Source organism: Pseudorhodoferax sp. Leaf267, from assembly GCF_001422405.1.
In the GTDB taxonomy this organism is placed as follows: Bacteria; Pseudomonadota; Gammaproteobacteria; order Burkholderiales; family Burkholderiaceae_C; genus Pseudorhodoferax.
On record NZ_LMMV01000023.1, the window covers coordinates 113,335 to 168,515 of the forward strand.

The window sequence follows — 55,181 nt, forward strand, 5'->3', positions numbered from 1 at the left end:
CGTGCAGCGCGGGCAGGGCCAGGGCCGTGAGCGCGAGGCCGGCGGCGAGGGTGCGTAGAAAAGTGCGAGGGGTCATGGCAGTGGGCCGTTCGATGCGAAACAGCTGCGCAATCTAGGCGGCACGCCGCGCGCGAGGAACGACGCATTTCAGATATCCAAGCGCGAATTGCTTCGTTGGCGCGGGCCGTCGCGCGCGCTACGTTCGGCGCACCGTTCACACCGCTTGGCCTCTTCCATGACCCAGACCCACGTTTCCCTCGACTTCAGCGGCAGCGACACCGCCAGCCAGCGCGCCCGCGCCGTCGCGGCCTTCATCGCCACCGCGCGCCGCCTGATCCCCGAGCCGACACGCGCCACGCCCGAGCAGCTGCGCGCCACGGCCTCGGCGCTGGAGGCGCTGGGCCTGCAGCGCGCGCTGTTTCCGCTCGATCACTTTCCCGTGTCCGAGGCCAACCCGGCCCAGGTCTGGCGCCTGGCCGAAGACCTGGATGGCCGCTACGCGCTCTACGCGTCGGCCGGCCTGCCCGGCAAGGCCCAGCCGCCGCACGACCACACGACTTGGGCCATCATCGCCGGCGTGCACGGCAACGAGCGCAACGTGTTCTACCGCCGCGACGCCACGGCCGATGCGCAGCGCCACACCCTGACCGCCCTGCGCACGGTGGACGTGGTGGCCGGTGCCTCCGTCACGCTGCTGCCCAGCGACGTGCACACCATCGAACTGGTGGGCGACGCACAGGGCCTGCAGCTGCACTTCTACGGCCTGGCGCTGGACCGCCTGCCCGGCCGTGTGGTGTTCGAGAGCAAGGAGGGCGGCACGTACCGCACCTTCGGCCCGCCCAAGTCCATCCGCCATGCGCTCGTCACGCCGCAGGCGCTCAAGGCCGCGCTGGCCGATGGCGAGGAGATCGCCGTGCTCGACGTGCGCGAGGCCGGCGTGTTCGCCCACCGCCACATCCTGTTCGCCGCGCCCGCGCCGCTGTGGCGCCTCGAATTGCTGATCGACCGCCTGGTGCCGCGCCGCAACACGCGCACCGTGCTGGTCGACGGCAACGAGACGCTGGCCCACGAGGCCGCCGCCAAGCTGGCGCGCCTGGGCTGGACCAACCTCTCGGTGCTGGCCGGCGGCACCGACGGCTGGGAGGCGGCGGGCTACGAGATCTTCAGTGGCAGCAACGTGCCCAGCAAGGCCTTCGGCGAAGTCATCGAGCACGAGAAGCACACGCCCTGGATCACGTCCGAACAGCTGGCAGAACGCGTGGCGCGCGGCGACGACATCGTGGTGGTGGACAGCCGCACGCCCGAGGAGTTCGCCGACTTCAGCCTGCCGTTCGCGCACAGCCTGCCGGGTGCCGAGCTGGTCTACCGCATCGGCGAACTCGCGCCGCGGCCCGAGACCTTCGTGGTGGTGAACTGCGCCGGCCGCACGCGCAGCATCGTGGGTGCGCAGACGCTGATCGATGCCGGCATTCCGAACCAGGTCGCCTCGCTGCGCAACGGCACCATGGACTGGCTGCTGACCGGCCGCACGCTGGCGCATGGCCGCCAGGCCGCGCTGCCGGAGCCCTCGGCCGAGACCTTGGCGACCGCCCGCGCGCGCGCCGAGGCCGTGGCGAAGCGGGCCGGCGTGCAGCGCATCGACGCGCTGGATCTGGCGCGCTTCGAGGCCGAAGCCGAGGCGCAGGCCCGCACGCTGTACCGCTTCGACGTGCGCACGCGCGAGGAACACGAGGCCGGCCACCTGCCGGGCTGGCGCTGGGCGCCCGGCGGGCAGCTGGTGCAGGCCACCGACGAATACGCCGCCGCGCGCGGTGCGCGTATCGTGCTGGCCGACTGGGACGGCGTGCGTGCGCTGACCACGGGCGCCTGGCTGGCCCAGCTGGGCGGCTACGAGGTCTTCGTGTTCGTGCCGCAGCGCTTGCCCACGCTGGCGGCCGGCCCCGAGCCGGTGCAGGTGCTGGCCTCGCGCCCGGCGGCCGCGGCCATCGCGCCGGTCCAGGCGCAGGCGCTGCTGGCGGCGGGCCAGGCCGTGGTGTTCGACGTGGAGCGCCGCGCGGCGTTCGAGAAGCGCCACATCGCCGGCGCGCGGTTCTCGGTGCCGGACCGCCTGCCCGCGTTTGTGGCCGAGCTGCCGGTGGCGCAGGCCGTGCTGGTCACCTCGCCCGACGGCGTGCTGGCCCGCACCGTGGCCGCCGAGCTGGCGGCGCGCACCGGGCGCGACGTGCGCGCGCTCACGGGCGGAACGGCTGCCTGGGCTGCTGCCGGCCTGCCGGTGGAACAGGGTGGCGAGGGCGTGCTGACGGGCGACGACGACCACTGGTACAGCCCCTACCACCATGCCGATCTGGCCCAGCGTGATGCGGGCTTTCAACAGTACCTGGATTGGGAACTGGGCCTGGTGGGGCAGCTGGAGCGGGAAGGGGCGACGGGCATTCGCCTGTTGCCGCAGGCCTGAGAGATGCGCATCACGCCTCTGTACCGCCGCGCACTGCTCGCGCGTGCGGCTGCCTGTGTGGCAGCGCCCTGGCTGGCCGGCGCGGCGCAGGCCATCGACTTGCGCGGCCGCCCCGTGCGGCTCGTGCTGCCGCTGGCGCCGGGCGGCGCCATGGACGTGTTGGGCCGCGGCCTGGCCAGCGAACTCGGCCAGCGGCTGGGCACCAACGTCGTGGTGGAAAACCGCGCCGGTGCCGGCGGCAACCTGGCGCATGAACTCGTGGCCGGCGAGAAGCCCGACGGCCATGCGCTGCTGCTGACCAGCAACGCGCTCGTGGCCAACGTCACGCTGTTCGAAGGCCGCGTGCGCTACGACCCGATCCGCAGCTTCGCCCCCGTGAGCATCATCGCCAGCACGCCCGCGGCGCTCGTCGTGCGCAGTGATGCGCCGGCCGCCGACGTGGCGGCGCTGGTGCGCCAGGCGCGCGGCGCGGGGGTCAGCGTGGGTACGCCGGGCTTTGGCAACGGGAACCATCTGGCCCTGGTCAAGCTGCAGCGCGCGCAGGGCGGCGACTGGGTGCATGTGCCGTACAAGGGCGCCGGCCCTGCGGTGGTCGGCCTGCTGGGCGGCGAGACCGACGCGGCCATCGTGGCCCTGCCGGCGGCCCTGGCGCAGGTGCAGTCGGGCAAGCTGCGTGCGCTGGCCGTGCTGCAGGGGCGGCGCAGCCCCATCACGCCCGAGGTGCCCACGCTGGCCGAGGCCGGCGTGGCGCTGACGCTGGATACCGGCTGGTTCGGCCTGCTGGCGCCTGGCGGCACACCGAGCGATGTGGTCGAGCGCGTGCACCAGGCCGCGGCCGATGCACTGGCCGACCCGGCCTTTCGCGCGCAACTGGGGCGCCAGGGCTTCGAGACCGTCGGCAGCACGCCGCAGGCGTTCGCGCAGCAGCTCCGCGCCGACGTGGCCTACTTTCCGCCCCTGCTCAAGAGCATCGGCGCACGCGTTGAGTGACGCATCAGCAGGAAGCCTTCATGCCGACCATCGCCCTGGGTGCCAGCATCCATTACGAGACCTACGCCCCCGGGCCCGACGCGCCACAGGGCCTGCCCGTGCTGCTGCTCGCGCCGGGCGGCCTGCGCTCGCGCATCGGCCTGTGGCGCCACACGCACGACGGCCGCCCGCGGCCCTGGCCCGATCCGACGGTCGAGCTGGCCCGCGCGCACCGCGTGGTGGCGCTGGACCAGCGCAACGCCGGACTGTCGCGTGCGCCCGTGCGGCCCGACGACGGCTGGCACAGCTTTGCGGCCGACCACCTGGGTGTGCTCGATGCGCTGGGCATAGCCCGCTTCCACGTGGTGGGCGCGTGCATCGGCGCGTCGTTCGCATTGAGGCTGGCGGAATGCGCGCCGCAGCGCGTGGCGTCGGCCGTGCTGCAGCAGCCGATCGGCTGGACAGCCGAAAACGCGCTGCTGCGGCCCGAGAGCTTCGAGGCCTGGGCGCGCGACGCGCGGCCGTGGCTGCCGGGCGTGCCCGAGGCGCATCTGCGGGCGCTGGAGCGCAACCTCTTTGGCGGTGACGACTTCGTGTTCAGCGTGTCGCGCCAGTTCGTGCGCGAGACGCAGACGCCGCTGTTGGTCCTGGCCGGCAACGATGTGCACCACCCGGCGGAGACGTCGCGGGAACTGGCAGCGTTGGCGCGGCGGGGGCGCCTGGTGCCGCAGTGGACCGGCGAGGCCCACCGCGCCACCTATGTGCAAGGGATTCTGGAATTCTTCCGGCAGGCGGAAGCGGCGGGCTGACACGCACGCCACGCCGGCCAGGGCAGGCCAGTTAGAGTGGGGGCCGCTCCGCTCTCGACTGCCCCCCATGAAACCGCCCGCCCGCCTGCAATCGCTCATCGAAGAGGGCCTGATCGACACCGTGGTGCGCCAGCTCATGAGCGGCAAGGAGGCCATGGTGTTCGTGGTGCGCAGTGGCGACCACACGCACTGCGCCAAGGTCTACAAGGAGGCCACGCAGCGCAGCTTCCGCCAGGCCGTGGACTACACCGAGAACCGCAAGGTGAAGAACTCGCGCCAGGCCCGCGCCATGGCCAAGGGTACGAAGTTCGGCCGGCAGGCGCAGGAGGCCGCCTGGCAGAGCGCCGAGGTCGACGCCCTGTACCGGTTGGCCGATGCGGGCGTGCGCGTGCCCAGGCCCTACAACTTCTTCGAGGGCGTGCTGCTGATGGAGCTGGTGACCGACGCGGCCGGCGATGCCGCGCCGCGCCTGAACGACGTGGACTTCACGCCGCAAGACGCACGCCGCCACCACGCCACGCTGGTGACCGAGGTCGTGCGCATGCTGTGCGCGGGTGTCGTGCATGGCGACCTGTCGGAGTTCAACATCCTGCTGGCCGCCGACGGCCCGGTCATCATCGATCTGCCGCAGGCCGTGGACGCGGCCGGCAACAACCACGCGCAACGCATGCTGCTGCGGGATGTGGGCAACCTCGCGGACTTCTTCGGGCGGTTCGCGCCGGAGCTGCGGGGCACGGCGTATGGGCCGGAGATCTGGGGGCTGTACCAGGCGGGGTTGTTGCAGGTGGACAGTGTGCTGACGGGGCGGTTCGAGAAGACCGCGGCAGCGGTGGACATGGGCGGCGTGCTGCGCGAGATCGATGCGGCGCGGGATGAGGAGGCGGCGCGGCTGGTGCGGATGGGGCGGTGAGTCGGGCGCGGGCCATCGCTGCGCTCGGCCCTGGGGAGCCCTCACCCCGGCCCTCTCCCGCATCCGGGAGAGGGAGACGGGCCAATGAAAGCGCTCGGTCTTCTTGCCCCTCTCCCGTGCGCGGGAGAGGGTTGGGGTGAGGGTCTGCGTTACGCAGCCACCGCCAACTGACTCTGGCTCTCCGCCCGCACCAACGCCTGCCCCAGGTCCGCGATCAGGTCCTGCGGGTCCTCCAGCCCCACATGCAGCCGCACGACCGGATCGGTGCCGTTCCATGCACTGTGCTCGCGCAGCCGCTCCGGCGCCGCGATCAGCGCCAGGCTCTCATAGCCACCCCACGACGCCCCGATGCCGAAGAACTGCAGCGCATCGATGAAGGTCTCGGCCTGCTGCTGGTCCGCGCCCTCCAGCACGAACGATACGAGCCCGCTCGCACCGGTGAAGTCCCGCTTCCACAGCGCATGGCCCGGGTCGTCCGCCAACGCGGGGTAGAACACGCGGCCCACCTGCGGCTGCCGGTGCAGCCACTGCGCAACCTCGGTCGCATGGCGCTGGTGCTGCGCCAGGCGCACCGGCAGCGTGCGCACGCCGCGCAGGGCCAGGTAGGCGTCGTCGGCGCCGATGGTCAGGCCCAGGGCTTCATACGCGGTGGACAGCTTGGCGGCCAGCGCCGGCGAGTCGGCCACCACGATGCCCTGCATCACGTCCGAATGCCCGGCGATGTACTTGGTCGCTGCCTGGATGGAGAGGTTGGCGCCGAGCTGCAGCGGCTTGTAGAACCAGCCGCCGCTCCAGGTGTTGTCGGTCGCCACCGGGATGCCGTGCGCGCGCGCCACGGCCGTCAGCGCCGGCAGGTCCAGCACCTCGTACAGCAGCGAGCTGGGCGACTCCAGGTAGACGAGTTTGGTGTTGGGGCGGATCTTCGCGACCAGGTCGTCCTGCGAGGGCGAGAAGTATTCGAGCGTGATGCCCAGCCGCTGCAGTAGCGTGGCGTCGACGCGGCGCACGGGCGAGTAGACGCTGTCGGCCACCAGCGCATGGTCGCCGGGCGAGAGCAGGGCCAGCAGCACCAGCGTGATGGCGGACAGGCCCGAGGGCGTGAGGAAGGCGCGGTGGCCGCCCTCCAGCGCGGTGACGGCGTCTTCGAGCGCGCGGTGCGTGTCCAGCCCGTGCCGGCCGTACGAGGCCACGCGCTCGCCGGCCACGCGCCGGTGGTGGTGGTCGGCGTAGGCGGCGGTGTCGGCGAAACGCACGGTGCTGGTGCGCACCACCGGCACGTTCACGGGGCCGGAGCCGCCGCGCAGGGGCGGCGTGCCGGCGTGCAGCAGGCGCGTGGCGGGGCCGATGGGCGGGGCCTGCGTCATACGGCGGCTTCCTCGCTGGGCTTGAGCTGCGAGGCGTTGTAGCGCACCACCTTGCCGGTCTCGGGCTCGATGCCGATGCGGTCCGTCAGGCGTTCCAGCGGCAGGCCGTACAGGTGGAAGTGCAGCGTGGGCTCGCTGCCCTTCACGTGGATGCTGTGGATGTCGTCGGGCAAAAAGGCGATGGGCGTGCCGGGCCGCACCGTCACCTCGCGCGCCACTTCCAGCTGCGCATGGTCGGGGTTGCGGCCGTCGTCGGTGCGCGCGTAGACGCGGTTCTCTTCCTCGCCCTGCACGGCCACGATGACGGCCCAGGTCGTGTGGTTGTGCGGCCAGGTGGTCTTGCCGGGGTTGATCGAGTTCAGGTAGAGGGCCAGGCCGTCGTCGCCATCGGCAGCATTGAGCCGGTAGCGCGTGGATGCGCCCACGCCTTCCGTTGCGGCTGGCGGCGGGAAGTCGGCGCGCGTGAACCAATCGGCGTGCGCGGCCAGGCGCTCCAGCCGCGCCGTGATGGCGGCGAGAACGCTGCGGTCGGGCGGGCCGCCGGCCACGAGCTGGCGCACGTCGGCCAGGGTCTCGTCAATCGCCTGGCGGCGTTCGGATTGCAGGGCGGTAGGGGCTTGGGTCATGGGGTTCTCCTTGGATGTTCTAGAGGGCAAATCGCAGGCGGTCGAACACCAGCGTATCGCGTGGCGGCAGCACCGGCAAGGCCGCCGGCCGGGTGCGCGCGCCATCGCCCAGCGTGCGCTGCAGGAACGCACGCGTGCGCTCGCTCTGCGGGTCGCCGAAGATCTGCTGCGCCGGCCCGTGCTCGACGATGCGGCCGGCCTCGGTGAAGTACACGGCGTCGCTCACCTCTTTGGCAAAACGCATTTCGTGCGTGACCAGCACGCAGGTCATGCCGCCTTCCACCAGGTCGCGGATCACGGTCAGCACCTCGCCCACGGTCTCCGGGTCCAGCGCGGAGGTGACCTCGTCGAACAGGATCAGCTCGGGCTGCATGGCCAGCGCGCGGGCGATGGCCACGCGCTGCTGCTGGCCGCCGGACAGCTCGCCCGGGTAGGCCTTCTCCTTGTGGCCCAGGCGCACCTTGTCCAGCAGCGCGCGCGCCTCGCGCTCGGCCGTGGCGCGGTCACGGCCCACCACGCGCGTGGGCGCGATCACCAGGTTCTCCAGCACCGTCAGATGCGGGAACAGGTTGTACTGCTGGAACACGAAGCCCACGCGCTTGCGCAGCGCGATCAGCTCGGCCTCGGTCTTGAGCTGGTCCACGCGCGTGCTGCCCACGGTGATGGAGCCGGTCTGCGGCCGCAGCAAGCCCGTGATGCAGCGCAGGATGGTCGACTTGCCGGAGCCCGAGGGACCGATGATGGACACGGCCTGGCCGCGACGCACCTCGACATCGATGCCCTGGAGCACCTGGTTGGCGCCGAAGGCCAGGTGCACGTTGGCCAGCTGCACCAGCGGCGGCTGCACGGCAGTGGCCGCGATGGAGGAGAGAAAGGTTCAGTGGCGTTCATGGCGGCGCTCCAGCGCGCGGGTGGCGCGGGCAATCGGGTAGCAGTAGGCGAAGAACAGCACCAGCAGCGTGAAGTACACGAGGATGGTGAAGTCGGTGCGGGCCACGGTGTTGCTGGCGATCTGCGCCGTGTCCACCACGTCGTGCACGCCGACCAGCGAGGCGAGTGAAGTGCTCATGGTGATGCTGGCGTACAGGTTCATCCACGGCGGCAGCATGCGGCGCACGCACTGCGGCAGCACCACCAGCCGGAAGATCTGGCTGCGCTTGAAGGCCAGCGACTGCGCCGCCTCCCATTGCGCGCTGGGGATGGACTGGATCGCCCCGCGGAAGATCTCGGCCACGTTGGCGCTGGTGGGCAGCGCCAGGCCCAGCACCACCTTCACCCAGTCGGGGAACGGGAAGGTCCAGGCCACGATGTTCAGCTCGAACGGGAACACGTAGGTCGTGAAGTAGATCAGCACCAGGATGGGCGCATTGCGGAACACCTGCACGTAGCAGCGCATGAGCACGCGCACGGCCGGCAGGGGCGACAGCGACAGCGCGCCCACGACCAGGCCGACCACGGTGCCGATAGCCACGGCCAGCACGCTGATCTCGATGTTCACGAGCAGGCCGCGCAGCAGCGCCGGCATCCAGCGCCACAGGTGCGTGAAGGCCGCGGGCGCGCTGCCCGTGGCGTTCCAGTACCCCAGCACGGCCAGCGCCGCGGCGGCGGCGATCAGCCAGGGGTTGCGCGCGGCGTTCAGCAGCGCGGCGGGCAAGCCCAAGGCGCGAGAGGGCGCGGCGGCGCGGGGCAGGGTGGCTTCATTGGCCATAGCCGGGCATCCTCCATCGGTGTTCTAGCCAGCGGCCGGCGCGGCTCACGAGCCAGGTCAAGAGGCCGAACCAGATCAGGATCAGCAGCAGCAGTTCCAGCACGTTGTCGCGTTGCGACCAGATCATGATGGACTCGTAGGTCACGTCGCCGACCGCGATGGCCGAGGCCACGGCCGTCATCTTCACGAGGTCCACGAGGTTGTTGACCAGCGAGGGCAGCGCGAAGCGCACGGCCAGCGGCAGCTGCACGCGCGCCAGCAGCTGGCGCTGCGAGAAGCCCAGCGAGCGCGCGGCCTCCAGCGTGGTACCGGGCACGGCCTCGATGCCGGCGCGCAGCGCCTCGGCATGGAACACGCCCTTGTGCAGCGACACCACGATCACCACCCACACGAAGGGCGTGAGCGGGTTGTTGCCGGCGCCGAAATCGCGCAGCTGCTGCGTGATCAGCATGTTGAGCACGAGGAAGGCGCAGTACAGCTGCACCAGCGTGGGCGTGTTGCGCGTGACCTCGACGAAGGCGCGCGCGGGGCCGGCGATCCAGGCGCGGCTGGACGTCATGAGCGCGGCCAGCAGCACGCCGGCCGCCAGGCTGCCCGGGATGGTCAGCAGCGCGAGCTGCACGGTCACGCCCAGGCCGCGCACGAAGGCCTGGCGCTCGCTGGCGTCGAGCACGAAGGCGTAGTTCAGGCCCAGGTTCTTGAATGCCGCCACGCCCTGCACGAGCAGGGTGTCGGTGGTCATCCTGCGGCCTCGGCTTCCAACGTGCGCACGTCAGTGACGTGCGCAGGCCGCAACGCCGCTACGGCGCGCGCGATGCGTGTCGTCGCGTCCGACAGCACCGCATCGCTGGCCGCCGTGGAAATGCGGAAGTAGGGCGACAGGCCATAGCTCGCGCCATCCACCGCCGCCACGCCTTCGGCTTCGAGCAGCCAGTCCGTCAGCTCGGCATCGGTGCGGATCACCTGTCCATCAGGCCGCTGCAAACCCAGCAGCGCGCCGCAATGCACGAACGCGAAGAACGAGCCGCCGGGCGTCAGCAGCTTCAGGCCGGGCACGGTGTTGAGGGCGTTGACCACCAGCGTCGCGCGCCGCGCATAGGCCGCGCGCGCCTCGCCCACGAAGCGCTGGTCCGCTGATTCCAGCGCCGACGCCACGGCCGCCTGTGCGATGGAGTTGGGGCCGGAAGAGGCCTGCGACTGGATCACGACCATGGCCTGCACCAACGCGGCAGGGCCTGCGCCCCAGCCGATGCGCCAGCCGGTCATGGCGTAGGTCTTGGACGCGCCGTTGACCAGCAGCGTGCGCTCCTTCAAGTCCGGCGCGACATGCAGCCAGTGCGCAGGCGCCTCGGGCGTGAACCAGATGTGCTCGTACAGCTCGTCCAGCAGTACCAGCACCTGCGGGTGGCGGCGCAGCACTGCTGCCAGCGCCGCGAGCTCGGCCGCGTCGTACAGCGCGCCGCTGGGGTTGCCCGGCGTGTTCAGCACCAGCCAGCGCGTGCGCGGCGTGATGGCCGCCTCCAGCGCAGCCGGCGTGAGCTTGAAGCCCACGGCGATGTCGCAGGGCACGATCACGGGCTGGCCGTCGTTGACCAGCACCATGTCGGGGAACGATGGCCAATAGGGCGCGGGGATGATGACCTCGTCGCCCGCGTCCAGCGTGGCGGCCAGCGCGTTGTAGATCACCTGCTTGCCGCCGTTGCTGACGACGATCTGCGCGGCGGGGTAGTCCAGCGCGTTCTCGCGTGTGTATTTGGCGCTGATCGCGCGGCGCAGGGCCGCTGTGCCGGCCGTCGGTGTGTACCTGGTTTCGCCGCGCGCCATGGCCGCGATGGCGGCCTGCTGGATGGGCTCGGGCGTGTCGAAGTCGGGCTCGCCCGTGGTCAGTGCGATCACGTCGCGGCCCTGCGCGGCCAGGGCGGCGGCGCGCTGGCTGGCGGCGGCGTTGGGCGAGAGCTTGACGCGCTGCGCGCGTTGCGAGAGCAGGATGGGGGTGGTCGTCATGGTGTGCTTTCTTCTGCGGTGTGCGGCGCGAGCACCTTGCCGGGGTTGAGCAGCCCGAGCGGGTCGAACGCGGCCTTCAGCCTTCTCATGAGGTCCAGCTCCACCGCGCTCTTGTAGCGGGGCAGCAGGTCGCGCTTGGTCTGGCCCACGCCGTGCTCGGCGCTGATGGAGCCGCCATGCGCATGCACGCTGTCGTGCACCAGTTCGTGGATGGCGTCCTCTGCGGCGAACAGCTCGGCCGGCGTGGCGCTCGGCGCGTGCGAGACGTTGTAGTGCAGGTTGCCATCGCCCAGGTGGCCGAACGCGACCGGCCGCACGCCGGGAAAGCGCGCCTGCAGCGCGGCGGCGGTGGCGGCCAGGAAGTCCGGGATGCGCGAGATCGGCACCGACACGTCGTGCTTGATGTTGCGGCCATCGCGCTGCTGCGCCAGGCCCAGCGCCTCGTCGCGCAGGCGCCAGAGGGCGTCGCTCTGCGGCAGGCTTTCGGCGATGGCCGCGTCCGTGACCAAGCCGTCCTCGAAGGCCTGGCTGACCACGGCTTCGAAGCGTTCGCGCGCGTGGGCTTCGCCCTCGCTGTCCGACAGCTCGACCAGCGCGTACCACGGAGCGTCCAGCGGCAGCGGCAAGGGTTGCGCCGGCACATGCTGCGCGATCAGGCCCAGGGCCGTGTCCGACATCAGCTCGAAGGCCGTGAGGCTGGCGCCGAAGCCGGCCCGCGCGCTGCTCAGGAAGGCCACCGCGTCGCGGATGCAGCCGAAGGCCAGCAGCGCGGTGTGCTGCGCCTGCGGCAGCGGGTACAGCTTGAGCGTGGCCGCGGTGATGATGCCCAGCGTGCCCTCGCTGCCCACGTACAGGTCGCGCAGCGCGTAGCCGGTGTTGTCCTTGCGCAGGCCGCGCAGGCCGTCCCAGACCGCGCCCTCCGCCGTGACCACCTCCAGCCCCAGCACCAGCTCGCGCGTGTTGCCGTAGCGCAGCACCTGGGTGCCGCCCGCGTTGGTGGAGAGGTTGCCGCCGATGGTGCAGCTGCCCTCCGAGCCCAGGCTCAGCGGGAACAGGCGCCCGGCTTCGCGCGCGGCCTGCTGCACGTTTGCCAGCACGGCGCCGGCCTCCACGGTCAGCGTGTCGTTGTCGCGGTCGATGGCGCGGATGCGCTGCAAGCGGCCCAGCGACAGCAGCACGGCCCGGCCGCTGCCGTCCGGCGTGGCCGCGCCCATCAGGCCGGTGTTGCCGCCCTGCGGCACGATGGGCGTGCGGTGCTGGCGGCACAGGCGCACCACCTGCGCGACCTGGGCCGTGTCGGCCGGGCGCACCACGGCCAGCGCGCGGCCGGTCAGCCGGCGGTGCTGGTCGGTCAGGTAGCCGGTGGCGTCGTCACCGGTCAGCACATGGGTGCTGCCCAGTGCCTCGCGCAATGCGGCCAGCAATGTGCTCACTGTTTCTTGCCCTCTGCGGCTGCCGCAGCCTGCGCCTCGCCATACACCGCGAAATCGAACGGCGCGCGGTCGAACTGGCCCTTCAGCGCGCGCTGGTGGCGCTCGGCGATCCAGGTGTCGGGCACGCCCCACTGGCGCGCCTGCTTGAGCAGGAAGCCCGTGCGGTGCCAGTCCTGGATGGCCTTGTCGACGAAGGCCTGCGTGTCGGCCTCGCCGCGGCGCGTCCACACCACGGTGGGCGAAGGAATCAACTGGTCTTGCGTGCCGAGTTCGAAGTCCTTCCACTCGGCCGCGTTGGGGCCGGTAAGCTTCTCGTACAGCGCGGGCTGGATGTGGACTGACGCGGCGCAGGTGCCGCCCTTGAGCGCGAGCAGCGACTCGGGAATGCCGCGCAGGCCCTTGACCACGGCGCCGTAGGTTTCTGCCAGCGGCCTGGCGAAGTTGCTGCCCTGCGAGACGCAAGCCACCTTGCCGCGCAGGTCTTCCCAGCGCTTGATGTTGCTGGCCTTGGCCACCAGCGCGCCGCCGCCGATCAGGTCGTAGGGCGTGGGCGCGAACGACAGGATCTCGCTGCGCTCCTGCGTCCACTGGATGTTGGCGATCAAGAGGTCGACCTTGCCGCTCTGCAGGAACTGCACGCGCGTGGAGGCGGTCACGGGCACCGTCTCCAGCGCCACGCCCAGGCGCCTGGCGATGTCGGCGGCCAGCGCAGTCTGGTAGCCGCCGGTCTTGCCCGTGGCCGGGTCGAGCACGCCGAAGGGCGGGCTGGCGCCGTCGATGCCGACGGACAGCTTGCCGCGCTGCTGGATCTTGTCGAGCGTGGCGTCAGCGTGGGCGGTGCCGCCCGAGAAGGCCAGGGCCAGGGCGGCGGAAAGGGGAGCGAGGAAGCGGTGCATGTGGACATCCGATCGGCAAAGGCGCGGCCAGCCCCGCGTGCACGGGGCCATGCCAGGGAAGAAAAAAACGGGAAGGGTGGCTTAGTTCGCCGCGGCCTTGAATTTGGCCTGCAGCTCGGGCAGCAGCGGGTTCGGCGGCTCGATGCCGACACGCTTTTCGGTGGCGATCAGCCAGCCGCTGCGGTGCCATTCCTGCACTACCTTGTCGACGGCGGCGATGGTGTCGGCCTCGCCCTTGCGCGTCCACACCACCGAGGGGGCGGGCAGCACTTCTGTGGCGATGGGCGCGCTGTACTGCGTCCACTCGGGGTTGCTCCGCAGCAGCGGCTGGATCAGCGTGCTGTCGTGCACGGCAGCCACGCAGTTGCCGCCCTTGAGCGCCAGCAGCGAATCGGACGAGCTCTTGAAGCCCTGCACCTGGGCGCCGTAGTCGTTGGCCAGCGGCTTGGCGAAGCTGCTGCCCTGCGACACGCAGACCGGCTTGCCGCGCAGGTCTTCCCACTTCGTGATGCCGCTGTCCTTGCGCACGGCGGCCGTGCCGCCCACGCGGAAGAACGGCGTGGGCGCGTGGCCCAGGATCTCGCCGCGGTCGGCGTTGTATTCCATGGACGCGATCAACAGGTCGACCTTGCCGGCCTGCAGGAACTGCACGCGCGTGGCGGTCTGCACCTGCACCAGGTCGGCCTCCACGCCCAGGCCCTTGGCCAGCGCGCGCGCCAGCTCGGGGTTCCAGCCCACGAGCTGCTGCGTGGCCGGGTCGATGGAGCCGAACGGCCCGCCGTTGACCAGCACGCCGATGCTGACCTTGCCGCGCTGCCGGATCTTGTCGAGCGTGGCGTCGGCATGGGCGGTGCCGGCCAGCAGGGTGGCGGCCAGGCCGAGGGCGAAGGTGGGGCGGGCGAATGGGGTGGTGCGCATGGCGAGGGGGCCGAGTGGGAACAGGGTGCGCATGTTCCAACGCACGCCGCTGCCGGGCAACGAAGCTTTGCGAGGATGCTTATGCGCGCCGTGATCCATGCGCAGCCGGCGCGGGCTGCGGCAGCCGGAACACGGCCAGCTCGTCGGGCGCGCATTGCGCGATGAGCCCGGTCTCCCAGGCCAGGTAGCGGCGCGCGGCCTCCAGGTTGCCGTCGTGCCGGTCGTGCACGAACAGCAGGTAGTCGATGGCGTCCGCATCGGCAGGCGTGTCGGGCGAGGCGGCGACGGGCAGGCCGGCCGCGACCCAGTCGGCGGCCAGTGCCCAGTGCACGTCATGCCAGCCGGCTTCGGCCAGCTCCGCCACGGCGAGGCGGGCGATGCCGGCATCGGATGCCAGTAGCAGTACCGTGTTGTCTGTCGAGCCTGCGGCGTGTGCGTCGGCCGGCAGCCGCGAGCGGATGGTCCAGCGCGCGCCCTGCGCGTGCTGGCGGCGGTGGGCGCGCGAGTCCTGCAGGTCCAGCAACAGGGGCTGGCGTGCGGCGACCCAGGCGGGCAGGGCTTGCGTATCGATCCGCGCGGGCGTGGCGTCATGGAGCAGGTTGGCGGCCGGCACGCGCAGCGACGCGCGGATGCCGCCTTCGACCACCGCCGTCTCATAGCCCAGCCGCGCCAGCCAGGCCGCGACCACGGGCGCACGCACGGCCTCGCCGTCCAGCAGCAGCACACGGCCGTTGCGCACGCCGATGGTCTGGTCCGTGGCCTGCAGCAGCTGGCCGCCCGGCGCATGGCGCGCGCCGGCCAGCGTGCCGGCCGCGAACTCTTCGTCGCTGCGCACGTCCAGCACATGCACGGTGCGCGCCGCATCGTCGAGCCAGGCCTGGGCCTGGGCCGCATCGAGCCGCTGCACGTCGGCCTCGTCCGCCAGCCGTGCGGCCGCCGCTTGGTCCTGCGCGCAGGCCTGGGGCGCGCTGTGGGCGCGGCGCGTGCTGCCGTGCTCCAACGGCAGCCCGGCCAGCGCCCAGCCCTGCGTGCCGTTCTCCAGCGCGACCACGGGGTTGGGCACGCCCAGGCTGCGCAGGATCTGCGCGCCGATGATGCTGCGCGTGCGGCCCGCGCAGTGGATGACGATGGGCGTGGCCGGGTCGGGCGCCAGCGCATGCCAGCGCAGCGCGAGTTCGCCGTTGGGCACCGAGGTGGCGCCGGGAATGGTCACCTTGCGGTGCTCGGCGAAGGTGCGGCCGTCCAGCAGCACCAGCGGCTGGCCAGAGGCCTGGCGCGCCTGCAGCTCGGCCGCCGAGATGTGCGGCGTGGCGTAGGCGTGCTCGACGAGTTCGCCGAAGGTCTTGGAGGGCAGGTTCACGCCCTGGAACAGCGTATAGCCTGCCGCGGCCCAGCCCGGCGCGCCGCCGTCCAGCACGTGCAGGTCCGTGTAGCCCAGCGCAGCCAGCCGTTGCGCGGCGCGTGCAGCCACGCCGTCACCGGCGTCCAGCAGCACGGTGCGCGTGGCCCGGCGCGGCACGAGGTGTGGCACGTCCAACTCCAGCCGGCTGTAGGGCGCAGGGACCGCAAAGAACGGGTGGCCTTCGCCGAACTGGCCGGCTTCGCGCACGTCGAGCAGCGCGATCTCGTGGCCGTCGTTGAGCCATTGGCGCAGGGTGGTGGCGGGGACGGGTGTGCAGGAGATGGGAGAGGTCTGGGGCATGCGGCGACCTTAGCCCGGCGCGCCGCATGGGGCCAACGTTTTTCTTCTATCGATATGCGGTTTGTGGGGCCGACGTGTGTGGCCAGCGTCGCCGAACGGCAGTCTCAGCCGATCATTTCAATACCTGTCCGGCACATACATGTCGGCCGGCACCGGATTGCGCGTGTACTCCGGATTGCGCGCCCGCTCCGGCAACACGATGGCCGGGTGCTCCACTTCCTGGTAGGGCAGCTGCGTGAGCAGATGGCTGATGCAGTTCAGGCGGGCCTTCTTCTTGTCCACGGCCTGCACCAGCCACCAGGGCGCCTCGGGAATGTGGGTGCGCTCCAGCATGATTTCCTTGGCCTTGGTGTAGGCCTCCCAGCGGCGGCGGCTCTCGAAGTCCATGGGGCTGAGCTTCCACTGCTTGAGCGGGTCGTGGATGCGGCCGAGGAAGCGCAGGTGCTGCTCGTCGTCGGTGATGGAGAACCAGTACTTCACCAGCGTGATGCCCGAGCGGATCAGCATCTTTTCGAACTCGGGCACGGAGCGGAAGAACTCCTCGTACTGCGCATCGTCGCAAAACCCCATCACGCGCTCGACACCGGCGCGGTTGTACCAGCTGCGGTCGAACAGCACGATCTCGCCAGCCGCCGGCAGGTGCGATACATAGCGCTGGAAGTACCACTGCGTGCGCTCGCGGTCGTTCGGCGCCGGTAGCGCGGCCACGCGGCACACGCGCGGGTTCAGGCGTTGGGTGATGCGCTTGATCACGCCGCCCTTGCCGGCCGCGTCGCGGCCTTCGAACAGCACGACGACCTTCTGGCCCGTGCTTTGCACCCAGTCCTGCAGCTTGACCAGCTCGCCCTGCAGGCGCAGCAGTTCACGGAAGTAGGCCTGGCGGCCCAGGCCGTCTTGGGTGCCCGCCTCTTCGCCGGCCAGGCGTGCGTCGTCGATCTCCATTTCCAGCTCTTCGTCGTAGCTGTCGAGCAGGTCGCGCTCGATGCGCTGCATCACACTGTCGTGGTGGTCGGGGAGAAGCTTGTCGTTCATGGTGCGTTCCTTGTGCGTGGGATGCTAGGCAGCGCATATGACATCCCCATGTCCATCCTGTCACTCCGCTGTCACCGTTCTGTCGGAACAATGCGCGCCTGCGTGTCTGTAAGCGGCTCGCAAATCGAGGTGCGGCCACGCTGACCAATTGCCGGGATGCAGCACGCGTTCGGCCCGCACCCGCTGGCGCTGGGCGCAGGAATGCCGCCGCGCGGGCGTGCCGCTGGGCAGCGCGCCCTGGCCGCGTGCTCCCGCGAATGCGGGATGTGCGCGCGCGCTGCCTCTCACCATACTGACGCCAGGCGAGCTGCCGCATGCGCAGGCTGCCAGCACCCCACGCGCCACATGCCGTGGCCGCAGGGGTTCAACCAACGGCCGGTGGGAGGGTTGCGATGATCAGAGCGTGTCGACGTGCCGCTGCAACGGCCTGGGCCTTGTGCTGCGGTCTGCTGCTGGGAGCCCCGTGGCCGCAGGCCCAGGCCGCGCCTGTGGTGCTGCAACAGGCCACGCACAACGGCACGGGCGACGCGCCGGGCCGCTTCAGCGCGCTGCTGCAGGGCGGCGCAGACGACCAGGCCACGCTGCAGCTGTTCACCGCGCCCGGCGCGGGCGGGCGCATCTCGGGCCTGTACGTGCAGGACGCCACGGGCGCGATCGCCCGCGACACCTTGTCGGGCGATCCGCTGGTGCGCCTGTCCCAGACCCAGGTCCACGAGGTGCTGCTGAACGACGCCGGTGCCAACAAGCTGGCGGTGATCAAGGCCTTGTCCTCCGCGCTGGGCATCGGCCTGACGCAGGCCAAGCGCCTGGCGGACGCTGCCCCCGTCGTGATCCGCTCGGCCGGCACGCCGGACGGCAATGCGCAACTGCAACGGCAGCTGCAGGACGTGGGCGCGCGCGTGACGCTGAGCAGCCGGCAGGATCCGTCCGCCCCGGCCGGCGCGAATGTGGGCGTCACCACGCCCGGCGGCACGCCGACCGGCTACGACGTGGTGCTGGCCCGCGCGGGCACCAACAAGGTCGCCCTCATCAAGCTGGTGCGCGACGCCACGGGGCTGAGCCTGGCCGAAGCCAAGAAGCTGGTGGACGAGGTGCCGTCCGTGGTCCAGGCCAACGCCAGCCGGGCCGAGGCACTGGCCCTGCGGCAGGCGCTGCAGGACAGCGGCGCCACGGTGGAACTCAAGCCGGTGGGCACCGGGGCCGTGGGGCAAGGCCCCATCGTCCTGCCGCCTGGCAGCGCGGGCATCGCACCCGACCTGCAGGTGCGCTTCGCCTACGCGGACCCGCTCGCCATACCGGCGCTGCAACTGACGTTCGAACTCGGTGTCGACCTGGCCGATCTGCTGGGTGCATGGCAGTCCGGGCAGTTCCGCTTCGGTGTCGAAGTGACGGACGCGGCCGGCGTGTCCGATCTCTACCTCGCGCCGCGCGCCGCAGCACCAACCGAGGTGCCCGAGCCGCCGACGGGTGCGCTGATCCTGGGCGCGCTGCTGTGCCTATGGTGGGGCACGGCGGCGCGGCGCAACCGCTAGCGGCGCGGGGGCTCGTCGGGCCGCGCGATGCGCGGGGGTTTTTCGGGCCGCTCGAACATCCGCGTGAACAGCGGCAGCGAGGCCATGATGGCCAGCGTCAGCAGGGTGGCCAGCATGGCCGTGCTTTCCTTGCCCATGCCGGCGGCCACGCCGATGGCAGCCGTCATCCAGATGCCGGCGGCCGTGGTCAGGCCCTTGACCGTGCTCTCCCCGTCGCCCTTGAGGATGGTGCCCGCGCCCAGGAAGCCCACGCCCGCGATCACGCCCTGCAGCACGCGGCTCATGTCGGCCGGGTTGATGCCGAACTGCTGCGAGGCCAGCACGAACATGGCCGCGCCCATGCACACCATCATGTGGGTGCGAACGCCGGCCGCCTTGCCCTTGGCTTCGCGCTCGATGCCGAGCAGCCCGCCCAGCAGCGCGGCCAACGTCAGACGCACCACGATGCGCGTGGCGGCCTCCACGTCGGGCAGGTCGGAGAACTCCTGCGCGATGGTCTGGCCGATGCGGCTCAAGGTCTCCATGCGGGGCCCGCGCGCGGCGTCAGGGCAGTTCCTTGCTGGCGTCCGGCGCGCCGGGGGCCAGTGGGCCGACGGTGCCCAGCCGGGCCTTGAGCGACTGCGGCTGGCCCGTGAGGATGGCCGCGTAGTTGGTGGCGTTGGACAGCACCTTCTTCACGTAGTCGCGCGTTTCGGTGAACGGGATGTTCTCGGCCCAGATGGCGGCGTCCAGCGTGGGCGCGCCGGCCTGGCCGCGCCAGGCGCGCGGGCGGCCCGGGCCGGCGTTGTAGGCCGCGGCGGCCAGCGGCATGGAGCCCGCGAAATCGTCCAGCACCAGCTTCAGGTAGCCCGTGCCGATGGCGATGTTGGTGTCGCGGTCGTTGATCTGGTTCGGCGTGAAGTCGGCCAGGCCGATCTTGCGCGCCGTCCAGCGCGCTGTGGCCGGCATGACCTGCATGAGGCCGGAGGCACCGACGCCCGAGCGCGCGTCCATGATGAAGCGCGACTCCTGGCGGATCAGGCCGTAGACGTAGGCCGGGTCGAGCTCGATGGCGCGCGTGCGCTGTACCACCGCGTCGCGGAACGGCATCGGAAAGCGCTGCGCATGGTCGAAGGCCTCGCGTGTGCGCTCGCTGGTGTTGATGCAGCGGTCCCACACCTCGCGCTGACAGGCCAGCTCGGCCGCGGCCAGCAGCTCGCGCTCGCCCATGCCGCCCTTGTCGTGCAGGTTGGTCGCGTAGTTCCACTCGCGCACGCCTTCGCTGCGCAGGCCCAGGGCGATGGCCTGCAGCGCGCGTTGCAGCGACGGGTTGGTGCGCGCGGCGGCGCGTTCCGCATCGGTGGGCTCGGGCGGGCGTTGCGGCATGGTGATCTTCTGGCCCAGCTCTTCGAGCGCCAGCTGCTCGTAGAAGCCGCGCACGCCGGCGATGCGCTCGAACAGCAGCGTGGCCTCGGCGCGGTCGGCTTCGCGGCCGATCTGCAGCAGCGCACGCGCGCGCCAGTAGACCCAGGTGGGGTCGGCGCGCTGCGCGTCGTCCATGGCCTGGATGGTGGTGGTCAGCTCCTTCCACCGCCCCATGCGCAGCGCGGTGCGTGCCTTCCAGGTCAGCAGGTCCTCGTGCAGGTCGGTGTCGCGCTCGACCCTGGAGAAGTACGCCCAGGTGTTGGGCGAGAGCTTGAGCGCCGCCTGCCGGCCGATCACGCCCCAGAGCCAGTTGCGCTCCTCGGCCGTGAGCTGCGCGGCCCACTTGGTGTCCAGCGCCGTGGCGGCCTGCTCGAAGTCGCTGCTGGCCATCTTGACCAGCGCCAGCGTCACGAGCTCGCGCCGCAGCTTGGACGCAGCGACCGTGCGGCCGGCCAGGTAGCGCGCCGGGCTGTCCAGCAGCTGGCCCATCTGGTCCATCACATCGGGCGCGACCAGCTGCACGGCGTTGCGCGCCGCGCGTGGGCGGCTGGCCTCGATCGCCAGCCTGGCCTTGCGCCAGGCGTCCGACTCGGGCAGGCGGCGCGCCGCGATCAACTGGCCGGCGGCCTGGGTGCAGCCGTCGTCGGCCTCGCGCTGGCCCATCCAGTTGCGGCGCACCTCCTCGACCGCCGCGGCGGGCACGGGCGATTGCATCTGGTCGATCAGCACCGCGTAGCAGCGCACCTCGCGGTCGTCCTGCATGCGGTAACGCGCGTGCTCGCTGGCGAACTGGCCCCAGTCGCGGCGCTGGCCCAGCAGCAGCAGCCAGTCGTTGCGCAAGCGGTCTTCCTGGTAGGTGCCGGGGTAGCGCGCGCTGAAGGCGGCCATGTCGGCAGCGGTCAGTTCCTCCAGCCGCGCGCGGCTTTCCCAGTAGGCGGCCCAGGGCTCCAGGCCATGGCCGCGCACCTGGGGCAGCAAGGTGGCGAGCCGCAGCTTGTCGCTGCGCCGAAAGGCCTGCTGCATCTCGACGATGAGCGCATCGGCCTGTGGGTCGGGCCGGTTCTGCGCGCTGCTGGTGACGGGCTGGGCGAGGCCCAGGGCGAAAGTGATCGATGTCAGAATGGCCCGTACTTGCATGGGGAGGATTATGGAGAAGTCGAACGAGGACAAGGCGCTGCAACGCAAGGCCTTGCGCGCCGCCTTGGTCGAGGAGCGGCTCAATTTGCCCGACCGGTTGCAGCGTGCAGACCTGCTGCAGCGTGTCATGCGCATCTGGTTGGTGGGAAGACCCGACACGATCATCGGCGCCTACTGGCCGATCAAAGGCGAGTTCGATCCGCTGCCGGCACTGCACCGCTGGAAGGAAGACGGCGAGCTGCAGGGCGGGCCGCAGTTGAAACGCATCGGCCTGCCGGTCGTTGACAAGGTGCACAAGACGCTGACCTTCCACGCCTGGTACCCCGGCTGCCCGATGGAGGAAGACGCCTTCGGCATCCCCAAGCCCAAGGGCACCGAGACCATCGTGCCCACGCTGCTGTTCGTGCCCTGCGTGGGCTATGCGGCCGGCGGTTACCGGCTGGGCTATGGCGGCGGCTTCTACGACCGCACGCTGGCCACCTTGCAGCCCAAACCGCTCACCGTGGGCCTGGGCTTCACCAACGGCTTCCTCGACGACTTCGAGCCCGAGCCGCACGACGTGCCGCTCGACGCCATCCTCAACGACAACGGCGTCGTCTGGCCGTTGCGGTAGACCACCCCGTTTGAATGGCGCACTGCGTGTAGCCATTCAATACCCCTCAAGGGGCGCACCCAGCGGTCTGGCAGAGCCAGCCCCGCGGGTGCACTGGCATGGCCTGCTCCGCGGCCTCTTGACCCTTTGCTTGCGAGGCCGTTCGTATCCTGCGGTTCGCGTGCCAGCGCTATTGGCCGTGCGGCAACGGCGCCGGCGCTACCAGCGTGCCGGCAGCTTGGTGAGCAGCACGATGCGCTTGTCCTGCAGCTCGATGTAGCCCGCGCCTTCCAGGTCTTTCAGGATGCGGCTGAGCATGTCGCGCGTGCAGCCGACCTGGTTGGCGATCTCCTGGTGGCTCAGGTTGTCGGGCAGCGTGGCGCGGCCATCGCCTTGCGGCTGGGCGGCCTTGCCGAGCAGCTGTGCCAGTCGCCCATACACGTCGATGAAGGCCAGGTTGCGCGCGCTGTTGGTCGCCATGCGCGCGCGGCGCGTGACCTTGCCCAGCAGATCGAGCGCGAAGGTGGGCTGCTTGGCGATGTAGGCCAGCAGCGAGTCGCGCGACACGAGTGCGCACGCCGTGGGCTCCATGGTGATCACGCTGGCCGAGCGCGGGCCGCCGTCCAGCGCCATCTCGCCGAAGTAGTCGCCCGGCCCGACCAGGCCGAAGGTGATCTCGCGCTCGTTCGGGTCGATGCCGTAGGCGCGCACCTGACCTTGCATGACGACGAACAGCGTGTCGCCGCGGTCGGCCTCGTACAGCAGCTGCGCGCCCGTGCGGTAGCGCCGCGGCGTGCCGAGTGCGGCCAGTTCGCGCACGGCCTGCGGGTGGGCCGGGTCGCTGCAGAAAGCTTGGGTCAGGGTGTCCAGGTCTGCGCTCATGGGCGAAATCTCCGGGGGGGTGGGAATGCTCAATCGATGTCGTCGATGGTGTCGGGGTCGGGCACGTCGCCCACGGCCGCGCGCGTCCGGGCCGACTGCGCCATCAGCCAGTTGCAGAAGTCGCGGATCTCCGGCCGCATCTCGCTGCGCGGCGGGGCGATGAGCCAGTAGGCCATCGGCGAGTCCATGCGCCGATGCGGCAGCACTTCGACCAGGTCGCCGTTGGCCAGGCTCTCGGCCACCAGCGGCAGCCGCGCCAGCACCAGGCCCTGGCCGGTCAGCGCGGCCTGCACCATCTGGTAGGCGTAATTGAAGTACAGCCAGCGCTGCGGCTGGAACTTGCGCGCCGTGGCCACCGGCATCTGCTTGTCGATCCAGCGCTGCCAGGTCAGCCATTCCAGATGCGTGCGGTGCGCGTCGCCGGCCTCGATCAGCGCGAACTGGGCCAGGTCCTCGGGCGTGCGCAGCTGCACGCCGCTCTTGAGCAGCCAGGGGCTGGCGACGGGCGTGAGCTGCTCGCCGAACATGCGACGGGCGCGCGTGGGCATGTTGACCGCCGGGCCGTAGCGCAGCGCAAGGTCGACGTCGGCCAGCTCCAGGTCCACGGCTTGGTCCGATGCGTCGATGCGGATGTCGATGTCCGGGTGGTCGCGCTGGAAGGCTTCGAGCCGCGGGATCAGCCACATCGAGGCGAACGAGGCGAACGTGGTGATGGACACCGTCTTGCGCCCCGCGCTCTGGCGGATCTGCCGCACCGCGCCGTCCAGCCGCTCCAGCGCGGGCGCCACGGCCGACAGCAGCTGCACGCCGGCGCTCGTCAGCTCCACCGCGCGCGTGTGGCGCAGGAACAGCGACACGCCGACCTCCTCTTCCAGGTTCTGGATCTGCCGGCTCACGGCCGACTGCGTCAGCGCCAACTCCTCGGCGGCCACGCGGAAATTGAGGTGGCTGGACACCGCGATGAAGGCGCGCAGATGGCCCGCCGAGATCGGCCGGGTGCGCAGATGGGTCTGGGAGTGCTGCATGGATTGATGCGTGACGCGAATCAAAAGCCTAGCGCGAATTCATTGGACTGGCTAGGGGGCCGCGACGATCATTCCTTTCCGAACCACCCATCCATTGGAGTCTGCCATGACCACCCAGGCCACCCTCGAAGCGCATCAATCCCTGTCCGGCGAATCGCTGCCCGGCTGCTGGAAGCTCGAGGCCGGCCGCGCGCTGACCATGCGGCCACGCGCGAGCGGCGTCTTGCGCATTGCGTATGGCCGGGTCTGGGTCACGATGGACACATTGCATGACGACGCCCAGGCGGCCGGCGACCTGTTCCTGGTGCCGGGCCGGGGCCTGGTGGTACAGGCCGGGCAGCGCGTGGTGATCGAGTCCGCCGGCACGGACCGCCAGGCGCCTGCCTACTTCAGCTGGGACCCGCTAGGCCAGACGCAGGCCCAGGCCGTGCGTGGCGCGTTGCGCGGCGCCGGCTGGCAGATCGCCGTGGCGCAGCCGGTGCGCGATATCGGGCTGGCGCTGGGGCAGGCCACGGCGGCAGTCGGGCGGCTGGTGCTGGGCGTGGCGGGCCTGGCAGCCGGGCCCGTCACGGCGCGGCTGCCATGGCAGCGCAGCCGGCGCGCCACGTGCTGATGCGCTGACGCTGTTGACGCAGGCGCCTACCCCGGCGCTCGTTGCAACTGCCGCGCCAGGCCCTGCAACTGCCCGAAGGCGGCGAACCGCGCCTGGTGCACGCCCGCCAGCGCGCCGCCCTGCGGGTGGAACGTCTGCCCCACGCGCGACATCGCTGCCATTGCCGCGCCCACATCGCCGAACGCACCGGCCGCCACGCCGCCCAGCATCGCCGCACCCAGCAGCACCGGCTCGTCGGCTTGCGCCGCCAGCACCGGTATGCCGCTCGCATCGGCCAGCAACTGCCGCACCAGGTCGAGCCGGCCCGCGCCGCCGCTGATCATGATGCGCGCCACCGGCGCACCGGCCGCAGCCTGCGCCTCGATGATCTGCCGCAGCCCGTAGGCGACGCCGCAGATGCCCGCGATGTACAGCGCGACCAGGCTGTCCATGTCCTGTTCCATGCCCAGGCCGGCGATGACCGCACGCGCATGCGGGTCGGCCAGCGGCGCGCGGTTGCCCAGGAACTCGGGCACGACATGCAGGCCCTGCGCCAGGTGCACCGCGTTCGACAGATCGCCGGCCTTGTGGGCCGCCAGCGTCGCCAGCAGCACCGGCAGCGACTGGCCTGCGGCCTGCGCCTGCTGCCGGGCCTCGGGCGCCAAGGGGTGCATGGCCAGCAGGTGGTCGATGGCCGCGCCGGCCACCGACTGCCCGCCCTCGTTCAGCCAGGTGCCCGGCACCATGGCCGAGAAATACGGCCCCCACACGCCCGGCACGAACACCGGCTCACGCGTGCTCGTCATCGTGCACGACGAGGTGCCGAACACGTAGGCCAGCGCCGAGAACGGGTCGCCGTCCACCCCCACGGTGCCGATGCCGCCCGCATGCGCATCGATCACGCCGGTGGCCACGGCCGTGCCGGCGTGCAGGCCCAGCTCGGCCGCCGCCTGCGGCGTGAGGCCCTGGCCCAGCGCCGTGCCCGGCGCCACCACGCGCTGGCCGATGCGCGCGAAGCCTTCGTCGGCCAGCACGCCCAGGCCGACGGTGCGGAAGTAGCCCGCATCCCAGCGCTGCTCGTGCGCCAGGTAGGTCCACTTGCAGGTGACCGTGCAGGTGGAGCGCGCCAGGTCGCCGCTGGCGCGCCAGGTCAGGAAGTCCGTCAGGTCCATGAACTGCCAGGCCTGCGCGAACACGGCGGGCCGGTGCTCCAGCAGCCACAGCAGCTTGGGCGTTTCCATCTCCGGCGAAATGCGCCCGCCCACGTAGCGCAGCACGTCGTGGCCGGTGGCGTTGATGCGGTCGGCCTGGGCCACGGCGCGGTGGTCCATCCAAACGATGATGTTGCGCGCCGGGTCTTCGCTGGGGCCCACGGGCAGCGGCTGGCCGCCCGGCCCCAGCACCACGAGCGAGCAGGTCGCGTCGAAGCCGATGCCGGCCACCTGGTCGGGCGACACCCCGCCCTCGGCCAGCGCCTGGCGCACCGATGCACACACGGCAGCCCAGATCTCGGTGCTCGATTGCTCGACCATGGCGCCGGGCGCATGGAACAGCGTGATGTCGCGCTTCGCCGTGGCCAGCATGCGGCCAGCCAGGTCGAACACGCCGGCGCGGGCGCTGCCGGTGCCCACGTCCACGCCGACCACGCAGCGCGCTGGCGTCGATGCGGTGGCGGCGGTCATCACAGGTCCACGCTGTTGGGCAGGATCACGATGTCGCGCACCGTCACGTTGCGCGGCCGGGTCAGCATGAACAGCACGCAGTCGGCCACTTCCTGCGGCTGCATCAGGCTGCCGTTGGCCAGCGCGTCGTCCAGCTTGGCCTGGGGCCAGTCGTCCAGCAGCGCCGTGACCACCGGGCCGGGCGCCACCGCGCCCACGCGCACGCCATGCGGCGACAGCTGGCGCCGCGTGGTGTGCACGAAGGCCTGCACCGCGAACTTGGAGGCGGTGTAGATCGGCTCCCAGGCCACCGGTACGATGCCGGCGATCGAGCTGGTGAACAGGATGTCGCCCGACTTCTGCGCCACCAGGTGTGGCAGCACGGCGTGCACCGAGCGGAACGCGGCGTTGATGTTCAGGTTCAGCATGCGGTCCCACGCGTCCGGGTCGCCCTCGGCCACGTTGCCGCCGACGTAGGCACCGGCGTTGGCGTGGAAGATGTCCAGCCCGCCGGCCAGCGCCAGGATGCGCTCCAGCATGGCCGAGTTCTGCTTCGGATCGAGCAGGTCCAGCTGCAGCGCCAGCGCGCCTTCGCCCAGGTCGTCGCAGGCCTGCGCCAGCCTGGCCGCGTCGTGGTCGATCAGCACCACCTTGGCGCCGGCGCCCAGCAGGGTGCGCGCGCAGGCCAGGCCGATGCCCGAGGCCGCGCCGGTGATGGCCGCGACGCGGCCGCTGAGGGGTTGGGTCATGGTGTGGATTCCTCGGTGCGCCGCGTCATGCGCGGCCATGCGACACGCGGGATTGCCGCGCCAGTGAATCGACGATCACCGCGATCGCCAGCACCGCGCCGGTGATCATGAAGCGCAGCGACGAGGACAGGTTCAGCAGCGTGAGCCCGCTGGCAATCGACTGGATCACGATGATGCCGAGCACCGCCGAGTACGCGCTGCCGCGCCCGCCGAACAGGCTGGTGCCGCCGATCACCGCCGCGGCAATCGCGTTCAGGTTCACGTCGCCGGTGCCGGCCTGCTGGCTGGCGGACGCCAGGCGTGCCGCGCTCAGCACGCCGCCCAGGGCGGCCAGGCTGGCGCAGGCCACGAAGGCGCTGGTGAAGATCATGTTGACGTTGATGCCGGCGCGCCGCGCAGCCTCGCGGTTGCCGCCCACCGCATGCAGCGAGCGGCCCCAGCGCGTGCGCCGCAGCGCGTAGTCCATGCCCACCGCCAGGGCCAGGAACAGCCCGAACATCCACGGCACGCCGCGCCCGGTGTTCAGGTAGGCCACCACGGCCTGCAGCAGCACGGTGATGGCCGTGGCACGCACCGCCAGGCTGGCCACCGAGGGCGCCGACAGGTTCACCGCCTGCCGCCGTGCGCGCGTGCGCAGGCCCACCACCAAGATGACGATGCCCGGCAGCAGCGCGAGCCCGTGCGAGACCACGGCCGGGATCACCATCAGCTGGCCGAAGTTCACCATGGGCGAGTCGTACGGCAGGTTGATCGAGCCGCTGGCGCCCAGCACGTAGAGCTGCATGCCGAGGATGGCCAGCAGGCCCGACAGCGTGGCCACGAAGCTGGGCATGCCCAGGCGGTTGAACAGCAGCGCGTACAGCGCGCCCACGGCCACGCCCACCGCCAGCGCCGCCACCACCGCCAGCGGCAGCGGCCAGCCCTGGTTGACCCACAGCATGCCGACCATGGCAGACGCAAAGCCGCTCATGGAGCCGACCGACAGGTCGATCTGCCCCACCATCAGCACACAGACGATGCCCAGCGCGATGACGCCGGTGGTCGAGCAGTCGAACAGCAGGTTGACCAGGTTGTCGGCGGACAGGAACACCGGGTTCAGGCTGGCGAACACCGTCCAGATCAGCGCCAGCCCGACGACCACGGGCAGCGCGCCCAGGTCGCCCGAACGCACGCGCGCAAAGAAGGCCGAGACGGTGCCGCCCAGCCCTTCGGCGTGCTGCACGCGCACATCGCTGCGGTCCAGCAGCTTGGGCGCAGCGCTGGCTGGGCTTGCGTTCGTGTTCATGCGACCTCCGTGGGTTGGGCCTGCTCCTGGCGCCGCGTGGCACGGCGCGAGACGGCGTTCTCGGTGGCGCCGGTGATGGCGGCCACGAGTTCCTGGTTCGACGAGTCGGGGTAGAACACGCCGTTGTTGCGGCCCAGCCGCAGCACCACGATGCGGTCGGCCACGGCGCGCACGTCCTCCATGTTGTGGCTGATCATGATCACGGCGTGGCCGCGGTCGCGCACGCGCTCGATCAGGTTCAGCACTTCGGCCGTCTGCGCCACGCCGAGCGCGGCGGTGGGCTCATCCAGCATGATGAGCTTGGGGTCCAGCAGCAGCGAGCGCGCGATGGCCACCGTCTGGCGCTGCCCGCCCGACAGCGAGGCCACCACGTCGCGCACATCTGGGATGCGGGCCGACAGCTCGTTCAGCAGCGTCCAGGCCTTGACCTCCATGGCCACCTCGTCGAGCTGCAACGGCTGCAGTTCGCGGCCCAGGTAGATGTTGGCGACCACGTCCAGGTTCTCGCACAGCGCCAGATCCTGGAACACGGTGGCGATGCCCAGGTCCAGCGCCTTGGCCGGCGTGTCCAGCGTCACCGGTTGGCCGCCGAAGGTGATGGCGCCCGCGGTGGGCTGGTGCACGCCCGCCAGCACCTTGACCAGCGTGGACTTGCCGGCCCCGTTGTCGCCCACCAGGGCCACGACCTCGCCGGCATGCACATCGAGATCGATGTCGGTCAGGGCGGACACCGCCCCGAAGCGTTTGGAGACATTGCGCAGGCTCAGGACGAGTTCGCCCGGAGCGCGCCGCGTGGCGGCCGTCATGCTCACAGTCCGATGCCGAGCTTCTTGCAGCCTTCGGCGTAACGGCCGGTGCACAGGTCCTTGGCCGACGCGATCTGCTTGTCGATGATCTCGGCCTTCAGGTTCTTGGCGGTCACCACGGCGGGCGTGAACAGCTGCGAAGGCGTGTTGTAGAGCGTCATCTCGGCCTTGGGCGTCTGGCCGTTCAGAAAGCCCACGGCCACGCGCGCAGCGGCCGCGGCCACGATCTCGCTGGGCTTGGAGATGGTGTTGTACTGGTCGCCCGAAATGATCAGCTGCAGCGCCGCCAGCGTGGCGTCGTTGCCCGAGATCGGTGGCACCGGGTTGACGCCCGCCGCCTTGAACGCGGCGATGGCGCCGCCGGCCGTGCCGTCGTTGGCCGCCACCACGCCGACGATGTCGGTGCGAAAGCGCGTCACCTGCCCGCTGACCCACTGCTGCGCCTTGGGCGGCGCCCACTCGGGCGTGTCGAACTCGGCCAGCGTCTTGTAGCCGCTGTCCTTCAGGCCGGCGTAAATGCCCTTCTTGATCAGGCCGGCCGCCGCGTCGGTGGGCGAGCCGTTGACCTGCAGCACGCCGCCCTTGTCGGTGGACACCTTGCTGTCCTTCAGGTGCTGCACCAGCGAGGCGGCGATCGCCTTGCCGATGCCCTCGTTGTCGAACGAGACGTAGTAGTCGGCCGGCGTCGTGGGAATGGGCCGGTCGTACGCGATCACCTTGACGCCCTTGCTCTGCGCCAGCTTGACCAGTGAGGCGGCCGAGGTCGAGTCCACCGGGTCCAGCACGATCACCTTGGCGCCTTGCGAGAGCACCGAGTTGAACTGCTGCTGTTGCTGCGCCACGTCGCCGTTGGCGTTCTGGTAGAGCACCTTGCAGGCGGCGCACAGCTTGCTCATCTCGGCCTTGAAGCCGGGGAAGTCGTGCTGCTCGTAGCGGGTGGAGGCCTGGTCGGGCATCAGGAACGCGACCGTGCCGGCCGGCTGCGCGACGGCGGCGGTGGCGGCCATGAGGCCGAGGGCGAGTGCGCTGGCGCGCAGCAGGGGGTTGGAAAGCGAGGTCATGGGCTGTCTCCTGATCGTTGGGTCAACGTGGCGGTATCGGTGAGGGGGCCTGGGCTGCAGGCGCGTGCGGTGGTGGTGCCGTTCTCCTTTCTCAGGCGGCCTGCGCCAGGTCTGCGTTCTCGGCCAGCAGCGTGCGAAAGCGCGAGGGCGCAAAGCCCTTGTGGCGCAGGAACTGCCGGTTGAAGTTGGAGATGTTCTTGAAGCCCGAGGCGAAGCAGATGTCCGTGATCGACAGGTGCTCGTCGCTCATCAGCAGCTGCGAGGCCAGGTTCACGCGCAGCCGGTTGACGTAGACGCTGAACGCCATGCCGGTGTGGCGCCGGAAGCTGCGCGAGAAGGCGCCGGGGCTCAGCCGCGCGATGGCGGCCAGTTCCTTCTCGCCGAAGGACTCGGTCAGATGGTTGCGGATGTAGTTCAGCGACTCGTTGATGCCGGTGGCCATGAAGCCCGACGGGTCGGGGTGGTAGGCGTCGCTGCTCAGCGCGCGGCTGCCCTTGGCGCGGCTCAGCGTGCCGACGATGGCCATGAACAGCTCGATGCGGCGGATGTCGGTGGCGCCGATCAGCTCCTGCACCATCGGCCCCACGGCGGCGGCGGTCTCGGGCGTGAACAGCACGCCGCGCCGGCTCATGTCCAGAAGCGGCAGGAAGGCCGCCAGCTCGGGCAGGACCTGCGCCGCGTCGCGGATGAACTGCTCGTTGAACTGCAGCACGCGCCCGCGCAGCGGCACGGTGGTGCCGGCTGGCACATGGCTGACCCAGTTGTGCGGCAGGTTCGGGCCGGTCAGCACCAGGTGGCCGGGTGCGAAGTCGCCGATGTGGTCGCCCACGAAGCAGCGCCCGGTGGTCGCCACCACGTGGTGCAGTTCGCATTCGGGGTGGAAGTGCCAGCGCACCGTGCGGAACGGGTAGCCGTGTTCCCACGCCTTGAACGACTGGGCGCGGCCGATCTGCACAAGCTCGAGGTCTGGTTGCATCGTCACTTCTCCATCCGCACGCGGGCGCTGGTTGTCTCCGGGGCGCTCTGCTGGCGCGACGCCCTCTGCGGCGCATGGTAGGCGCGCAGGAGAGCGCTTCGCTACTACGTTTGGCTGCTTGGACCGATACGTTTTTGTCGTTCGCAGGCTTGCTGCATGGCGACATTGCGCGATGGCGCTGCGGTCTGGCGCCAGCGGCGGCCAGTTGTGACCAAACGAAACGCCGCTGTCTGCGTCGTGCCGCCATGCCGACGGGCAGGGGTTGTCCCGCAGAATCCAGTGCGTTGGAGTTGGAGGTGACGATGCAAACGGCTGTTGTTCCCCATGCCGGCCGGCGCGCCGTGCGGTGCCTGGTGGTCGGTCTGCTGGCCACGTGTGGGCTGGTCACCGCCGCCCATTCCCAGACCTTGCGCTGGGCCTCCCAGGGCGACCTGCAGACCCTGGACCCGTATTCCCAGAACGAGCTGCTGACCAACGCCATCAACGGCCAGGTCTACGAGACGCTGGTGTCGCGCGACCGCGAGCTGCAGCTCGTGCCGGGGCTGGCCACGGCCTGGCAGCAACTGTCGCCCACGGTGTGGCGCATGCAGCTGCGCCCGGGTGTGAAGTTCCATGACGGCAGCCCGCTGACGGTGGACGACGTGGTGTTCTCGGTGCAGCGGGCGCGTGACCCGGCCTCGGGCATCCGCGCCTACGCCACGGCGATGGGCGAGCCGCGCAAGGTGGACGAGGCCACGGTCGAGTTCACGCTGGCGCAGGTCAACCCCATCTTCCTGCAGCACGCCACGCTGGTGCAGATCATGAACAAGGCCTGGTGCGAGAAGAACGGCGCCCAGCGCCCGCAGGATTTCAAGGGCAAGGAGGAGAAGTTCACGGCGCTGAACGCCAACGGCACGGGGCCGTTCGTCGTGGTGTCGCGCCAGCCCGATGTGAGGACCGTCTACCGGCGCAACCCGAACTGGTGGGGCAGCTTCGACGGCAACGTGCAGGAGGTGGTCTACACGCCGATCAAGAGCGACGCCACACGCACGGCGGCGCTGGTGTCCGGCGAGATCGACCTGCTGCTCGACCCGGTGCCGCAGGACCTGGCACGGCTGCGCGGCACCGCCGGCGTGAAGGTGATCGACGGGGTCGAGAACCGGGCACTGTTCATCGGCATGGACCAGGCGCGCGAGGAGCTGCTGTACAGCAGCGTCAAGGGCAGGAACCCGTTCAGGGACGTGCGCGTGCGCCGCGCGCTGTACCACGCGGTCGATGCCGAGACGCTGCGCACGCGGCTCATGCGCGGGCAGGCGGTGGTCACCGGCTCGGTGCTGCCCTCGCCGCTGGGGCACTACAACGACCCCGCCTTCGAGCGCCGCCTGCCGTTCGACCTGGCCAGGGCGCGCGCGCTGCTGGCCGAGGCGGGCTATCCCACGGGCTTTGACGTCACGCTGGACTGCCCGAACAACCGCTATGTCAACGACGAGGAGATCTGCATCGCGCTGTCGGCCATGTGGGCGCAGATCGGCGTGAAGGTGCGCGTGAACGCCCAGCCCCGCGCGCTGTATTTCCCCAAGGCCGAGAAGCTGGACGTGTCGATGTACATGCTGGGCTGGGGCGGCGCGATCACCGATGCCGAGACCACGCTCAAGCCCGTGCTGCGCGCGCGGGGCGAGGGCGGCGTGGGCTACTACAACTGGGGCAACGTGAAGAACGCGAAGCTGGACGCGCTGGCCGCGGCGTCCAGCCAGGAGGCCGACCCGGCCCGGCGCGAGCAGCTCATCAAGGCCGCGCTGCGCGAGCACGACGAGCAGGCGCACCACATTCCGCTGCACCGCCAGGTGATCCCCTGGGCCATGCGCGCCAACGTGACGGCTGCGCACCGCGCCGACAACTGGCTGGAATGGCGCTGGGTGCAGATCGCACCGCGGTAGCGCGGCGCTACCAGCGCGCGGGCAGCTTGGTCAGCAGCGAGATCTGGCGCTCGCGCTGGGAGATGTAACCGCCGGCTTCCAGGTCCTTCATGATGCGGCTGACCATCTCGCGGCTGCAGCCGACGCGGCTGGCGATCTCTTGCTGCGTCATGCGTTCACGCACCAGCGAACTGCCGTCGGGCTGCGGGTCGGCCAGCTCCACCAGCAGCTGCGTGATGCGGCCGTAGACGTCGGTGAAGGCCAGGTTGCGCACGGCGTTGGTGGCCGAGCGCGCGCGGCGGATCACCTTGCCCAGCAGATCCAGCGCGAAGCTGGGCTCGCGGCCGATGTAGGCCAGCAGCGCGGCGCGCGAGATCAGGGCGCAGACCACAGGCTCCAGCGTGATGACGCTGGCCGAGCGCACGCCGCCGTCCAGTGCCATCTCGCCGAAGTAGTCGCCCGCCACGATCACGCCCAGGGTGATCTCTCGGCCGTTGCTGTCGTTGCTGTAGACCTTGACACGGCCTTCCATGACGATGAACAGCGTCTCGCCACGGTCGGCCTCGTGGATCAGGATCGTGCCCTTGCGGTAACGGCGCACCTCGCCCATCGCGGCCAGGGCGCGCAGCGAGCTGGAGTGCGTCGTGTCTGTGTAGAAGGCATGGCTCGGTGCGATCGACTCGGACGTCATGGAAAGGCGGGCCGCTTGGGCGCGGCGCTGGTGGCGTATACACACCAGTCTACGCCAAGCACAGGCACGCATGTGCTGCAGGCGCCTGGGCGATGGCGCCGTAAGCGTGCAAACGCCTGCGCGCGGGCCGCCGGTCTTCAGCAGAGGTGGCGTGCCATGGGCGGCAGCAGCGAGACCGTCTGCACCAGGTCGCGGATGGAGCCGCAGCGCGTCTTTTGCCGGATGCTGAGCAACTGGCTGCGCACGGTGGACACCTGCACGCCGTGCTGGTCGGCCACCTCGTGCGGGCGCATGCCTTCGCACACGGCGGCCAGCACATTGCTCTCGGCGGCGGTCAGGTCGCAGGCGCGGGCGAACAGGGCCATGGCGGAGGCGTCGCACAGGCGGCGCTTGGCGAAGATCATGAGCGCCGTGCCTTCGTCGCCAGGCGCGGCCAGCGGCACCACGGCCACGGTCGTGCGCACGCCTTCCTTGCCGACGTTCAGCAGGTCGCGCACACCGGTGCGGGCCAGGGTCAGGCTGCGCTCGAATGCGCGGTCGTCCTGCGGGCGCAGGGCGTGGACGATGCCGTCGATCAGGCACAGGCCGCTGCTGTGGCCGCTCTCGGGGCTCATGGCGATCAGCGCGGGCTGGTTGGCCAGGCGCAGCTTGCGCGTGCCGATGCTGATCAGCGCCAGCCCGTAGTCCACGTGCTCGATCACGCTGCGCAGCAACACGCTGGCATTGAAGGGGTCCGATGGCGGCACGGAGGCACGCTCGGCGGAAAAGCCCGCGGCGGGCCAGGCGGGGCTCGAATCCAGGGTCGTCAGGCTGTCCAACATGGTGATTCCTCCTCCCGCACTTGCTGGGGTTGCCGTTGCGTCTTGCGGCGCCGGCGTATCAGCGGGATGGAGGAACTTTAGGCGCGAGGTGCCCCGGGCGTGCGTGCGGGGAGCCACATGCGATGTGTGACGTATGCACACAAATTCTCGCGAATCTCTACGCCAACCAGCTCGAATTTGTGCTCGTATGGCCCAGATCCCTGGCCGGCCAGGCCCAGTGCAGCGGCATGCCCTCGACCTGCAGCGGCGGGCGCAGGCGGCGGGCCGGCCCCCAGGCGGTGCGCTCGGTGGCGGCGGCCAGATCGTCCTCCTGCTCGGGGGCGAAGGTCGGTCCGGGCCCGGCCAGGCCCGCGTCCGTGAGCAGCAGCGCGGTGCGGGCCAGCGAGGCCTGCGCGAGGCTGCCTGCACCCGTGGCCAGACGTTGCTGCAGGCCGCGCAGCACGGCCGCGGCCAGCAGGTAGCCCGTGGCCTGGTCCAGCGCCTGCACGGGCAGCGGCACGGGGCGGTCGCGGCCGGCCTGGCGCATGCCGGCATCGGCGATGCCGCAGCTCATCTGCACGATGCTGTCGAAGCCACGCCGACCGCGCCAGGGGCCGGTGAAGCCGTAGGCGCTGAGCGACACGTCGACCAGGCCCGGGCACAGCGTGTGCCGTGCCTCGGGCCCCAGGCCCAGGCCCTCCAGCGCACCGGGCCGCAGGCCGTGCACGAGCACATCGGCGCCGCGCAGCAGGTCCACCAGCCGGGCCCGGCCGTCGTTGCTGCGCAGGTCCAGCCGCATGCAGCGCTTGCCCAGGGTCAGCTCGGGCACCAGGGCCGGCTCGTTCCAGTCGGGCGCGTCGACACGCAGCACGTCCGCGCCCCAGCCGGCCAGCAGGCGCGTGGCCACGGGGCCGGCCATCACGCGCGTGAGGTCCAGCACGCGCACGCCGGCCAGCGGGCGGTCCGGCGGCACGGTCCAGGTCGGGGCCGGCACCGCGGGCGTGGCGCTGCGGTGCAGCAGCGGCTCGGCCTGCAGCGCCAGGCCTTGCGGATGCGCGGCCCAGGCCTGCAGGCTGCGCATGCTGCCAGCGCAGCCGCCGGCCGCCAGCACGGCGGCCTCCAGCGCGTCGGCGGTCCATGCCGACACCGCGTGCGCCACCTGCTCCCGCTCGGCCGGCGCCTGCAGCACGCGCAGTGCCGCGGCGCGATGGTGCGGCGCGTTGGTGTGCAGGCGGATCCAGCCGTCGGCGGTGGCGTAGTCGCCGGCAACGGCGTCCCAGGCGCTGGGCAGTAGCCAGCCCTCGGGCCGCAGCGTGAGGCCGAACCAGAACGAGGCCAGCCGCCGGTCCACCTGCACGGCTGGCGCCCGGCCATGCCGGGCCTGCACCAGCGCAGACGCCGCCAGGCCGGCCACCGCGACCGCCGCGGTGGCCAATGCGCTGGTATGGAACACGGAGGGCAGGGCGCCCGCGCCCGTGCACCGCACCCGGTGCAGCGCGGCGGTGTCGCCACCCGGCGCCTGCCAGAGTGCGGCGAGCAATCGGTGCGTGACGGGGCAGTCGGCGGGCTCTGGCATGGTGCGAGGGGCAGTCGTGCGGTGGGACGGCCAGCCTACACTGGCCGGGTGAACCCTGCCGACTTCGCCCTCGATCCCCCCCGTTGCGTGGCGTGCCCGCTGCGCAAGTGCGGCAACTTCCTGCCGGTGGACGACGCCGTGCTCGCCTTCATCGACGACTTTCGCAGCGAGACGCAGATGCTGCCGGCCGGCGAGACCCTGATCCGCGAGCAGTCCAAGGCGCAGCGGGTGTTCACGCTGTTCTCGGGCTGGGCGTTTCGCTACAAGACCTTGTCAGACGGTCGGCGGCAGATCCTGAACTTCATGCTGCCCGGCGACTTCTTCGGCCTGCAGCAGCAGTTCACCGACGGGGCGACCTACGGCGTGGAGGCCTTGACCGAGGTGGCGGTGTGCGTGTTTCCCGCAGCCCGCCTGTGGGACCTGTACCGTGCCCACCCGCAGCTGGGCTACGACGTGACCTGGCTCAGCGCGCGCGAGGAGCAGATGCTCGACGAGAACCTGCTGACCACGGGGCGGCGCAGCGCCATCGAGCGCGTGGCCGTGTTGCTCATCCACCTGTTCAAGCGGGCGCAGCGCGTGAACCTGGTCGACGCGGACAACGGCTTCGCGTTCCCGTTGACCCAGCAGCACGTGGCCGACGCGCTGGGCCTGTCGCTGGTGCACACCAACCGCACCCTGCGCCGGCTGCAGCAGCTGGGGCTGCACGAACTGGCGGACGGGCGCATGGTGCTGCGCAACGCCAAGGCCCTCAAGCAGTTGGCCGATTACGTGGACCACCCGCTGAACGCGGTGCCGCTCATCTAGGCGCCGTAGGACTGCGCCGACATCTGTAACAAGCGCCGGACGACTCGGCCAACGTCGCCGGGCTTTTACGCTCAGCGCCCAGGCGCGAACCGACCGGCAGCAGCACTCTTGCGAACCGCGGGACCGCCTCTTCCGACCTGAGGACCTGCTGCCATGAACATGCGTTACCACCGCCCGCTGCACACCCCCCTGCAACAACGCGCAGAGCATGGCGACAGCCGCCAGCAGCAGCAGGACAACGGCACGCACGAATTCCAGCCCATGGCGCAGCAGGGCGACAGCAGTGGGCACGACGACCAGTCCCACACGCTGGCCGCCTACCTGGAGCGCGCGCGGCAGGTCGGCGACATGCCCAGTCCCCGCACCCCTGGCAGTGCGCCGCAGCGGCGCGTGGACCTGCGCCTGGCGAAATAGCGGCAAGCCCGGCGCTGTCCGCAGCGCCTGGCAATGCGCCGGACCCCCTCCTTACTTCTGGCTGGCCAGTTCCAGCACGTCCTTCTCGTAGGCCTTCAGGCGCTTGACCGCGTTCTCGCGTTGCGCGGGCGTGGCCGTGTTGTGCGCCACGGCGAAGGCCTGGCAGCCTTCGTCGAACTGGCGCTGGGCATAGGCTCGCAGTTCAGGCTCGGGGGACTCGCGGTAACGGTCGAACAGCTTGCGCAGCGCCTGGGCCGCTTGTTCGGGCGTCGCCTTGTTCGCAGCCAGGCCGCGCAACACCTGCAGGGTGTCCTGCTGGCGGCGCAGCCGCTCGGTCTGCTGGATCTTGGGGTCGAAGCTGGACGCATCGACCTGCTGGCGCACGACTGCGCGCTGCGCGGTGTCGAGCCGGCCGTACACGTTCTCGGCCCGCTCCAGCGCCTTCTTGAAGCGCTTCTCGCGCGCCTCCTGCAGGGGGATGTTCACCCATTCCTTGCGGAACTCCTCGTTGCTCTTGGCGTACTTGGCTTCCAGGTGCGTCAGCTGCTCGGGCGTCAGGCTGACGATCAGGCTGGCCGCGCCGCTGCCGGCCGGCACCGAGATGTTGCCGATCTCGCGCCGCGCGTCGTCCAGCAGCGCGCAGGCCTGGGCCGGCGCCACCTGCTCGGCCGCCACGAGCACCTGGGCGCGTTGCAGCAGGCGCGCATATTCGGGCAACTGGGTGCTGCGGTGCCAACGCTGCAGGCCGTCGAGCTCCTCGCGCAGCCGTGCCGCCTGCGCGTCGTCGAAGTCCAGGTAACCGTTCAGCCACCAGTAGCTGGCCGTGGGCGCGGCGTTGTAGACCAGCTTGATCGCATTGCAGCCTTGCAGGGCGACCAGCGCCAGCGCCAGCACGATAATCCGCGCGCAACCGATATGTGAAGAAAAGGAACGATTCATGGCATCCGTCGATGTGGTGATCATGGCCGCGGGCAAGGGTACGCGGATGAAGAGCAGCATTCCCAAGGTGTTGCACCGACTGGCTGGACGCGCACTGCTCGGCCATGTGGTCGATACGGCGACGCGGCTGGCGCCACGGAACATCATCGTCATCACCGGCCACCAGGCCGAGGATGTGGAAGGTTTTATCCGCGCCCAGCCGGCCGCGCAATCCGCAAGCGCCCTGCAGTGCGTCAGACAACAGCCTCAACTGGGCACCGGCCACGCCGTACAGCAGGCCGCGCCGCACCTGCCCGAAGACGGCGTCACGCTGATCCTGAACGGCGACGTGCCCCTCATCCAGCAGAACACCCTGCAAGCCCTGCTGGCCGACTGCGCCGGCACCCGGCTCGCGCTGCTGACCGTGGACATGCCCGACCCTAGCGGCTACGGCCGCATCGTGCGCGAGGGCGACGCCGTGCAGCGCATCGTCGAGCACAAGGACGCCACGGCCGCGCAGCGCGCCATCCGCGAGATCTACACCGGCGTCATGGCCGTGCCCAGCGCGCGGCTCAAGCACTGGCTGTCGCGCCTGTCGAACGACAACAGCCAGGGCGAGTACTACCTGACCGACATCGTGCAGATGGCCGTGGCCGACGGCGCCACCGTGGTCGCCACCAAGACCGCCGACAAGGTGCAGGTCGATGGCGTGAACAGCCCCGTGCAACTGGCCGAGCTTGAACGCGCCTGGCAGCAGCGCAACGCCACGCGGCTGCTGGAGCAGGGCGTGCGCCTGGCCGACCCGGCGCGCATCGACGTGCGCGGCACGCTGCAGTGCGCGGCCGATGTGGAGATCGACATCAACTGCGTGTTCGAAGGCCAGGTCACGCTGGGCGAGGGCGTGCGCATCGGCGCGCATTGCGTGGTGGCCAACGCGCACATCGCGGCCGGCGCGGTGGTCCAGCCCTTTTGCCACATCGAAGGTGGCAAGGCCGCGGCCGAGCACGTGCAGGTCGGCGCGGGTGCCATCATCGGCCCGTTCGCACGGCTGCGGCCCGGCGCGCAGCTGGCCGAGGAGGTCCACATCGGCAACTTCGTCGAGGTCAAGAACTCCACGCTGGCCCGGGGCGCCAAGGCCAACCACCTGGCCTACCTGGGCGATGCCACCGTGGGCGAGCGCGTGAACTACGGCGCCGGCAGCATCACGGCCAACTACGACGGCGCCAACAAGCACCGCACCGTGATCGGCGACGACGTGCACGTGGGCAGCAACTGCGTGCTGATCGCGCCCGTCACCGTCGGCGCCGGCGGCACGGTGGGTGGCGGCTCCACCATCACCAAGGACACCGAGCCCGGCGCGCTGAGCGTGGCGCGTGGCCGACAGATCAGCATCCCCAACTGGAAGCGGCCGGCGAAGAAGGCCCCATGAGCGCGTCGCCGTCGCCCGCGCACGCCGACGACGTGACGGCGCTGCGCGCGCTGCTGGCCCGGCGCGAGCAGGAGCTGGCCACGGCGCGCCAGGACGCCGAAGACTTCATGCGCATGGTCTCGCACGACCTGCGCGCGCCGCTGCGCCACGTGCTGGCCTACAGCAGCCTGCTGCGCGAGATGCTGTCCGGCGGCGAAGACCCGGCGCCGGCCCTGGCCACGCTGGAGCGCTCGTCGCGCCAGCTGGGCGACATGCTGGACGCCGTGGTGGAGCTGGCGCGGCTCGCGCGCGCGCCGCTGCAGCCCGTGCACACGCCGGGCGCCCTGCTGGTCGAGGAGGCGCGCCGCGGCCTGCAGGGCCAGGTGCCGGACGCCGACCTCGCGCGCCCCGTCGAGTGGCGCATCGCGCCCGACCTGCCGGCCCTGCCCGGTGACGCCACGCAGCTGCGCCAGGCCCTGCGCCTGCTGCTGGCGAACGCACTGAAGTTCACGCGCCACGTGCCCGAGGCCCGCATCGAGGTCGGCGCGGCTCCCGTCGAGGGGGCGGGCGTCCAGCTCTACGTGCGCGACAACGGCGCGGGCTTCGACCCGGCCCAGGCCTCGCGCCTGTTCCAGCCTTTCGCGCGTCTGCACGGCCCGCGTTTCGAGGGCCTGGGCACCGGCCTGGCGCAGGTGCGCCAGATCGTGCGCCGCCACGGCGGCCAGGTGCATGCCGAAGGCGCGCCCGGGCAGGGGTGCACGGTGACGGTGACGCTGCCCGCCGTCCTGGCCGGCCGCTGACGGCGCCGCGCCATCAGGCCGGCAGCGGCAACAGCGTCTGGAACTTCGCCCGCTTCAGGCTGAAGAACGCCTTCACGTTGCGCACGTTCGCATCGCTGGTGAACAGGCGCTCGGCCAGCGCCAGGTAGCCCGGCATGTCGCGCGCGTGCACCACGAGGCAAAAATCCGGCCCCGGCGAGACGCGGTAGCACTGCTGCACGGCGTCGTCCAGCACCACGCGCGCCTCGAATGCGGCGAGCTGCTCGGCGTCCTGCCGGTCCAGCGTGATCTCGACCAGCGCGGTCAGCCCGTGGCCGATCAGCGGCGCCAGCCGGTCGGCCGACAGGATGGCCACCTGCCGCTCGACCAGGCCCGCGTCCACCAGCCGCTTCACGCGCCGCAGGCAGGTGGGCGGCGACACGTGCACGGCCTCGGCCAGCGCCAGGTTGCTTTGCGATGCATCGCGCTGCAGGGCGTCGAGCAATCGAATATCGATGGTGTCTATGTCGATTGATTCCATCTTTCCATCATCCATGAAATATTTGATCGATGCACTGGATTGGAGAAATCTAATTCCGAATGATGTGAATTTTTGACCATAAATATCTCACGCCCTCGCCTACGATCGCGCCCACTTGTTCAGAGGGAGATCTCCATGTGCGGCATCGTCGGTGCAGTTTCCAAACGAAACATCGTTCCCATCCTGGTCCAGGGCCTGCAGCGGCTCGAGTACCGCGGCTATGACAGCTGCGGCGTGGCCATCCACGCGGGCAGCCTGGGCACGGCGCGCGGCGCCGTCCTGCAGCGCGCACGCAGCACGGCCCGCGTGGCCGAGCTCATGGCCCAGGTGCGGCACGACGAGATCGAGGGCGGCACCGGCATCGCCCACACGCGCTGGGCCACCCACGGCGCGCCGGCCGTGCACAACGCCCACCCGCACTTCAGCCACGGCACGGGCGCGGACGCAGGCGAGCGCCCCGGCCGCATCGCGCTCGTGCACAACGGCATCATCGAGAACCACGACGAGCTGCGCGCGGCGCTCCAGGCCAAGGGCTACGTGTTCACGAGCCAGACCGACACCGAGGTCATCGCCCACCTGGTCGACAGCCTGTACGACGGCGACCTGTTCGAGGCCGTGAAGGCCGCCATCGGCCAGCTGCACGGCGCCTATGCCATCGCCGTGTTCGCCAAGGACGAGCCGCACCGCGTGATCGGCGCACGCGCCGGCTCGCCGCTGATCCTGGGCGTGGGCAAGGAGGGCGGCGAGAACTTCCTGGCCAGCGACGCCATGGCCCTGGCCGGCGTGACCGACCAGATCGTCTACCTGGCCGAAGGCGACGTGGTCGACCTGCAACTGGGCAAGTACTGGATCGTCGACAAGGCGCACAAGCCCGTCACCCGCCCCGTCAAGACCGTGCTGGCGCACAGCGGCGCGGCCGAGCTGGGCCCGTACCGGCACTACATGCAGAAGGAAATCTTCGAGCAGCCGCGCGCCATTGCCGACACGCTGGAAGGCGTGGCCGGCATCGTGCCCGAGCTGTTCGATGGCCAGCCAGACGAGCAGGGCCGCAGCGCCAGCGCGCACCGTGTCTTCCAGGAGATCGACCGCGTGCTGATCCTGGCCTGCGGCACCAGCTACTACAGCGGCTGCACGGCCAAGTACTGGCTCGAAGGCATCGCGAAGATTCCCACCCAGGTCGAGATCGCCAGCGAATACCGCTACCGCGACTCCGTGCCCGACCCGCGCACGCTGGTCGTCACCATCAGCCAGAGCGGCGAGACTGCCGACACGCTGGCCGCGCTGCGCCACGCGCAAAGCCTGGGCATGGAGCACACGTTGACCGTCTGCAACGTGGCCACCAGCGCCATGGTGCGCGAGTGCAAGCTGGCCTACATCACGCGCGCCGGCGTGGAGATCGGCGTGGCCTCCACCAAGGCCTTCACCACGCAGCTGGCCGGCCTGTTCCTGCTCACGCTGGCACTGGCCCAGGCCAAGGGCCGGCTGACCGAGGACGAGGAGCAGGGCCACCTGAAGGCCATGCGCCACCTGCCCGTGGCGCTGCAGGCCGTGCTGGCGCTGGAGCCGCAGATCATCACCTGGGCCGAAGACTTCGCGAAGATGGAGAACGCGCTGTTCCTGGGCCGCGGCCTGCACTTCCCGGTTGCACTGGAAGGCGCGCTCAAGCTGAAAGAGATCACCTACATCCACGCCGAAGCCTACGCCGCCGGCGAGCTCAAGCACGGCCCGCTGGCCCTGGTGACCAGTGCCATGCCCGTGGTGACTGTGGCGCCCAACGACGCGCTGCTGGAGAAGCTCAAGAGCAACATGCAGGAAGTGCGCGCACGCGGCGGCGTGCTGTATGTGCTGGCCGATGGCGACACGCGCATCGAGAGCGGCGAAGGCATCCACGTGATCCGCATGCCCGAGCATTACGGTGCGCTGTCGCCGTTGCTGCACGTGGTGCCGCTGCAGCTGCTGGCCTACCACACGGCTTGTGCGCGCGGGACGGACGTGGACAAGCCGCGCAACCTGGCCAAGAGCGTGACGGTGGAGTGATCGGCCCGCTGCAGAATTCGGGCGTCTCACGCGCCCGCTGCGCACAAGCAATCTCGCGGACGGCCAGGCCGGCTATTTCAAGGCGTCGGCGGACGCGGATGCCGTCCCCGTCGCCAGGCCGGTCGGGAAGGCGTTGGTCTTGAAGTCCAGCCACAGCGGGTTCTGGGCATACATCTCGACGATGAGCTGCTTGATCGCGGCGATGTACCACGAATCGTCGTGCAGCCGGTGGCTCAGGATGATGGGCGAGGTCGCCTGCTCGTCGGCGATCAGCCGGTAGACGAGGTCGCTGCGCAAGCGCGCGGCGGCCGGCACGATGCACAACCCCACCTCGGCCGCCACCAGGCCCAGCGCGGCGTGCAGTTCACGCACCTCGTGGACTTCGACCAGCTTGACGCCCTGCTCGTGCAGCATGCCCAGCACCTCGTCGGCGAAGCTGGGGCGCGGCTCCTTGGGGAACACGACCAGCTTGTGCTGTGCGAGGTCCTTGAGCTGCACCGGCCCCGCCTGGGCCGCCAGCGGCCAGGCCGGCGGGATGGCGAGCACCAGCCTCTCCTCGCGCAGCACCGTGCGCGCCACGGAGTTGTCGGTGCTGCGGATGCGGCCGAAGCCCAGGTCGATGCGGCCGGACTTGAGCTCGCTGATCTGCTGGATCGACCCCATGTCGACCAGGTGCACGTCGGTGTCCGGGAAGCGCTGGCGAAACATGCGCACCACCATCGGCAGCCCGCCGTACAGCGTGGACGGCACGTAGGCGATGGAGATGGACTGGCGCTGGTTGCGGCTCGCCTGCCGCGCCGTGGTCTTCATCTGGTCGACCCGTTGCAGCACCTGCAGCGACTGCTCGTAGAACAAACGCCCGGCCTCGGTCAGGCGCACCGGGCGGCTGTTGCGCTGGATCAGCTGCACCTCCAGCTCCTCTTCCAGCAACTGGATCTGGCGGCTGAGCGGCGGCTGCGCGATGTGCATCTGCTCGGCTGCGCGCGTGAAGTTTCTGGTGGTGGCCACCGCCACGAAGTACCGGAGTTGACGCAGATCCATAGGGGAAAACCATGTGCAAAGTGACGGGTGGATCTCCAAGCCGTTGTTTTTCATGGAAAAACTGGCACATGATACCTAATAGGTATTGCATCAGATGAATATGGTGTTGGCCGGCAAGCAACTGCATCTGTCCAATAGACCCCATGCAACATACTGCCTGCCACCCCACTGCCACCGGCCCCGTCGTCATCGAACGTGTCGAGACGATGCTGGTCGATCTGCCGACGATCCGCCCGCACAAACTGTCGATGGCCGTCATGAACGGGCAGACGCTGATGCTGGTGCGCATCCGCTGCTCCGACGGCACGGTGGGCATCGGCGAGGGCACGACCATCGGCGGCCTGGCCTACGGCGCCGAGTCGCCCGAGGGCATGAAGCTGGCCATCGACACCTACTTCGCGCCCCAGCTCATCGGCGCCGACGCGAACCGCGTGCCCGCGCTGATGCACCGCCTGTACACCGCGTTCCGCGACAACCGCTTCGCCAAGTGCGCTGTCGAGACCGCGCTGTTCGACGCGCTGGGCCACCGCACCGGCCTGCCTGTCTCCGAGCTGCTCGGCGGGCGGCTGCGCGACCGTCTGCCGGTGGCCTGGACACTGGCCTCCGGCGACACCGGCAAGGACATCGACGAAGCCCAGCGCATGCTGGCCCTGCGCCGCCACAACATCTTCAAGCTCAAGATCGGCCGCCGCGCCGTGCGCGAGGACGTGGCGCATGTGGCCGCCATCAAGAAGGCGCTGGGCGACACAGCCTCGGTGCGCGTCGACGTGAACATGGCCTGGACCGAGCTGGACGCCCAGCACGGCCTGGCCGGCCTGGTGGACGCCGGCTGCGAGCTGGTCGAGCAGCCCGTGGCCAGCATCGACGCGCTGGCCCGGCTGACCGGCAAGTACCCGATCGCGGTGATGGCCGACGAATCCCTGGTCGGCCCCGAGAGCGCCTTCGCCCTGGCCCGCGCGGCCGGTGCCAACGTGTTCGCCATCAAGACCGAGCAGTCCGGTGGCCTGCAGGCCGCCCAGCGTGTCGCAGCCATCGCCGATGCGGCCCACATCGAGTTGTACGGCGGCACGATGCTGGAGGGCGCGGTCGGCACCATCGCCTCGGCCCATGTGTTCGCCACCTTCCGCGAACTGCGCTGGGGCACCGAGCTGTTCGGCCCGCTGCTGCTGACCGAGGAGATCCTGGCCCAGCCGCTGGACTACAGCGACTTCCACCTCAGCGTGCCCACGCTGCCCGGCCTGGGCATCGTGCTGGACGAGGACCGTGTCGCGCACTTCCGCCGCGACCGCAAGCGCACCAGCGTCGGCCCGGCCGCCACATCCCTGGCCTGAACTGGGCCACTTTTTTACCTGACCCCACCCCCACGAAACGGAGACTCCCCATGAGCGTTCACATTGCCCAATCCACCGAAGTGCAAGACTTCCTGCGCCTGGCCAGCGGCCTGGACCAGCCGGGCGGCAACGCCCGCACCAAGAGGATCGTGCACCGCATCCTGTCCGACCTGTTCCAGGCCATCGACGACCTGGACATCACCTCCGACGAATACTGGGCCGGCATCGCCTACCTGAACCAGCTGGGCGCGCGCGGCGAGGCCGGCCTGCTGTCCCCTGGCCTGGGCCTGGACCGCTACTTCGACATGCGCATGGACGCCGAAGACGCCGCGCTGGGCGTGGAGAACGGCACGCCGCGCACCATCGAAGGCCCGCTGTACGTGGCCGGCGCTCCGGTGGCGCAGGGCTATGCGCGGCTGGACGACGGCAGCGACAAGGCCGGCCACACGCTGGTCATGCACGGCACCGTCTTTGCAGCCAACGGCAAGCCCCTGCCCAACGCCACGGTGGAGGTCTGGCATGCCAACACCAAGGGCTTCTACTCGCACTTCGACCCCACCGGCGAGCAACAGCCCTTCAACATGCGCCGCACCATCGTGACCGACGCCCAGGGCCGCTACAAGTTCCAGAGCATCGTGCCCGTTGGCTACGGCTGCCCGCCGGACGGCCCCACGCAGGCGCTGCTGAACCAGCTCGGCCGCCATGGCAACCGCCCGGCGCACATCCACTTCTTCGTGAGTGCTCCAGGCCACCGCAAGCTGACCACGCAGATCAACATCGATGGAGACCCGCTGGTGTTCGACGACTTCGCGTATGCCACGCGTGAGGGCCTGGTGCCAGCGCTGGTCGAGCGCAGCGACGAAGCCAGCCTGCGCGCCCACGGCCAGAGCGCGCCCTTCGCCGAAATCGTGTTCGACATCCGGTTGAGCGCACTCGTGAAGGGCGTGGACAACCAGATCGTCGACCGCCCCCGCCTGGCAGCCTGAGCGCCTGAGCGCGGCCTGCCTGCGGCGCATGCAGCCGCAGCACCAGCCAGCCCCATTCCCGTTGGTCAGAACCGCGACGTGCGTCGTGGGGGATGACCTCACCCCAAGGAGACCTCACCATGCACACGACCGCACCCGCCGCCGCCTACGCCGATGTCGAGAAGCTGCTCGACAGCGCCCTGCAGGACGACAAGGAGGCTGGCATCTACCGCTGCCGCCGCGACATCTTCACCGACCCCGCACTGTTCGAGCTGGAGATGAAGCACATCTTCGAAAGCAACTGGGTCTACCTGGCGCACGAGAGCCAGATCCCCGCGATCAACGACTACTTCACCACCACCATCGGCCGCCAGCCCATCGTCATCACACGCGGCAAGGACGGCAAACTGAACGCCGTGATCAACGCCTGCGCCCACCGCGGCGCGATGCTGTGCCGCAAGAAGCACGGCAACAAGGGCAGCTTCACCTGCCCCTTCCACGGCTGGACCTTCAACAACACCGGCAAGCTGCTCAAGGTCAAGGACGAGAAGACGACCGAGTACCCCATCCAGTTCAACAAGGAAGGCTCGCACGACCTCAAGAAGGTGGCGCGCTTCGAAAGCTACAAGGGCTTTCTGTTCGGCAGCCTGAATGCCGACGTGCAGTCTTTGGACGACTACCTTGGCGAGACCAAGGTCATCATCGACCAGATCGTCGACCAGGCGCCTGACGGGCTGGAAGTGCTGCGCGGCAATTCGACCTACACCTACGACGGCAACTGGAAGCTGCAGATGGAAAACGGCAGCGACGGCTACCACGTCAGCTCCGTGCACTGGAATTACGCCGCCACCATGGGCCGCCGCGCCGAGGGCGGCACCAAGGCCGTGGACGCGGCCGGCTGGAGCAAGAGCGTGGGCGGCGTCTACGGTTTTGAGAACGGCCACATCCTGCTGTGGACCAAGACCATGAACCCGGAAGTGCGCCCGGTCTACAGCCGCCGCGAGGAGCTCAAGCAACGCCTGGGCGAGACCAAGGCCGAGTTCATCGTCGGCCAGACGCGCAACCTGTGCCTGTACCCCAACGTGTACCTGATGGACCAGTTCTCCACGCAGATCCGCGTGACGCGGCCGATCAGCGTGGACAAGACCGAGATCACCATCTACTGCTTCGCGCCCAAGGGCGAGAGCGCAGAGGACCGTGCCGTGCGCATCCGCCAGTACGAGGACTTCTTCAACGTGTCCGGCATGGGCACGGCCGATGACCTGGAAGAGTTCCGCTCGTGCCAGACGGGTTATGCCGGCAAGGCCGCGCCCTGGAACGACCTGAGCCGCGGCGCGCCGCTGTGGGTCGAGGGCGCGGACGAGAACGCCGTGAAGATGGGCATGAAGCCCCTGATCAGCGGGGCGCGCAGCGAAGACGAAGGCCTGTTCGTCTGCCAGCACGACTACTGGGCCAAGGCCATGCGCAAGGCCGTACAGCAAGAACGCGAAGGGGCGCTGCACCTGAGCGCGAGGACGAGGGGCCCCGCTTGCGGGGATCGGCCCAGCGAATGCAGCACGGGCGCCGACAGCGCGACGTTCAGTCAGGCACAGCGGATCGGAGGCGCAGCATGACTACGAACCTTGCAGCCATCAGCGCCTTCCTGTACCGCGAGGCACGCCACCTGGACGACCGCCAGTTCGAGGAATGGCTCCAGCTCTACGCGCCCGATTGCGAGTATTGGATGCCCGCCTGGGACGACGACGACCAGCTCACCGACGACCCGCACAGCCAGATCTCGCTCATCTACTACCCCAACCGCAACGGGCTGGAAGACCGCGTGTTCCGCATCAAGACCGAGCGCTCCAGCGCGTCCATGCCCGAGCCGCGCACCAACCACATGCTGGCCAATGTGGAAGTGCTGGCCGAGCGCGATGACGCCGTGGACGTTCGCTACAACTTCCACACGCTGAGCCACCGCTACAAGAAGACCGACCACTACTTCGGCACGATGTTCGTCACGCTGCGTAAGGGCGGCGACGCCGGCTACCGGATCGCCCGCAAGAAGGTCGTGCTGAAGGACGACTACATCAGCCAGGTCGTGGACATCTACCACCTCTGAAACAGGACCACCCCGTTTGGATGTCTCACTGCGTGTAGACATCCCATCCCCCTCCAGGGGCGCCGCCAGCGGCCGGGCAGAGCCCGTTCCGCGGCGTCCGCTGGCATGGCCTGCTCCGCGGCCTTCGGAGCATCGGCTTGCGACGCGGTGTTATGCCTTGACGCTGGCGAGCGGGCCCGAACCACTGAGATTGAAGGAGACACACGATGACCACCCACTACCACATTGCGCTGAACTTCGAGGACGGGGTCACCCGCTTCGTCGACTGCGGCGCCAACGAGAAGGTGCTGGACGCGGCCTTCCGCAACCGCATCAACCTGCCCATGGATTGCTCCGACGGCGTGTGCGGCACCTGCAAGTGCCGCGCCGAGAACGGCAAGTACGACCTGGGCGACGACTACATCGACGAGGCGCTCACGGCCGATGAAGCAGCCGAAGGCCTGGTGCTGACCTGCCAGATGGTGCCGAAGTCCGACTGCGTGATCGCCGTGCCGGTGCCGTCCACCGCGTGCAAGACCGGCACCGCGCAGTTCGCGGCGGCGGTGGGCGAGGTCACGGCGTTCAGCGACGCCGCCTACGAGCTGGTGCTGGACATCCCGGCCGAGGCGCCCGTCTTTCTGCCGGGCCAGTACGTCAACATCGACGTGCCGGGCAGCGGCCAGCACCGCTCCTACTCGTTCAGCTCGGCGCCGGGCAGCCGGCGCATGACGTTCATGATCAAGCAGGTGCCCGGCGGCCTGATGAGCGGCTGGCTCGGCAGCGCGCAGGCCGGGCAGCCGCTGCAGATGACCGGCCCGCTGGGGACCTTCTATCTGCGCGCCGTCACGCGGCCGATGCTGTTCCTGGCGGGCGGCACGGGGCTGGCGCCGTTCCTGTCCATGCTCGAAGTCCTCGCGCAGCAGGATCTGACGCAACCCGTGCACCTGATCTACGGCGTCACGCGCGACCAGGACCTGGTGATGGTGGACCGGCTGGCCGAATACGCCCGCCGCATCCCCGGCTTCACCTACGGCACCTGCGTGGCCGACCCGCAGACCACGCATCCGCAGCAGGGCTACGTGACGCAGCACATGCCTGCGCAGGTGCTGCATGCCGGCAATGTGGATGTGTACCTGTGCGGCCCGCCGCCCATGGTGGACGCGGTGCAGAAGTGCTTCAAGGCCGAGGGCATCGTGCCGGCCAGCTTCCATTACGAGAAGTTCACGCCCAACACAGCGGGGGCGGCATGAGCAGCGCACAACGATTTGAAGGCAAGGTCGTGCTGGTCACCGGCGCGGCCCAGGGCATCGGCCAGGGCGTGGCGCTGCGCATCGCGGCCGAAGGCGGCCAGGTGCTGGCCGTGGACCGCTCCGACATCGTGGACGAGGTGGTGGCGCAGATCCGCGAAGCCGGTGGTGCAGCGCATGCTGCGCAGGCCGACCTGGAAACCTACGCCGGCGCGCAGCATGTGGTCGCCCAATGCCTGGCGCGCTTCGGCCGCGTCGACGTGCTGGTCAACAACGTGGGCGGCACGATCTGGGCCAAGCCCTACGAGCACTACGAAGAGCAGCAGATCGAGGCGGAGATCCGCCGCTCGCTGTTCCCCACGCTGTGGTGCTGCCGTGCGGTGTTGCCGCACATGGTGGAGCGCCAGCAGGGCGTGATCGTCAACGTGTCGTCGGTGGCCACGCGCGGCGTGCACCGCGTGCCGTACTCGGCGGCCAAGGGCGGCGTGAACGCACTGACCGCATCGCTGGCGATGGAGCACACGCGCAATGGCATCCGCATCAACGCCACGGCCCCCGGCGGCACCGACGCGCCACCGCGCCGCGTGCCGCGCAACCAGGCACCGGCGAGCGCGCCGACGGCCATCGAGACGCAGTGGTACCAGGGCGTGATCGACCAGACCAAGGATTCGAGCCTGATGCACCGCTACGGAACGATTGACGAGCAGGTGGCCCCGATCCTGTTCCTCGCGTCCGACGAATCCTCGTACATCACCGGCTCGGTCCTGGCCGTCGCCGGCGGTGACCAAGGCTGAAAAAAACACCTACACAGAGGCAAGACATGAACCACATCGACCTGCACAAACTGGCGGACAACGCCAGGTTCAATGGCTTCCACCGGGGCGTGCTGCTCTGGTGCGCGCTGATCATCATCTTCGACGGCTACGACCTGGCCGTGGCCGGCATCGCGCTGCCGTCCATCATGAAGGAGATGGGCGTGAGCCCCACCAACGCGGGCTTCATGGTCAGCTCGGCGCTGTTCGGCATGATGTTCGGCGCCATCTTCCTCGGCACGATTGCCGACCGCATCGGCCGCCGCCGCGCCATCGCGATCTGCGTCGCACTGTTCAGCGTGTTCACGGCTGCGGCGGGCTTCACCAGCGACCCGGTCAGCTTCAGCGTGATGCGCTTCATGGCGGGCCTGGGCATTGGTGGCGTGATGCCGAACGTGGTGGCGCAGATGACCGAGTACGCGCCGCGCAAGATCCGCAGCACCATGGTCACGCTGATGTTCAGCGGCTATGCGGTCGGCGGCATGCTGGCCGCCGTGGTGGGCAAGGGCCTGATCGAGAGCTATGGCTGGCAGTCGGTGTTCCTGGCCGCGGGCCTGCCGGTGCTGCTGATCCCGGTGATCCTCAAATCCATGCCCGAGTCCATGCCCTACCTGATCAAGACCGGGCAGAAGGCGCGGCTGCAGGCGATCGCCGCCCGGCTGGACCCGAGCTACCGGCCGCAGGCTGGCGACTCGTTCGACCTGCCGCAGCAGGACCGCGCGGCGGGCGCGCCCATCGGCAAGCTGTTCCAGGACGGCCGCGGCTTCAGCACCGTGATGTTCTGGGTCGCGTTCTTCATGTGCCTGTTCATGGTGTACGCGCTGAGCTCGTGGCTGACCAAGCTCATGGCCGGCGCCGGCTACACGCTGGGCTCGGCGCTGACCTTCGTGCTGGTGCTGAACTTCGGCGGCATGTTCGGTGCCATCGGCGGCGGCTGGCTGGCCGACCGCTTCCACATCAAGTACGTGCTGGTCGGCATGTACCTGCTGGCCGCGGTGTCGATCAGCCTGCTGGGCTACCCGGTGCCCACCGAGGTGCTGTTCCTGCTGGTCGGCCTGGCGGGCGCGTCCACCATCGGCACGCAGATCGTCACTTACGCTTATGTCGGCCAGTACTACCCGATGGCCGTGCGCTCCACCGGCATCGGCTGGGCCTCGGGCGTGGGCCGCAGCGGCGCCATCCTGGCGCCCATCGTGATCGGCAGCCTGGTCGCCATGGCCTTGCCGCTGGAACAAAACTTCCTCGCCATCGCGTTGCCGGCGGTGGTTGCCGCAGTCGCGGTGTTCTGCATCCAGCACGGCCGTGCCGCGCAGGCGCACGCTGCCGTGGTACCCGTGATGCCCGCGGTGGCCGCGAAATAACGAAAGAGACGCTTCCATGATCAACAAGATCGCCCATTCGGTCGCCGAGGCCCTGGCCGGCATCCAGGACGGCGCCACCGTCCTGATCGGCGGCTTCGGCACGGCCGGCATTCCCAATGAACTCATCGACGGCCTGATCGCGCAGGGCGCGAAAGAGCTCACCGTCGTCAACAACAACGCCGGCAATGCCGACGTGGGCCTGGCCGCGCTGCTGCAGGCCGGCCGCGTGCGCAAGATCATCTGCAGCTTTCCGCGGCAGGCGGACAGCCAGGTGTTCGACGGCCTGTACCGCGCAGGCAAGCTGGAGCTGGAACTCGTGCCGCAGGGCAACCTGGCCGAGCGCATCCGCGCGGCCGGTGCCGGCATCGGCGCCTTCTTCTGCCCCACGGGTTTCGGCACAGAACTCGCAGGCGACCGCGAGACGCGCGTGATCGACGGCAAGCCCTACGTGCTGGAGGTCCCCATCCACGGCGACGTGGCCCTGATCAAGGCCGAAACGGGCGACCGCTGGGGCAACCTGGTCTACCGCAAGGCCGCGCGCAACTTCGGCCCGGTGATGGCCATGGCCGCGCGGCGCACCATCGCCACCGTGCACGACATCGTGGACCTGGGCGCGCTGGACCCGGAGACCATCGTCACGCCCGGCATCTTCGTCCACAAGATCGTCCGCATCGACCGGGTGGCCACCCAGGCCGGCGGCTTCAAGAAGGCAGCATGAGCATGATCACGCACTACCAACGCCGCACCAAGGACCAGCTTGCCGCGCGCGTGGCGCTGGACATCTTCGACGGCGCCGTCGTCAACCTGGGCATCGGCCAGCCCACGCTGGTGGCCAACCACCTGCCGGCCGGGCGCGAGGTGATCCTGCACAGCGAGAACGGCATCCTGGGCATGGGCGCCGCGCCCGCTGCGGGCAGCGAGGACTACGACCTGATCAACGCCGGCAAGCAGCCCGTCACGCTGCTGCCCGGTGGCGCCTACTTCCACCATGCCGACAGCTTCGCGATGATGCGCGGCGGGCATCTGGACATCTGCGTGCTGGGCGCCTTCCAGGTGTCGGCCCGGGGCGACCTGGCCAACTGGAGCACCGGCGAGCCCGGCGCCATCCCGGCCGTGGGCGGCGCCATGGACCTGGCCATCGGCGCCAAGCAGACCTGGGTGATGATGGACCTACTGACCAAGCAGGGCGCCAGCAAGATCGTCGAGCGCTGCACCTACCCGCTGACGGGCCTGGCGTGCGTCAAGCGCATCTACACCGACCTGGCCACCTTTGCGTGCACACCGCGCGGCCTGCAACTGGTCGATGCCGTCGAAGGGCTGAGCCGCGAAGCGCTGGAGCGCATCGTGGGCCTGCCCATTGCCCCGCCCGCCCCCGCCACGAAAGAAAAGCCATGACCGAACCCGTGTACATCTGCGACGCCACGCGCACCCCCTTCGGCAAGTACGGCGGCGCGATGTCCTCCGTGCGGCCCGACGACCTGGGCGCCGTGGTGCTCAAGGCGCTGACCGAGCGCAACCCCGAGGCCGACTGGAGCGCCGTCGACGACGTGGTCTTCGGCTGCGCCAACCAGGCCGGCGAAGACAACCGCAACGTGGCCCGCATGTCGCTGCTGCTGGCCGGCCTGCCGCTGCAGGTGCCGGGCACCACGGTGAACCGCTTGTGCGGCTCGGGCATGGACGCCATCGGCATCGCGGCGCGGGCCATCAAGTCGGGCGAGACCGGCCTCATGATCGCCGGCGGCGTGGAGAGCATGAGCCGCGCGCCGTTCGTGGTGCCCAAGGCCGAATCGCCGTTCTCGCGCGCCAACTCCATCCAGGACACCACCATCGGCTGGCGCTTCGTCAACCCGAAGATGAGGGCGCTGCATGGTGTCGACGCCATGCCCGAGACGGCCGAGAACGTGGCCGATGATTTCAAGGTCTCGCGCGAGGACCAGGACCTGTTCGCCTGGCGCAGCCAGGCCAAGGCCGCCGCGGCGCAGAAAGCCGGCTACTTGGCCGCCGAGATCGTGCCGGTGGCGGTACCCCAGCGCAAAGGCGAGCCGCTGCTGGTGAGCGTGGACGAGCATCCGCGCGAGACCACACTCGAAGCGCTGGCCAGGCTCCAGCCGGTCGTGCGGCCGGGCGGCACCGTGACGGCGGGCAACGCCAGCGGCGTCAACGACGGTGCCTGCGCCGTGCTGCTGGCCAGCGAGGCGGCAGCCAGGCGGCATGGCCTGAAGCCGCTCGCCCGCGTGGTCGGCATGGCCACGGCCGGCGTGGCCCCGCGCATCATGGGCATCGGCCCCGCGCCCGCCACGCAGAAAGTGCTGGCGCAGACCGGCCTGGCCTTGGCGCAGATGGACTTGATCGAGCTCAACGAGGCCTTCGCCTCGCAGGGCTTGGCCGTGCTGCGGCAGCTGGGCCTGGCCGACGACGATGCGCGTGTGAATCCCCAGGGCGGCGCCATCGCGCTGGGCCACCCGCTGGGTGCCAGCGGCGCACGCCTGGTGACCACCGCCGTCCAGCAACTGCACCGCACGGGTGGCCGCTATGCGCTGTGCACCATGTGCATCGGCGTGGGCCAGGGCATCGCGCTGATCGTCGAACGCATTTAAAAGGAGACTGGACATGCCACAGGCCAAGCCTTCGGCGCCGGTACCGTTGACCACGGCACGCGGCACGTTCTGTGTCAGCGTGGACGGCGATCCGCACGCGCCCGCACTGATCCTGTCCAACTCGCTGGGCACCCTGCTTGAGATGTGGGACCCGCAGGTCGCTGCGTTCTCGAAGGACCACCGGCTGATCCGCTACGACACGCGCGGCCACGGTGGCAGCCCGGTCACGCCGGGGCCGTACAGCTTTGCCGACCTGGGGCAGGACGTGCTGGCCGTGGTGGATGCACTCGACATCGAACGGGCTGCCTTCTGCGGCATCTCGATGGGCGGCCACACCGGCCTGTGGCTGGGCGTGCATGCGGGGCACCGCTTCAATGCCATCGCCGTGTGCAACAGCGCTGCCCTGATCGGCACGGCCCAAGGCTGGAACGAGCGGTCCGCGATGGTGCGCGAAGGCGGGCAGGCCGCCATGCAAACCCTGGCCGCATCGTCGCCCGGCCGCTGGTTCAGCGCCGACTTCGTGGCCGCACAGCCGGCCACCGTCGAACGCGCGCAAGGCTGGATCGCCGGCATCGCACCGCAAGGCTACGCGGCCTGCTGCGAGGCGCTGGCCACATCCGACCTGCGCGGCGACCTGCACCGCATCACCACGCCCACGCTGCTGCTGGCTGGTGCATCGGACCCTGTGACCACGGTGGCCGACGCCCAGGCCATGCAGGCCGGCATCCCGGGCGCACAGCTGGCCGTGGTGCCAGCGTCGCACCTGTCCAACCTGGAGGCGCCGCAGGCGTTCGACCAGGCCGTGCTTCGATTTCTCGCAACCGCTTCCTGACCCGAAAGGCCACCCCATGCTGTACCTCGTCCACATGATCGTCAACATCCCGTCCACGCTCGCACCCGAAGAGGCCGCGCGCATCAAGGCCGAGGAGAAGGCGTATTCGCAACGCCTGCAACACGAGGGCAAATGGCCGCACCTGTGGCGGGTGGTCGGCGAGTACGCCAACTACAGCGTGTTCGACGTGGAAAGCAACGACGCGCTGCACGACACGCTCAGCAAGCTGCCGCTGTTCCCGTTCATGCAGATCACGGTCACGGCGCTGGCCCGGCATCCGTCGTCCATCGTCTAGCCAGAAGCCTGCTAGGCCAGTGCCCCGGCCACCGTGACGCAGTTGCGGCCCCGGTCCTTGGCCAGGTACAGGGCCTCATCGGCGCGGTGCACCAGGTCTTCCAGCCCGGCGTCGGCCAGCGACGATTCAGCCACGCCGATGCTTACTGTGATGCGGCCCCAGGCGCCGTGCTGGTGCGCCATGATGGCCTGGCGCAGTTCCTCGGCGATCTGTTGCGCCTGCGCGAGCGACGAGTCGGGCAGCAGCACGA

53 protein-coding genes and 1 pseudogene (2 of these 54 only partly in view) are annotated in these 55,181 nt (G+C 70.2%); 25 read left to right on the plus strand and 29 right to left on the minus strand.

From position 1 onward, the window contains the following. Positions 1–76, minus strand: partial view of a tripartite tricarboxylate transporter substrate binding protein gene (locus ASF43_RS22500; RefSeq protein ID WP_056186038.1) — the 5' end (the start) only. Its footprint begins 905 nt before the window's first position; only the first 76 of its 981 coding nucleotides appear in the window; the start codon lies at positions 74–76; the stop codon falls past the left edge of the window. Between the two features lie 159 nt (positions 77–235). On the opposite strand from ASF43_RS22500, the gene ASF43_RS22505 reads away from it, so the two are divergent. The 4 genes from ASF43_RS22505 (at position 236) to ASF43_RS22520 (ending at position 5,143) form a co-directional block, all read left to right on the plus strand. Beyond that, the gene (locus ASF43_RS22505; RefSeq protein ID WP_056186041.1) at positions 236–2,455 is read left to right on the plus strand and encodes a rhodanese-like domain-containing protein; all 2,220 of its coding nucleotides are present in this window, start codon (positions 236–238) and stop codon (positions 2,453–2,455) included. Positions 2,456–2,458: 3 nt separating this feature from the next. Further along, positions 2,459–3,445, plus strand: coding sequence for a tripartite tricarboxylate transporter substrate binding protein (locus ASF43_RS22510; protein WP_056186044.1), 987 nt, complete (start codon positions 2,459–2,461; stop codon positions 3,443–3,445). Positions 3,446–3,465: 20 nt separating this feature from the next. Then, entirely contained in the window at positions 3,466–4,233 is a 768-nt protein-coding gene (locus tag ASF43_RS22515; RefSeq protein ID WP_056186625.1) for an alpha/beta fold hydrolase, read from the plus strand. A gap of 67 nt (positions 4,234–4,300) precedes the next feature. Continuing rightward, the gene (locus ASF43_RS22520) at positions 4,301–5,143 is read left to right on the plus strand and encodes a PA4780 family RIO1-like protein kinase (RefSeq protein ID WP_056186045.1); all 843 of its coding nucleotides are present in this window, start codon (positions 4,301–4,303) and stop codon (positions 5,141–5,143) included. Between the two features lie 149 nt (positions 5,144–5,292). Here ASF43_RS22520 and metC read toward each other — a convergent pair whose 3' ends face one another. The 11 genes from metC to ppk2 form a co-directional block, all read right to left on the minus strand. Further along, positions 5,293–6,507, minus strand: coding sequence for a cystathionine beta-lyase (gene metC / locus ASF43_RS22525; protein ID WP_056186048.1), 1,215 nt, complete (start codon positions 6,505–6,507; stop codon positions 5,293–5,295). After that, entirely contained in the window at positions 6,504–7,133 is a 630-nt protein-coding gene (locus ASF43_RS22530) for a cysteine dioxygenase family protein (protein ID WP_056186050.1), read from the minus strand. Before ASF43_RS22530 ends, metC begins: the two co-directional genes overlap by 4 nt. Positions 7,134–7,152: 19 nt before the next feature. Then, on the minus strand, positions 7,153–7,980 hold the full coding sequence (locus ASF43_RS22535; protein WP_304437971.1) for an amino acid ABC transporter ATP-binding protein: 828 nt from the start codon (positions 7,978–7,980) through the stop codon (positions 7,153–7,155). Positions 7,981–8,010: 30 nt separating this feature from the next. Further along, positions 8,011–8,841, minus strand: coding sequence for an amino acid ABC transporter permease (locus tag ASF43_RS22540; protein ID WP_056186056.1), 831 nt, complete (start codon positions 8,839–8,841; stop codon positions 8,011–8,013). Then, positions 8,831–9,583, minus strand: a complete 753-nt coding sequence (locus ASF43_RS22545) for an amino acid ABC transporter permease (protein ID WP_056186059.1) — start codon at positions 9,581–9,583, stop codon at positions 8,831–8,833. Before ASF43_RS22545 ends, ASF43_RS22540 begins: the two co-directional genes overlap by 11 nt. Next, positions 9,580–10,845, minus strand: a complete 1,266-nt coding sequence (locus tag ASF43_RS22550; protein WP_056186062.1) for an aminotransferase class I/II-fold pyridoxal phosphate-dependent enzyme — start codon at positions 10,843–10,845, stop codon at positions 9,580–9,582. Before ASF43_RS22550 ends, ASF43_RS22545 begins: the two co-directional genes overlap by 4 nt. Then, positions 10,842–12,278, minus strand: a complete 1,437-nt coding sequence (locus ASF43_RS22555) for an FAD-binding oxidoreductase (RefSeq protein WP_056186064.1) — start codon at positions 12,276–12,278, stop codon at positions 10,842–10,844. Before ASF43_RS22555 ends, ASF43_RS22550 begins: the two co-directional genes overlap by 4 nt. Continuing rightward, complete coding sequence (locus tag ASF43_RS22560) at positions 12,275–13,174, minus strand: transporter substrate-binding domain-containing protein (RefSeq protein WP_056186067.1); 900 nt, start codon at positions 13,172–13,174, stop codon at positions 12,275–12,277. Before ASF43_RS22560 ends, ASF43_RS22555 begins: the two co-directional genes overlap by 4 nt. Positions 13,175–13,255: 81 nt before the next feature. After that, positions 13,256–14,092, minus strand: coding sequence for a transporter substrate-binding domain-containing protein (locus tag ASF43_RS22565; RefSeq protein WP_056186628.1), 837 nt, complete (start codon positions 14,090–14,092; stop codon positions 13,256–13,258). A gap of 79 nt (positions 14,093–14,171) precedes the next feature. Next, complete coding sequence (locus ASF43_RS22570; RefSeq protein WP_056186070.1) at positions 14,172–15,794, minus strand: rhodanese-like domain-containing protein; 1,623 nt, start codon at positions 15,792–15,794, stop codon at positions 14,172–14,174. 117 nt (positions 15,795–15,911) lie between these two features. Beyond that, positions 15,912–16,826, minus strand: a complete 915-nt coding sequence (gene ppk2, locus ASF43_RS22575; protein WP_056186072.1) for a polyphosphate kinase 2 — start codon at positions 16,824–16,826, stop codon at positions 15,912–15,914. Positions 16,827–17,218: 392 nt separating this feature from the next. On the opposite strand from ppk2, the gene ASF43_RS22580 reads away from it, so the two are divergent. Continuing rightward, entirely contained in the window at positions 17,219–18,358 is a 1,140-nt protein-coding gene (locus ASF43_RS22580; protein WP_156373468.1) for a ribosomal protein L7/L12, read from the plus strand. Here ASF43_RS22580 and ASF43_RS22585 read toward each other — a convergent pair. Together ASF43_RS22585 and ASF43_RS22590 are read right to left on the minus strand one after the other, a co-directional pair. Continuing rightward, the gene (locus ASF43_RS22585) at positions 18,355–18,882 is read right to left on the minus strand and encodes an MgtC/SapB family protein (RefSeq protein WP_056186078.1); all 528 of its coding nucleotides are present in this window, start codon (positions 18,880–18,882) and stop codon (positions 18,355–18,357) included. The genes ASF43_RS22580 and ASF43_RS22585 overlap by 4 nt on opposite strands. A 19-nt stretch (positions 18,883–18,901) precedes the next feature. Further along, on the minus strand, positions 18,902–20,899 hold the full coding sequence (locus ASF43_RS22590; RefSeq protein ID WP_056186081.1) for a lytic transglycosylase domain-containing protein: 1,998 nt from the start codon (positions 20,897–20,899) through the stop codon (positions 18,902–18,904). A 37-nt stretch (positions 20,900–20,936) separates the two neighbouring features. Here ASF43_RS22590 and ASF43_RS22595 point away from each other — a divergent pair, with 37 nt between their 5' ends. Then, positions 20,937–21,512 (plus strand): 5-formyltetrahydrofolate cyclo-ligase, encoded by a 576-nt coding sequence (locus ASF43_RS22595; RefSeq protein WP_056186631.1) that lies wholly within the window; start codon positions 20,937–20,939, stop codon positions 21,510–21,512. Between the two features lie 198 nt (positions 21,513–21,710). Here ASF43_RS22595 and ASF43_RS22600 read toward each other — a convergent pair whose 3' ends face one another. Both ASF43_RS22600 and ASF43_RS22605 read right to left on the minus strand, forming a co-directional pair. Next, positions 21,711–22,373: a Crp/Fnr family transcriptional regulator gene (locus ASF43_RS22600; RefSeq protein WP_082498087.1), complete on the minus strand. Its 663-nt coding sequence runs from the start codon at positions 22,371–22,373 to the stop codon at positions 21,711–21,713. 29 nt (positions 22,374–22,402) lie between these two features. Continuing rightward, complete coding sequence (locus ASF43_RS22605; RefSeq protein WP_056186084.1) at positions 22,403–23,398, minus strand: LysR substrate-binding domain-containing protein; 996 nt, start codon at positions 23,396–23,398, stop codon at positions 22,403–22,405. Positions 23,399–23,504: 106 nt separating this feature from the next. Here ASF43_RS22605 and ASF43_RS22610 point away from each other — a divergent pair, with 106 nt between their 5' ends. Continuing rightward, on the plus strand, positions 23,505–24,011 hold the full coding sequence (locus ASF43_RS22610; RefSeq protein WP_056186087.1) for a DUF2917 domain-containing protein: 507 nt from the start codon (positions 23,505–23,507) through the stop codon (positions 24,009–24,011). A gap of 26 nt (positions 24,012–24,037) precedes the next feature. Here ASF43_RS22610 and ASF43_RS22615 read toward each other — a convergent pair whose 3' ends face one another. The 6 genes from ASF43_RS22615 to ASF43_RS22640 all read right to left on the minus strand — a co-directional run bounded on the left by ASF43_RS22615 (position 24,038) and on the right by ASF43_RS22640 (position 30,528). After that, entirely contained in the window at positions 24,038–25,672 is a 1,635-nt protein-coding gene (locus tag ASF43_RS22615; protein WP_056186090.1) for an FGGY-family carbohydrate kinase, read from the minus strand. After that, a complete protein-coding gene (locus tag ASF43_RS22620) occupies positions 25,672–26,400 on the minus strand; it encodes an SDR family oxidoreductase (RefSeq protein ID WP_056186093.1) in 729 nt (242 codons plus the stop codon). The genes ASF43_RS22615 and ASF43_RS22620 overlap by 1 nt, the downstream gene beginning before the upstream one ends. Positions 26,401–26,425: 25 nt before the next feature. Next, a complete protein-coding gene (locus ASF43_RS22625) occupies positions 26,426–27,685 on the minus strand; it encodes a sugar ABC transporter permease (RefSeq protein WP_056186096.1) in 1,260 nt (419 codons plus the stop codon). Then, the gene (locus tag ASF43_RS22630; RefSeq protein WP_056186099.1) at positions 27,682–28,491 is read right to left on the minus strand and encodes an ATP-binding cassette domain-containing protein; all 810 of its coding nucleotides are present in this window, start codon (positions 28,489–28,491) and stop codon (positions 27,682–27,684) included. Before ASF43_RS22630 ends, ASF43_RS22625 begins: the two co-directional genes overlap by 4 nt. A gap of 2 nt (positions 28,492–28,493) precedes the next feature. After that, positions 28,494–29,552 carry a sugar ABC transporter substrate-binding protein gene (locus tag ASF43_RS22635; RefSeq protein ID WP_056186102.1) on the minus strand — a complete coding sequence of 353 codons (1,059 nt, stop codon included), beginning with the start codon at positions 29,550–29,552 and terminating at the stop codon, positions 28,494–28,496. A 91-nt stretch (positions 29,553–29,643) separates the two neighbouring features. After that, positions 29,644–30,528, minus strand: coding sequence for a helix-turn-helix domain-containing protein (locus ASF43_RS22640; protein WP_056186105.1), 885 nt, complete (start codon positions 30,526–30,528; stop codon positions 29,644–29,646). A gap of 302 nt (positions 30,529–30,830) precedes the next feature. On the opposite strand from ASF43_RS22640, the gene ASF43_RS22645 reads away from it, so the two are divergent. Continuing rightward, positions 30,831–32,444 (plus strand): ABC transporter substrate-binding protein, encoded by a 1,614-nt coding sequence (locus tag ASF43_RS22645; RefSeq protein ID WP_056186638.1) that lies wholly within the window; start codon positions 30,831–30,833, stop codon positions 32,442–32,444. A gap of 7 nt (positions 32,445–32,451) precedes the next feature. On the opposite strand, the gene ASF43_RS22650 is transcribed toward ASF43_RS22645, so the two are convergent. From ASF43_RS22650 to ASF43_RS22660, 3 genes are all read right to left on the minus strand, one after another. Continuing rightward, the gene (locus ASF43_RS22650) at positions 32,452–33,114 is read right to left on the minus strand and encodes a Crp/Fnr family transcriptional regulator (protein ID WP_082498088.1); all 663 of its coding nucleotides are present in this window, start codon (positions 33,112–33,114) and stop codon (positions 32,452–32,454) included. A gap of 137 nt (positions 33,115–33,251) precedes the next feature. Then, on the minus strand, positions 33,252–33,935 hold the full coding sequence (locus ASF43_RS22655) for a LuxR C-terminal-related transcriptional regulator (protein ID WP_056186108.1): 684 nt from the start codon (positions 33,933–33,935) through the stop codon (positions 33,252–33,254). A 157-nt stretch (positions 33,936–34,092) separates the two neighbouring features. Continuing rightward, a complete protein-coding gene (locus ASF43_RS22660) occupies positions 34,093–35,490 on the minus strand; it encodes a CoA transferase (protein WP_056186111.1) in 1,398 nt (465 codons plus the stop codon). Positions 35,491–35,538: 48 nt separating this feature from the next. Here ASF43_RS22660 and ASF43_RS22665 point away from each other — a divergent pair, with 48 nt between their 5' ends. Together ASF43_RS22665 and ASF43_RS22670 are read left to right on the plus strand one after the other, a co-directional pair. Further along, positions 35,539–36,294: a Crp/Fnr family transcriptional regulator gene (locus ASF43_RS22665; protein WP_082498089.1), complete on the plus strand. Its 756-nt coding sequence runs from the start codon at positions 35,539–35,541 to the stop codon at positions 36,292–36,294. A 153-nt stretch (positions 36,295–36,447) separates the two neighbouring features. Continuing rightward, the gene (locus tag ASF43_RS22670; RefSeq protein ID WP_156373470.1) at positions 36,448–36,708 is read left to right on the plus strand and encodes a hypothetical protein; all 261 of its coding nucleotides are present in this window, start codon (positions 36,448–36,450) and stop codon (positions 36,706–36,708) included. Between the two features lie 51 nt (positions 36,709–36,759). On the opposite strand, the gene ASF43_RS22675 is transcribed toward ASF43_RS22670, so the two are convergent. Then, positions 36,760–37,647, minus strand: coding sequence for a DUF6279 family lipoprotein (locus ASF43_RS22675; protein WP_156373471.1), 888 nt, complete (start codon positions 37,645–37,647; stop codon positions 36,760–36,762). Here ASF43_RS22675 and glmU point away from each other — a divergent pair. Together glmU and ASF43_RS22685 are read left to right on the plus strand one after the other, a co-directional pair. Next, complete coding sequence (gene glmU, locus ASF43_RS22680; RefSeq protein ID WP_056186122.1) at positions 37,646–39,055, plus strand: bifunctional UDP-N-acetylglucosamine diphosphorylase/glucosamine-1-phosphate N-acetyltransferase GlmU; 1,410 nt, start codon at positions 37,646–37,648, stop codon at positions 39,053–39,055. The two genes, ASF43_RS22675 and glmU, sit on opposite strands and share 2 nt — an antisense overlap. Next, entirely contained in the window at positions 39,052–39,834 is a 783-nt protein-coding gene (locus tag ASF43_RS22685) for an ATP-binding protein (RefSeq protein ID WP_056186125.1), read from the plus strand. The genes glmU and ASF43_RS22685 overlap by 4 nt, the downstream gene beginning before the upstream one ends. A gap of 13 nt (positions 39,835–39,847) precedes the next feature. Here the strand turns inward: ASF43_RS22685 and ASF43_RS22690 are convergent, their stop codons facing one another. Continuing rightward, on the minus strand, positions 39,848–40,333 hold the full coding sequence (locus ASF43_RS22690) for an Lrp/AsnC family transcriptional regulator (RefSeq protein WP_056186128.1): 486 nt from the start codon (positions 40,331–40,333) through the stop codon (positions 39,848–39,850). Positions 40,334–40,468: 135 nt separating this feature from the next. On the opposite strand from ASF43_RS22690, the gene glmS reads away from it, so the two are divergent. Further along, entirely contained in the window at positions 40,469–42,370 is a 1,902-nt protein-coding gene (gene glmS, locus ASF43_RS22695; protein ID WP_056186131.1) for a glutamine--fructose-6-phosphate transaminase (isomerizing), read from the plus strand. Between the two features lie 72 nt (positions 42,371–42,442). On the opposite strand, the gene ASF43_RS22700 is transcribed toward glmS, so the two are convergent. Beyond that, positions 42,443–43,411 (minus strand): LysR family transcriptional regulator, encoded by a 969-nt coding sequence (locus tag ASF43_RS22700; protein ID WP_056186134.1) that lies wholly within the window; start codon positions 43,409–43,411, stop codon positions 42,443–42,445. 143 nt (positions 43,412–43,554) lie between these two features. Here ASF43_RS22700 and ASF43_RS22705 point away from each other — a divergent pair, with 143 nt between their 5' ends. The 12 genes and pseudogenes from ASF43_RS22705 (at position 43,555) to catC (ending at position 54,931) form a co-directional block, all read left to right on the plus strand. Next, entirely contained in the window at positions 43,555–44,742 is a 1,188-nt protein-coding gene (locus tag ASF43_RS22705; RefSeq protein ID WP_056186137.1) for a muconate/chloromuconate family cycloisomerase, read from the plus strand. Between the two features lie 50 nt (positions 44,743–44,792). Further along, positions 44,793–45,728 (plus strand): catechol 1,2-dioxygenase, encoded by a 936-nt coding sequence (catA, locus tag ASF43_RS22710; RefSeq protein WP_056186139.1) that lies wholly within the window; start codon positions 44,793–44,795, stop codon positions 45,726–45,728. 119 nt (positions 45,729–45,847) lie between these two features. Continuing rightward, positions 45,848–47,206, plus strand: a pseudogene (locus ASF43_RS22715) (Rieske 2Fe-2S domain-containing protein); the annotation flags it as partial. A 110-nt stretch (positions 47,207–47,316) separates the two neighbouring features. Continuing rightward, positions 47,317–47,808, plus strand: coding sequence for a benzoate 1,2-dioxygenase small subunit (gene benB / locus ASF43_RS22720; RefSeq protein ID WP_056186142.1), 492 nt, complete (start codon positions 47,317–47,319; stop codon positions 47,806–47,808). Positions 47,809–48,014: 206 nt separating this feature from the next. Beyond that, positions 48,015–49,037, plus strand: a complete 1,023-nt coding sequence (gene benC / locus ASF43_RS22725) for a benzoate 1,2-dioxygenase electron transfer component BenC (protein WP_056186145.1) — start codon at positions 48,015–48,017, stop codon at positions 49,035–49,037. After that, positions 49,034–49,828, plus strand: a complete 795-nt coding sequence (gene benD, locus ASF43_RS22730; protein ID WP_056186146.1) for a benzoate diol dehydrogenase BenD — start codon at positions 49,034–49,036, stop codon at positions 49,826–49,828. Before benC ends, benD begins: the two co-directional genes overlap by 4 nt. Positions 49,829–49,854: 26 nt before the next feature. After that, positions 49,855–51,207, plus strand: a complete 1,353-nt coding sequence (locus ASF43_RS22735; protein WP_056186149.1) for an MFS transporter — start codon at positions 49,855–49,857, stop codon at positions 51,205–51,207. A 16-nt stretch (positions 51,208–51,223) separates the two neighbouring features. Continuing rightward, the gene (locus ASF43_RS22740) at positions 51,224–51,925 is read left to right on the plus strand and encodes a 3-oxoacid CoA-transferase subunit A (protein ID WP_056186152.1); all 702 of its coding nucleotides are present in this window, start codon (positions 51,224–51,226) and stop codon (positions 51,923–51,925) included. Then, positions 51,922–52,602, plus strand: coding sequence for a 3-oxoacid CoA-transferase subunit B (locus tag ASF43_RS22745; RefSeq protein ID WP_056186153.1), 681 nt, complete (start codon positions 51,922–51,924; stop codon positions 52,600–52,602). The genes ASF43_RS22740 and ASF43_RS22745 overlap by 4 nt, the downstream gene beginning before the upstream one ends. Next, complete coding sequence (gene pcaF / locus ASF43_RS22750; protein WP_056186156.1) at positions 52,599–53,804, plus strand: 3-oxoadipyl-CoA thiolase; 1,206 nt, start codon at positions 52,599–52,601, stop codon at positions 53,802–53,804. Before ASF43_RS22745 ends, pcaF begins: the two co-directional genes overlap by 4 nt. A gap of 13 nt (positions 53,805–53,817) precedes the next feature. After that, a complete protein-coding gene (gene pcaD, locus ASF43_RS22755; protein ID WP_056186159.1) occupies positions 53,818–54,636 on the plus strand; it encodes a 3-oxoadipate enol-lactonase in 819 nt (272 codons plus the stop codon). A gap of 16 nt (positions 54,637–54,652) precedes the next feature. After that, positions 54,653–54,931, plus strand: coding sequence for a muconolactone Delta-isomerase (catC, locus tag ASF43_RS22760; RefSeq protein WP_056186162.1), 279 nt, complete (start codon positions 54,653–54,655; stop codon positions 54,929–54,931). Between the two features lie 11 nt (positions 54,932–54,942). Here catC and ASF43_RS22765 read toward each other — a convergent pair whose 3' ends face one another. Further along, positions 54,943–55,181, minus strand: partial view of a sensor domain-containing diguanylate cyclase gene (locus ASF43_RS22765; RefSeq protein ID WP_056186164.1) — the 3' end only. 1,462 nt of this gene lie beyond the right edge of the window; 239 of the gene's 1,701 nt are visible here — the last part of the coding sequence; the start codon falls outside the window, past its right edge; it ends in the stop codon at positions 54,943–54,945.

Excerpts from the sequence above, each read along its gene's own strand:
- ASF43_RS22625 (WP_056186096.1), bottom strand. The coding sequence starts at position 27,685 with ATGAACACGAACGCAAGCCCAGCCAGCGCTGCGCCCAAGCTGCTGGAC.
- ASF43_RS22620 (WP_056186093.1), bottom strand. The coding sequence starts at position 26,400 with ATGACCCAACCCCTCAGCGGCCGCGTCGCGGCCATCACCGGCGCGGCC.
- ASF43_RS22650 (WP_082498088.1), bottom strand. The coding sequence starts at position 33,114 with ATGACGTCCGAGTCGATCGCACCGAGCCATGCCTTCTACACAGACACG.
- ASF43_RS22570 (WP_056186070.1), bottom strand. The coding sequence starts at position 15,794 with ATGCCCCAGACCTCTCCCATCTCCTGCACACCCGTCCCCGCCACCACC.
- ASF43_RS22615 (WP_056186090.1), bottom strand. The coding sequence starts at position 25,672 with ATGACCGCCGCCACCGCATCGACGCCAGCGCGCTGCGTGGTCGGCGTG.
- ASF43_RS22670 (WP_156373470.1), top strand. The coding sequence starts at position 36,448 with ATGAACATGCGTTACCACCGCCCGCTGCACACCCCCCTGCAACAACGC.
- ASF43_RS22690 (WP_056186128.1), bottom strand. The coding sequence starts at position 40,333 with ATGGAATCAATCGACATAGACACCATCGATATTCGATTGCTCGACGCC.
- ASF43_RS22630 (WP_056186099.1), bottom strand. The coding sequence starts at position 28,491 with ATGACGGCCGCCACGCGGCGCGCTCCGGGCGAACTCGTCCTGAGCCTG.
- ASF43_RS22705 (WP_056186137.1), top strand. The coding sequence starts at position 43,555 with ATGCAACATACTGCCTGCCACCCCACTGCCACCGGCCCCGTCGTCATC.
- ASF43_RS22735 (WP_056186149.1), top strand. The coding sequence starts at position 49,855 with ATGAACCACATCGACCTGCACAAACTGGCGGACAACGCCAGGTTCAAT.
- ASF43_RS22745 (WP_056186153.1), top strand. The coding sequence starts at position 51,922 with ATGAGCATGATCACGCACTACCAACGCCGCACCAAGGACCAGCTTGCC.
- ASF43_RS22610 (WP_056186087.1), top strand. The coding sequence starts at position 23,505 with ATGACCACCCAGGCCACCCTCGAAGCGCATCAATCCCTGTCCGGCGAA.
- ASF43_RS22660 (WP_056186111.1), bottom strand. The coding sequence starts at position 35,490 with ATGCCAGAGCCCGCCGACTGCCCCGTCACGCACCGATTGCTCGCCGCA.
- ASF43_RS22655 (WP_056186108.1), bottom strand. The coding sequence starts at position 33,935 with ATGTTGGACAGCCTGACGACCCTGGATTCGAGCCCCGCCTGGCCCGCC.
- glmS (WP_056186131.1), top strand. The coding sequence starts at position 40,469 with ATGTGCGGCATCGTCGGTGCAGTTTCCAAACGAAACATCGTTCCCATC.
- ASF43_RS22685 (WP_056186125.1), top strand. The coding sequence starts at position 39,052 with ATGAGCGCGTCGCCGTCGCCCGCGCACGCCGACGACGTGACGGCGCTG.
- ASF43_RS22515 (WP_056186625.1), top strand. The coding sequence starts at position 3,466 with ATGCCGACCATCGCCCTGGGTGCCAGCATCCATTACGAGACCTACGCC.
- benB (WP_056186142.1), top strand. The coding sequence starts at position 47,317 with ATGACTACGAACCTTGCAGCCATCAGCGCCTTCCTGTACCGCGAGGCA.
- ASF43_RS22590 (WP_056186081.1), bottom strand. The coding sequence starts at position 20,899 with ATGCAAGTACGGGCCATTCTGACATCGATCACTTTCGCCCTGGGCCTC.
- ppk2 (WP_056186072.1), bottom strand. The coding sequence starts at position 16,826 with ATGAACGACAAGCTTCTCCCCGACCACCACGACAGTGTGATGCAGCGC.
- ASF43_RS22550 (WP_056186062.1), bottom strand. The coding sequence starts at position 10,845 with ATGACGACCACCCCCATCCTGCTCTCGCAACGCGCGCAGCGCGTCAAG.
- ASF43_RS22505 (WP_056186041.1), top strand. The coding sequence starts at position 236 with ATGACCCAGACCCACGTTTCCCTCGACTTCAGCGGCAGCGACACCGCC.
- ASF43_RS22640 (WP_056186105.1), bottom strand. The coding sequence starts at position 30,528 with ATGCAACCAGACCTCGAGCTTGTGCAGATCGGCCGCGCCCAGTCGTTC.
- ASF43_RS22540 (WP_056186056.1), bottom strand. The coding sequence starts at position 8,841 with ATGGCCAATGAAGCCACCCTGCCCCGCGCCGCCGCGCCCTCTCGCGCC.
- ASF43_RS22545 (WP_056186059.1), bottom strand. The coding sequence starts at position 9,583 with ATGACCACCGACACCCTGCTCGTGCAGGGCGTGGCGGCATTCAAGAAC.
- metC (WP_056186048.1), bottom strand. The coding sequence starts at position 6,507 with ATGACGCAGGCCCCGCCCATCGGCCCCGCCACGCGCCTGCTGCACGCC.
- ASF43_RS22585 (WP_056186078.1), bottom strand. The coding sequence starts at position 18,882 with ATGGAGACCTTGAGCCGCATCGGCCAGACCATCGCGCAGGAGTTCTCC.
- pcaD (WP_056186159.1), top strand. The coding sequence starts at position 53,818 with ATGCCACAGGCCAAGCCTTCGGCGCCGGTACCGTTGACCACGGCACGC.
- ASF43_RS22700 (WP_056186134.1), bottom strand. The coding sequence starts at position 43,411 with ATGGATCTGCGTCAACTCCGGTACTTCGTGGCGGTGGCCACCACCAGA.
- glmU (WP_056186122.1), top strand. The coding sequence starts at position 37,646 with ATGGCATCCGTCGATGTGGTGATCATGGCCGCGGGCAAGGGTACGCGG.
- ASF43_RS22740 (WP_056186152.1), top strand. The coding sequence starts at position 51,224 with ATGATCAACAAGATCGCCCATTCGGTCGCCGAGGCCCTGGCCGGCATC.
- pcaF (WP_056186156.1), top strand. The coding sequence starts at position 52,599 with ATGACCGAACCCGTGTACATCTGCGACGCCACGCGCACCCCCTTCGGC.
- ASF43_RS22605 (WP_056186084.1), bottom strand. The coding sequence starts at position 23,398 with ATGCAGCACTCCCAGACCCATCTGCGCACCCGGCCGATCTCGGCGGGC.
- ASF43_RS22530 (WP_056186050.1), bottom strand. The coding sequence starts at position 7,133 with ATGACCCAAGCCCCTACCGCCCTGCAATCCGAACGCCGCCAGGCGATT.
- ASF43_RS22635 (WP_056186102.1), bottom strand. The coding sequence starts at position 29,552 with ATGACCTCGCTTTCCAACCCCCTGCTGCGCGCCAGCGCACTCGCCCTC.
- catC (WP_056186162.1), top strand. The coding sequence starts at position 54,653 with ATGCTGTACCTCGTCCACATGATCGTCAACATCCCGTCCACGCTCGCA.
- ASF43_RS22645 (WP_056186638.1), top strand. The coding sequence starts at position 30,831 with ATGCAAACGGCTGTTGTTCCCCATGCCGGCCGGCGCGCCGTGCGGTGC.
- catA (WP_056186139.1), top strand. The coding sequence starts at position 44,793 with ATGAGCGTTCACATTGCCCAATCCACCGAAGTGCAAGACTTCCTGCGC.
- ASF43_RS22520 (WP_056186045.1), top strand. The coding sequence starts at position 4,301 with ATGAAACCGCCCGCCCGCCTGCAATCGCTCATCGAAGAGGGCCTGATC.
- ASF43_RS22565 (WP_056186628.1), bottom strand. The coding sequence starts at position 14,092 with ATGCGCACCACCCCATTCGCCCGCCCCACCTTCGCCCTCGGCCTGGCC.
- ASF43_RS22560 (WP_056186067.1), bottom strand. The coding sequence starts at position 13,174 with ATGCACCGCTTCCTCGCTCCCCTTTCCGCCGCCCTGGCCCTGGCCTTC.
- benD (WP_056186146.1), top strand. The coding sequence starts at position 49,034 with ATGAGCAGCGCACAACGATTTGAAGGCAAGGTCGTGCTGGTCACCGGC.
- ASF43_RS22510 (WP_056186044.1), top strand. The coding sequence starts at position 2,459 with ATGCGCATCACGCCTCTGTACCGCCGCGCACTGCTCGCGCGTGCGGCT.
- ASF43_RS22580 (WP_156373468.1), top strand. The coding sequence starts at position 17,219 with ATGATCAGAGCGTGTCGACGTGCCGCTGCAACGGCCTGGGCCTTGTGC.
- ASF43_RS22600 (WP_082498087.1), bottom strand. The coding sequence starts at position 22,373 with ATGAGCGCAGACCTGGACACCCTGACCCAAGCTTTCTGCAGCGACCCG.
- ASF43_RS22675 (WP_156373471.1), bottom strand. The coding sequence starts at position 37,647 with ATGAATCGTTCCTTTTCTTCACATATCGGTTGCGCGCGGATTATCGTG.
- benC (WP_056186145.1), top strand. The coding sequence starts at position 48,015 with ATGACCACCCACTACCACATTGCGCTGAACTTCGAGGACGGGGTCACC.